Here is a 57,671-nt window from a genome sequence, read left to right on the forward strand (position 1 = left end):
AAGTCGCGCAAAAACGATGTTCGATTAATCGAACATCGTTTTTGCATTACCCCTATATTGTTTACCATCCATGCTAAAATAATTCATCCCCGCTAGGGATGTATGGCGGATAAAATATATTCTCCAGATAAATAAATATAGGTCTAAATACCTAGAAACACAGATTTAACAAACCTGTCATTGGTACGAAGGAAGAATCTCGGATCTTTGCAAACCATAATTCCATTGGCGAACAGGTCCTTAATCTTCGATCAAGGATGACAAGCACATGTTGGGACATTTACGTACAGATTCTTCACTAATCGTTCAGAATTGGAATCCTCCTGAGAGGGATTCAGAGCGAAGCGAAGAATCTATTGTTTTTATTTTTTTAGGAAGATTTTGTTATTTCTAAATCGTAAGCTGAGAAAACCATTTCAAATGAAGAGTGTATAGTTCCGAGACCCTTCCTAGGTCAGGATGGACGGCATAATTGGGAACGCAGTTTGAGGAACTGACCGCAAAACAAACCTATTATATGTTCAAAAAATGCTGGGGGCTTATGAAAGGCCTACGGAATTGGGGTCATTTATAGTCTAGAAGCAACCTCCAAATCTTGGTCCATCCAGTAGGTGAGCGGCATCTCGGCTCCGCTCGATGGTCGTTGAGAGGGAGTCGAACCCCAGTTCTTGGTCCATCCTCCCATCCTCTGTGGGTTAGCCTGTCTAACCCTATCCTGGTTCATTCCCAGTTCTTGGTCTATCCTCCCATCCCATCCATCCTGGTTCAAATATCCAGTGGGTGAGCGACATCTCGGCTCCGCTGATCGTCGAGAGGGATTCAGAGCACAGCGAAGAATCTATTGTTTTATTTTTTTTGAGATGGTTGACATTTCGAAATCGTAAGATGAGAAAACCATTTCTATTGAAAAATGTAACATTCCGAGACCCTTCGGCAGAGCCTTCAGGGTGACACGAAAAGGGTATAGAAAAATGTTAACCCCTTCTAGGGGTGATCCCTTGTGCGACAATCACTCAGCACAAATAAAAATTGGGCTTATGTACCATAAGCCCAATTTCACTATCTTTTTCTGAAGGTTTTCAGACCACTCTACTCATCAACCCAGTTAGATTCAAATCCGTCATAAAACTGGAAACCTTCATCTCTCAATTTGACCAATGAATCTGGGATTTCCCACTCATCGCCATATTGACTGAAATTTTCACAGATCTTCACGAATTCATCCAAACCGATCATATCGATATAACCAAATACCCCACCGGTCTGAACTGGATAGCCTAATCCCATTACGGAACCTAGATCCCCATCAATTGGACTAAATAAAACCCCTTCTTCCAGACAACGATAACTATCCAAAGCCAAAACCGCCAATAATCGATCTTGGATATCTTTTGCAGAAATTTGGCTATCAAGATCCTTTAATTCAGGATCGGAATAGTATTTTTTAGGCTTATTATCAGGATAATCATAAAACCCACGACTGGATTTTCTTCCGGTCCTTCCTTTTTTGATCATCCGCTGTAGGTAGTTGTATACTCTCTTCTGACTGAAGCTCATATCAGGCAACTGTTCATATACATGGACCATCAATGGCAATGAGATCTCATCCAATACCGCTAATGGACCTACGGCAAAACCTGCAAGCTTAGCGCCTTCCTCAATTCTTTCCATAGGAACACCCTCTAACAACATGGTAATTCCTTCCAATAGGTAATAGAAAAATATTCGGGAGGTAAAAAATGCCGGTCCATCATTCACCACGATCGGAATCTTTTTAAGTTTACCGACAAAACTCAATGCTTTGTCCAGTGTTTCCTCCGAGGTTTCCTTACCGCGGATGACTTCCACCAATGCCATACGATCTACCGGTGAGAAAAAATGCAAACCAATAAAACGACTAGGATCATCAAATGATTTCGATAATTTACTGATCGGCAAAGAAGTAGTATTGGATGCGAATAGACCACTTTGTGCTAAATATCGCTTGCTATCATTGATGACCTCCGCTTTCAATCGCTTATCTTCAAAGACTGCTTCAACAATAATTTCCACGCCATCTAAATCCTCTAATTGATCCGTAGGAAGAATGCGCTCCAATATCTTAGGCTTATCATCCTCCTTCATCTTATTCAATTCAATCAGTTTATTGCACAGCCTCTCAGAATAAGCTCTGCCCTTTTCGGCATTTTGCAGATCCACATCCTTTAAGATCACATCAATTCCTGCTTTCGCCACTTCATAGGCTATACCAGAACCCATCATCCCAGCTCCGATAACGGCGACCTTGCTGATTTCCGCATCTTCAATTTCTTTACACATGGAAATCGCATCCTCAACTGCATAATGGAATGTTCTCACCCTTGCTAGGGTTTCCTTCGCGGTCAACAAACCTACATAGGCAAGGTGTTCCTTTGTCAGCAACTCTTTATAGCTCTGCCCTTCAGAACCTTGTATCAAACTCAATATTACCTCAGTCAGCAACAAAGGCTTTATAGCCTTGGCATTTAATTTTTGTATGGCTTCTGATAATTTACCCTGATCAACCTTCCATTTGAACTTATCCGACTTATTGAGGGCTGAATTTTCCTGGAGCCAAGCTTGAACCTGTTCCCAAGAACTGATTCTATCTTGGATAAGACCTGTTTTTTCAGCTTCATCAGGTTTGATCAACCTACCTGAATTTAATAGATCGAAAACAAATTCTGCATCCACAAGCCCTAATAATTTACTGAAGCTTCCGTTACCGGTCAACATGCCAAAGGCACCTTCTGGGAAACCCATCTTGGCTTTAGGACCGATCCCAATACGTCGATCAAATAGCAACAGAAAAGCAGCTGCCAAACCTGTACAAGCTTTATCAAATAAAACAACCGTCGGTTTCTCGATTTCAGAAAGCTCAATGATCATTTCATCGATATGCTCCAATTTAGTAAGGAAACCTTCTTTTCCGGCCATATAGATCAATTCCTCATAATCTGCATCCCTAAACTTTCCTTCCAAGATCAATTGCAAACTAGTACAATCACTTTTCTTAAGGACAGAAAGAAGTAGTTCGATACAGAACTTGAATTCATCTAATGAAAGATCATGTGGACGCGATCTTACGTTGATCCATCTCAATTGATAGACCCCATCAGCATTTTTACTGACACTGATTTGCTCTTTAATTCTCTCCTTAATTTTACTCATTATCCTCTTATTTACATCGGTTAATTATCGTTTTTCATAATCCACTTCATCAATGAATATCTTCGACAGAATTTCAAGCATAATTTCCGATGTTCCCCCAATGATGGTACCAACACGTACATCTCGGTATAATCTGGAAATCTTATAATCTTCTGTAAAGCCATAGCCACCAAACAACTGCAGGCATTCTCCAACAATTTTGATGGCCAGCTCACTACATTGCAGTTTAGCAATGGAACATTCCTTAACTGCATATTTTTTCTGATTCTCAAGGTCACAACAGTGATAGACGAAACTTTTTAAAACCTCAATATCGGCCATCATCTGCGACACTCTATGACGAATAACTTGAAAATCCTTCAATTGTTTGTTAAATGCCGACCTTTCTTTCAGATAATTGAGTGTGTATTCTACTGCTGATTCCGCGGTAGCGAGGCTATGTATGGCAGCTGTCAAACGCTCGAGCTGCAATCCGCCCATCAAATATTTAAATCCTTTTCCAATTTCACCAATTAAGTGGTCTTTTGGAACCTTTACATTATCAAAGCCCAGTTCGGCCGTATCGGAAGCATGCCAACCTAATTTCTGGATCTTATTGGTTGTCAAGCCTTCTGATCCTTTATCGATCAACAATAAGCTAATCCCTGAGGATCCGGCTTTGGGATCTGTTTTTACCACGGTAATATAGAAATCACCGTAATAGCCATTGGTGATAAAAGTCTTGGAGCCATTGACCAAGAAATAGTCACCCTGATCAATCGCTGTGGTCTTGATGTTCTGAACATCCGAACCAGCTCCAGGTTCAGTAATTGCAATTGCACTAACCAGTTCCCCAGAAATGACCCTACTCAAGTACTTTTCTTTGAGAAATGTCGAACCATATTTCAATAAATAAGGCGCAGACATATATTCTATTACAAGCGCAGAAATGGTAAACCCTCCAGAAAAGCAATATGATAGTTCTTCGCAAAATATTAGGGAATAATAGAAATCTAGGTCTAATCCGCCATATTCTTCGGGATAAATTAGGCCTAAGTAACCCATCTCTCCCATTTTCCGCCAGATGGCTTTATCAATTTTACCGGTACTCTCCCATTCATCGATATGTGGGAGGATTTCTTTTTTGATAAATGAACGTAAACTCTCCCTGAAAAATTGGTGTTCAGGGCTAATTGGTGTCGTAAGCATATAAGTTTATTTGGTTTTAAAGAGCATAGATTAAACAGAAATAAATTAATGCTCTTATTGGGATAAATTTAGGAAATAATGGTCAAATTTCCATAAATTATCCGTTAAAACAAAAGGCATCAGACAGATTGCAAATTCCTTCTATAAATAAGAGGTTTATATTTGTCCTGGCCAAAAAACTAGAAGAAAACCAGGGCAAATGGAAGGTCTTGCTTATCCGCCGATGCCTAAAATTGTTGAATGATTATTCAAAGTAATTTCCAGAAATCTCTTTTATCTTTTCGTCAAAGATTTCTTCTGGACAGTGTATCAATTGTCTCAATGCAAATAATTGATAGAAACTGGGTTCATCAAGGATGTTCAAGAACAGAAACATCTCTTTAAGGATCAATCTTTCTTTATCATCCGAACGTGAAGACAAAACTTCCAATAAGGTCAGTTTTATCTCGTTTAAGCTAAGTTTATAATGGGTCAACCCACCGCCTAAGCTCCAAAATCCTTGATCAATTATGTCCTTATATTTGATGCGTTCAAATAGGTTGATTATCTGCGAACGTTGCTCAACACTCAAGTTTTCTAAGTTTTTTGAAGTGGTAAAACAATTCGCAGCGACATCCTGTAGTTTCCTTTCAAGATCCTGCCCTTCCAAAGTGTTGTTTGGTATTTCCATATTAAAATAATTAAGATATTTCAAAAGCTTATTGCTCCTCCCCAATCATGTCCGCAATCGCTTTTAGTCAATAAACCACTGTACCGAAACGTATATATAGCATATATACAGCCCAGCCCATTGCGATTAGCGTTATTAATCTGCAATAAATTTTAATTACTACCCAAAGGAATTACCTGTACAAAAGTAACTATATTTAAATTAATTTAATATTAAAACATATTTTTTATTATATTTTTAATAAAGAGAAAACAACAGAATTATTGAATCGCAATAAATAACCAAGCCTGAATTTTTTTTCAGCAAACTATAAATCAATCCATTAAGCATTGCATACTTTGCTAAAAATCAATTTTTTCATTATTTTATAAATTAAAATTTTCATAAAACTAGATGAAGTTGGTTTAAAATTTAACATATAAACATTAAGTAATTGTTAATTATACCAGATGGAAATCTTAGCGCTTTGCAATTATCCTATATGGAACCAAGAATTTTTGATGAGGCTGTTTATTTAACAAAAAAAAGTCATCAAGGCTGATGACTTTTTGACTATGATTTTCTTAGGTAGTTAAAATACGATTTATTAAACTAATTTTAGAATTATTAAACGACTAAATTAGATAAATAAGGACTTAATAGCCAAATATTATTTGCAAAATTTCCGTTATTTTGTCAGATTATTTCGACAAAAAAATAAAATATTGCTTCAACAACTATATTTCTGTAATTTTATTAAACCAATTAATAAACTTTAACCAAAAATGTCCACAGTTTCTGAAACCAAAAGGCTGATTCTCCGTGAAATTTCCACAGCCGACCGTAATGACATGTTCGAAATGGATGCTGACACCGAGGTACATCAGTATATCTTCAACCAACCTGTAAAATCCATCCAAGAAATTGATGAAGCAATACAATTTATTAAAACCCAATACCTAGAAAATGGCGTTGCTCGCTGGGCCATTATCAAAAAAGACGGTATGGAAATGATTGGCTGGTGTGGATTAAAGTACATCAAGGAGCCCTTGAATGGGATCAGTAATTTTTATGACCTAGGTTATAGACTCAAAAGAAAGCATTGGGGAAATGGATTTGCATCAGAGGCATGTATTGCCAGCTTGAAATACGCCAAGGAGGTCCTGGACCTTAAGAAAGTCTACGCTACGGTACATCCTGAAAACGTTGGCTCACTAAATGTGCTGAAGAAAATGGGTTTTGAAATCGGTGAAATTTTTGATTACGAAGGATCCCCTTCTTTTTTCTGTGAATTAGACCTCGATAAGTTCAATTTTTAAAGAAGGTCCACATTAAAAAAAACCTGTCATTAAAAATCTACTAAATTCATATCCTCTTAATAATCAATAAAAATTATCTTAAACAATAGCTTTTTTGCTCATCAATTATTCGTAAATTTAAGAGACAAATAGATGTAAAAAAAAGGTACTATGGCAACTTTTAGCGACAACTTCTCTAAACAAGCATCTATTTATGCTCAGTTTAGACCATCATACCCTCACGAGCTGTATGATTATCTCAGCAACTTAACTCCAGCGCATGATTTGGCATGGGACTGTGGAACGGGAAACGGCCAATCTGCCATACATTTAGCCGACTTTTATAATCAAGTCTATGCCTCAGACCCTAGCGAAGCCCAAATAAAAAATGCTTTCGAGCATGAAAAGGTGACTTACCATGTGGAAAAGGCAGAAGAACCCAGCCTTCCTGAGCATGCTGTCGATATAATCACTGTGGCACAAGCCATACACTGGTTCGATATCGACAAGTTCTACGAAGCTGCAAAAAAAGTCCTTAAAAAAGATGGAATCATTGCTGTCTGGGCCTATGCTGTCCCACAAGTAGACAAAAACATCGATCCCATCACCCAAAATTTCCATGATAAGACCGTAGGTCCATATTGGCCTTCTGAGATCAAATTACTGCAACAGGGTTACACCACCATACCTTTTCCTTTCCGGGAAATTGAACCTCCTGAATTCTATATCCGCAAAAAATATAAACTCCAGGATTTCCTTGGCCATCTGTTGAGCTGGTCTGCTACACAACGCTATATCCAACAGGAAGAAAGAAATCCTCTCTTTAAATTAAAGGAGGAATTAGTCCCCTTTTGGAAGGATGAGGAAGAAGCTAAACAGGTAACCTGGAAGATCATTATGCGCGTTGGAAAATTACCGAGTTAATTTTTTAATATTCCAAACAAACTTTATTAAACAAATCCTGTTTAATTCTTGGGTTTGGTGACAGAAAAAAAAGTATTTCATCAAAAAAAGAGGTTCTATCGAACCTCTTTCTATTTATTTCTCAATTATTATTTAAGCTTTTTTAATCATCTAATTTCTTTTCGAAAGCTTTCCTAGCGCTACCCCGGAAGTATACCTCCCCACAATACACATAGCCTAACTTTTCCAATACCCTTAACATCCCCGTATTATCAAAGTTGGTATCCACTTTCAGGCTCAAATAACCATTGTCAAAACTCAGCTTCTGAGCTTCCTCCAGCATCCAGGTCGCCTGCCCTTTCACATAATTCGCTTGGGAAACAGCAATCCTATGCACTACAGAAAAAGGCCTATTGGTCAACCATTGATCGGCGATCGCCTCATAGGCTGGCTCTCCATCAAAAATCAGCGCCAAATAGCCCGTCAATTTTCCCCTGGGATCAATACTCACATAACCATACCCCTTTTCAATATCCGTTTTCACCACATCAAGGTTAGGATAACCATCTTGCCATTGGTTACTTCCCTCCTCGCGCCTTTTATCGATCGCCTCTTGCATAATGGACCAAATCAACTCTGCTTCCTCTGGCAAAGCTTTTCTAAAAGTAAATCCTGAAAATTGTTCTTTTGACATAACCAAAAATACTGTTTTTATTCAGATTCCATTTTAATCAAGCAGGAAGTTTTTAAGCTATAATATTGTCCTTATTTTTTTCTTCTAGATTAGGTTTGGATGGAGAAGATCAATCGAACCTGGTTTTACTCTTGTTCGAGGCATATTCGGAAAATTCAAAATATGCCTCGAATAAGGTTAAGAAAAAAGCAAGACCTATTCTGATTGCTCCGGAATAAATTGAGCTACAATAATGACCAAGGGAAACCCAGGCTCTTTGTAAACCAACAGGGGATTAGAAAGATAAAAAAAATTCCCCAAAGGGCTTTGGGGAATTTACAGAAACGGGTTTTGATAACCCTTATGAACCAATTTAATTAATGATGATCTTGTATGTCGTTTTGTTATTTATCAATGAAACTTTATAAAGTAAGGGGTTATAACTATGCAAGGCCCATCCTATTGTAATTATAACCCTTCACCAAGGTTGAGTTTAGGTTTTATTTTTAAAGCAGTACCAATGCCCTTTGTCCAAATCTAAAAAGATTCCATTTCCCATCCATCCTGTACCATCCTGCAAAAATTCTTGTTTTGAAAGCATTTTCTTGCTTAAATCGAAATCTAGGCGCATTATTCCTTAAATAAAACAAGTATTAATTATTAAAAATTTTCATTAAGTAAGGCCGTAACTTTTATTTTTCTTCAGAAAATGCTGGTTTTTAGCGAAACAAAAAAGCGGATCCTTCAACAGAAAGACCCGCCAGACAAATAGAAATGAAAAAATATTAAGCAATCTTGACCTTAGGATCAAGTACTTTGATCAAATCAGCTTTTAGGAAAGCGACGCGGAATCCGTAGCTCAACAAGGTGTTTTGAATGTCGTTCTCCAGCCGACCTGGAGCATGGACATTCATGACATATTGTTTATCATCCATATCAATCGATATCGGACCCAATTGAGGATATTCGCGAGCTAACTTTTCAAAGATTTGTTGCCTTTGCAAAAGCGCATTTAATGGTGCTCGAAAGGATAATATGTAGTTCTCCATGATAAGGTTGTGTTAATTGAAGTAATAGCTAACAATCTATTCCAGATTGTGTATATCAAAGTTAAAAAATAGTTTTAATAAAACAAGTATACACTTGTTTTATTAAAGCAAAATTAATGCAGGATTAATGATAAAATAACCTATAAAAGAACAAATAACACTGTATTAGGGGGAAATATAGATTTTTCCTATTCTCCTTAGAAAATATCTATTGAAATTATTTATTTATATTTGCTATAATAAAGCAAGAAATAACTTGGCTAATGAAGAAGAGCAATTCGGACAAAATTATTATGTTGATGAAGATGCGTGGTGAAATTGATGCCGCTTGCATCGCTGAGGAATTAGGCATCAGCAAGGAAGGTGCGAGGCAACAATTATTAAAGCTTTCTGAAGAAGGTTTGGTCCATGGCGTATGCAAAAAATCAGGGGTTGGTAGACCTTTTACCTTTTATTCCTTAAGCCAGACCGGACTTGCCAAGTTTCCCGACAACCATGCCGATATTACAGTACAACTTCTACAGTCCATCAAGTCGCTCTTGGGCGATAATGCCTTAGACTTGCTGATCACAGATCGTGAAAAAAGCTCCTATTTGAGGTACGAAGAAAAACTAAAGGGTTCCAAAAGCATCAGTGACAAATTAAAGAAATTGGCTCAAATCAGGTCTGAAGAAGGCTATATGGCGGAATGGAAGAAAGAGGGTCAGACCTATTACTTAATTGAAAATCATTGTCCAATTTGTGCTGCTGCAACGGAATGTCAGCAATTCTGCCGGGCAGAACTCAAGAACTTCAGGGCATTATTAGGTGAGGACCTGGAGGTAAATCGGGTCAAACATATTTTAGCAGATGATAACCGCTGTGTGTACAAGATTGAGAAGAAACAATAAACCAAACAGTTTAATCATTTCTTGATCTTCGATTTAATTCTTCAACCAATCGCGAAGCCGTAAAACTAAAATCAGCACCAAAGCTATTGATCACTAATCCTTTGATGAGGTTATCGGTCGAGGAAATAGCAAACAAAATGCTTTCATCCCCCGGATCCGTCATCCCTTCAAAACGGTAAATCTCATCGATCACAAATTGCTCTGGAGAAAGCTCCATCGAACGACCTACACAAAACAAACACTCCCCCTCCTCCTGAATCACAAAATCTTCTACATAACCCATGCTTTGCAAGTCATTGACAGCCTCACTTAACGTATCGTAACTCTTCCTATTTCTTGGTTCCATAGTATTTTGATTTATTAGAATAACCCTGATTATCAGATTATTGTAATTTAATAAATTATCCGAAAACAATGGACATCTTAAAGTAAATAAATAAAAAGAGGATGTTTGGAGTGGATAATTTGGTATTTGAACCAGGATGTGGCTCAACTCCGCTCGCCAACCAAGGATAAGAGGATGGGCCAAGAACTGGGCGGGAACCAGGATGTGGCTCGACTCCGCTCGCCAACCGAGGATAAGAGGATGGGCCAAGATTATTTGGGGGATAATACGTTTTTGCGCGACCTCCAGGATGAAGATTTTGTTAAAACTATGTTTCTAGCCATTTAGTCCCATATTTATTTATCTGAAGAATATTTATTATCCGCCATACATCCCCAGCGGGGATAAATTATTTTAGCACGAATGGTATTGAACAATATAGGGTTAATGCAAAAACGATGTTCGATTAATCGAACATCGTTTTTGCGCGACTTCCAGCCTAATGTGCCATGTCTGCTAAAATAATGGAACCTCGATAGGGTTATATCTCAATAATATAAAAACCATTTTTTTGCCTTGCACTTTGCAGTCTTCACATTCCAATAAATTTAGGTCAAATTTTTTATCTCAGGTTGATGGAATGATTGTGAACCATATGTTCAAAAAAGGATGCGGGCTTATGCAATAAGCCCCTACGGAATTGGGGTCAAATATAGTCTAGAATACAACTGCCAGATCTTGGTCTATCCTCGCATCCCGTACCCTGAGCCGTACCCTAGCGGAGCCGAAGGGGCGTCGAAGGGCATCCTGGTTCATTTCCTGATCTTGGTCTATCCTCCCATCCCATCCATCCTGGTTCAAATCCCCGATGGTCGTAGAACCCCAAATATCCTGCCTCCAACCCTACTCCAAAACCTCTCCCAAAACCTTATATTTGTCCAAAGAAATCCACATGACTAATATAAAATTCAGGGAGGCTAATTATGCAGATCTTAACCGGATTGTAGAAATCTACAATACCACCATTGCTTCTAGAATGGTTACTGCTGATTTAGAACCTGTATCTGTTGAAAGCAGGAACAATTGGTTTTATGAACACAATGCTAAGCATAGGCCTTTATGGATTTTGGAGATGGAGAATAACACCGTTGGTTGGCTTAGTTTTCAATCTTTTTATGGCAGACCCGCCTACAACGCGACTGCAGAGATCAGCATTTATTTGGATCCAACTGTAAGGGGAAAGGGTTTAGGAAAAACCGCCTTGGAATATGCCATCAGCCAGGCACCTGGATTGGGCATTAAAACCTTATTAGGTTTTATCTTTTCTCATAACCAGCCGAGTCTGAAACTTTTCCAACATTTTGGCTTTGAGGAATGGGCAAACCTGCCCAATATCGCCCAATTGGATGATATGGAAAGAGGGCTAATCATTATGGGAAAAAGGATCGTTCCTTAACTATCATTTTGAGTCTTTTCCAAACAAAAATAATTTTCTCTTATTTTAGTAAAATGGAAATCGCACTAATTGTCTTTGGGAGTTTGTTAATTATTTTTACCATTCTTCCTCTGATTCGTCAGGATCATTGGACCTTTCGAGTATTCGAATACCCTAGAATCCAAAAACTTGCACTCTCTGTTCTTTGGATAATCCTATATTTCATACACTCAGACTTTCAAAGCACCGTGTTGCTGGTTTTTGGGATACTAATCCTAATCAATGTCATTTATCTTCTCAAACAAATATTACCCTTTACCCCAGTTTGGAAAAAGCAAGTCTATAAGGCGGATAAAATTGATGACAAGAACAGTCTGAAGGTCATGATTTCCAATGTGTATGAGGACAACGATGATTATAAAGGTTGTTTGAGTGTGGTCCATAGTAATAAGCCTGATCTTTTGCTGCTATTAGAAACTAGTCATGAATGGGATCGACAGACTCAATCTCTGGAAACTGATTACAAATACCAGGTAAAGATTCCAATTGACAATACCTATGGGATGTTATTTTACTCCAAATTTCCAATCCATAATGCGGAAGTGAAATACCTTGTAGAAGATGAAATTCCCAGTATCGATTGCCAGATTGAGCTTCCTTCGGGGCAACTCGTTCAGGTTTTTGCGGTCCATCCTACTCCACCTGTTCCCAATGAGAATCCGAGATCGACAGAAAGGGACAAAGAGCTGTTGATCGTGGCTGAGAAAGCTAAAAAATGTGATCTGCCAGTCATTGTTATTGGCGATTTAAATGATGTCGCATGGAGCTATACCACTGAATTATTCCTGAAGATGAGCGAATTGCTCGACCCGCGGCGAGGAAGAGGTTTTTACAATACCTTCCATGCCAAACAGCCTCTGATGCAATTTCCCTTGGACCATGCTTTTATCTCTGCCGATTTTAAATTGAGGGAATTAAAGAAATTGGACAATTATAATTCTGATCACTTTCCTATATTCGTACATATACAATTTGAGAAAAGCGCAGAGGAAGAGCAGGAAGACAATCAATTGGAGGCCAACCAAGAGGATAAAGAAATGGCTGCTGAGAAACGGAATGCAGACACTTAGAAGACCAATAGACCATGAACGAGCAACATAATTACAAGGAGATCAACAAGAATCTGTGGAATCAAAAAACCGCAGCGCATGTGGATAGTGACTTTTATGATAACGATGGATTTCTGAAGGGAAAAAGCTCTTTAAACCCTATTGAAATAGAATTATTGGGAGATGTAAATGGCAAGAAAATCCTTCATCTGCAATGTCATTTTGGCCAAGATAGCCTTTCCCTTGCTCGCTTAGGTGCGAAAGTAACGGGATTAGACCTATCAGACCGAGCCATCGAACAAGCCAAAAAAATAAATGATCAACTTGGTTTAGACGCCCAATTCATCTGTTCGGATGTATACGATGCTCCAGCTTCTTTAAACGGTCTTTTTGACATCATCTATACAAGTTATGGCACTATTGGTTGGTTGCCTGATTTGAACCGTTGGGCGGAGGTAATTTCAAGATGCTTAAAACCCGACGGAAAACTAGTATTTGTCGAGTTCCATCCGGTGGTCTGGATGTTTGACTATGATTTCAGTAAGTTCCAATATTCTTATTTTAATGATGGTGCAATCATTGAGGTCCAAGAAGGAACTTATGCCGATCGAAATGCAGACATTGTTGCCGAGGAAGTTTCTTGGAACCACTCCTTATCTGAAGTTTTCCAAGGTTTATTGAACAATGGACTACAAATAGAATCCTTCGCAGAATATGATTATTCGCCTTACAATTGTTTTAAAAATACAGTAGAAATTGAAGCCGGCAAATATCAAATCAAAGGATTGGAGAAGACCATTCCGATGTTGTACTCCATTACAGCAAGGAAAAAAAGCTAAGTGAAGAAATTAAAGCATCCAGTTGAATTATCTTGAACTGGATGCTTTTTCATTACACTGGTTTCACCATAAAATATTTTTTTCGAAACCAAAAGGCCAGGTTTACCAATGCTATCAATGCCGGCACTTCCACCAAGGGCCCAATCACCCCGACAAATGCTTGACCACTATTAATTCCGAAGACCGCAATGGCAACCGCAATTGCCAATTCAAAATTATTCCCGGCGGCCGTAAAAGCTATAGCCGTGCTTTGCGAATAATCTGCCCCCACCCTTTTCCCCGCCAGAAAGCTAACAACGAACATAATGGCAAAGTAAATGACTAAAGGTATGGCTACCCTAAGCACATCAAGAGGTAATTGCACGATCATTTCACCTTTAAGGCTAAACATAACAATAATGGTGAAGAGTAGCGAAATAAGAGTGATTGGAGAGATGAATGGAATAAATTTATTTTGGAACCAATCCTCTCCTTTTATGGCAATCAATGTATAACGACTGATAATTCCCATCAGGAATGGAATACCCAGATAGATTCCCACGCTCTTTGCAATCTCTAGGATTGAAATATCCACTGAAATACCTGCTACACCAAAATATGGAGGCAAGACGGTAATAAAAAAATAAGCAAAAAGGCTATATAAGATCACTTGGAAGATACTATTCAATGCAATCAATCCGGCGGCATATTCCCGATTTCCTTCTGCGAGCTCATTCCAAACGACCACCATGGCGATACAGCGAGCCAAACCGATCAAAATCAATCCTGTCATATATTCGGGATAACCGTTGAGGAACAATATTGCCAAGACAAACATGAGAACAGGTCCGATAATCCAATTTAAGATTAAGGATGTCGTCAATACTTTAATATTTCGAAAAACTTTTCCAATATGTTCATACTTCACCTTAGCTAATGGTGGGTACATCATGAGAATAAGTCCAATGGCTAAAGGAATGTTCGTCGATCCGGTTTGAAAATGGTTAATCCATTGCGAAGAGGAAGGAAACATTTTACCAATAGTAACTCCAATTGCCATGGCTAAAAATATCCAGAGGGTTAGATAGCGATCAAGAAATTTTAGTTTTGAATTCATCTATTCGGCTTTGATTTGTGAAAAAACATAGAACATTTCCTCAGCAATCTGGAGACTACGTGATGCATAGACTGCTGCTTGCTCCGGGGAGCCATCTGAAATCTTAGGGTCTTCGTAAGTTACAGGGATCCTCTTCTCGGCACCTGGAATAAAAGGACAACCTGCATCCGCTTGGGTACAGGTCATGATGGCTGCAAATCCAGATGCAGGATTAAAGGGATGGTCATGTTTTTTAGAAAAACCAATAATCGGCGGATCTGTTTTTGCATATTTTATTGCGTAAATAGGATTCTCTGATCCTGATAATTTAAAAATCTCAAAACCTTGTGGCTTCAATGTATCAATCACCGTAGGGAATAAGCTCGTTTCTTCGGTTCCTCCAGAATAACAATTTACATTGGGAATATTAAAATAGGCAGCTGCAGTCTGCGCCCAAATCTGAGATAAATGACTACGACGTGAATTGTGTGTACAGATGAAGTTGATATTGATTTTCTCTTTAGCATTTGTTTTATGCTGGATGAAATCGATAAGTGGTTTTAGGATCTCCTTTCGCGTGCAGTTGTCAAAGTCTAACCAGTTTAATTGGTTTATGCTGTTTGTTAAATTGGCATTCATAAATTGTAATAAAGAAATAAACATTTAATACTGCTGTTGACCAAACTTCCGAGAGAAAAGAAGGATAACAACATCGCAATATTACGATATTAGAATTTTAATTTCAAATAGTTTATATTAATTTTTCAATAAGTTATTTAACTAGCAACTTTCAATTCTGGGCATAAAAAAACGGAGACCCAAAAAAGGTCTCCGTTTAAAAATATTGATTACATTTTACTTATTCCACCAAATTTTTGTGAACTGCACATCATCACCTTGATTGCTCAATGCCGATTGATAGTTTGTCTTATTGGTACTTTGCTCCTTCAAAGGATACACCAATCTACTTGGAATGGCATCTCCTATCTCAGGCACAAAAGAATAGGATACTGGTTTTCCTTCTACCGTTCCAGACCAGACCACATCTCCCTTTTTCACTAAGAACAGAGGATAACCCGTTCTACGGATCTCCGTCCAAGACTCTATTCCCTGGCCATATAAGGCGAGGTATTTTTGGGAAAGGACATTTTCCTTATTTGCTTTAGGTACTTTAGCTAAATAGGCCGTTACTTCCGCAGGACTAGCACCCCAGCGTTCTAAAGAGGCTTTGACTCCATTTTCATAGCTGGCCTGCTCCCAACCTTTATATTCGGAGATCAAGAATTCCACCTCGGAATATTCCTGCAATACCTCAATGGCATTCGCCTTATTGACCAAGTCTCCTGGTAATGAAATACTATCCAATGGGAATAGATTTCCTGCTGCCAATGGTAAACCATAAGGCTGGCCTTTGTAAATATTTTTGCTGTTTGGTTTGGCATACTTGTTCAACCTTGGGTCTTCAATCTTAAATGGACCTCGGTTCCCTTTTAATACGTCAATAAGCACATGGGATACAGCAAAATCCTTTCTGTTGGCCGTTACGGTCGCTCTAAATAATGGAGCTTCATAGGGCGAAGCACTAGAATAGGTAAAGCCGGCATTATCCGCATTCGACGTGAACACTCCTTTTTTCAAGGCATCTTCAATATGTTGGGTTGCCAAAGCCCTATCTTTGGTTAGGATACGATTTGCTAACCTTAGTCTTAATGAATTGGCAAACTTAAACCATTTCTCGTTCTTTCCTTGGTACACAATATCCGAGGTTCCAAAGGTCACTCCTGACTTATATTTAGCCAATGTATCAGCCGCAATCTTAAGTTCATTGAGGATATCTTTGTAAATCTTCTCTTGGGAAGCATATTTAGGTGTCAGGATATCTGGATTTCTCTTCAAGGCCTCAAAATCGGCATCTTTATTCCCATAGGATTCATAAGGGATATCTCCAAAAACATCTGTTAGGGAATGGAATGCAAAGGATTTCAGGATCCTAGCAATTGCAATCTGGGTAGAATTTGCTCCCGCTCCATTTGCTTGTGCTTGGATTTTCGTCGTTTCATCTTCGTTCAACACGATGATTTCATTCAGGTTGCTGAGGGCTTTGTAGGTATTGGTCCAATATTCATCCGAATAACTTGCCGAAATCAAATACCTAGATTGATCGGTATAGATATTCTGGCTAAAATATTGGGCAAAGAGTTGCGCGCCTCGGAAATGGATGCTTTCGCTTCTTAATGCATTGACCACCTGCCTTTCTGCAGAAAGAAAAAGACTGGGCGTAGGCACATTGGATGGCCTATTGGGATCGACATTAATCTCTTGGAGGGTATCTTTGGAGCAGGAGATAAAACTCAAGGACAGCAAAGATGTATATAGGATATGTTTAATTTTCATGGTTTCTCGCTTTAAAATTTAAGGTTAACATTAAATCCATAGGTTAGTGGGGTTGGGATATTCCCACCTTCTATACCCTGAACATTCCCACTGCTGTTGGTAAATTCTGGATCGATGTATTTACTCTTGGTATAGATATTCCATACGTTTCGCGCATAGGCTGATAAACGAACTCCTTTTACCACTTTAGGATTATTCAAAGGAATGGTATAGCCTAAAGTTACTTCTCTTAGTTTTACGAAAGTGCCATCAAAAATGGAGAAGGTAGTCGGACCACTGGATTCATTTCTTCCCCATTGCTGAGCAGTGATTCGTGTATCATTAGGCCTGATATTGCTTGTGGAATAGGTTCCATCTGCATTAAATACCACATCGGCTTTAACACCTTCTAAGATGATTCCATCTTCACGTACATTATTTTCAGCGGTACGCTCTAGGATACCTGAATACATCCCGACATTATAGGTCTGTGAATAGAAGCTTCCACCTACTCGACCATCGATTAGAAATCCGAAATTGAAGTTTTTATAACGGAAACTGTTTTGGAAGCCAAATAGATAATCTGGCAAAACAGATCCAAGAGGAACTAATTGGGAAGTCCTTTGATAAGTTCCATCTTCTTTTATGACGCGTTGTCCATCAGCATAAACGAAATCATAACCTAAAAGCTGTCCGTAAGGCTGACCTTCTCTAGCCACTAAATTGATCAAGGTGGAGCTTAAGGTTAAAGTATTTACAAGTTCATCCAGTTTAAGGACTTTATTCCTATTTCTTGCCCAGTTGATGCTAGAGTTCCATTCGAAATCTTCATTGCGGACTGGCGTTGCATTCAAGATCACTTCAATACCCTTATTCTCTACCTTTCCAGCATTCAAGACTTTTGCTTCATAGCCAAATGCTGATGAAACAGGAATAGGAAGGATCTGGTTTCTGGAGGTATTGTGGTAATATGTTACATCAAAACCTAATCTATTTTTGAAGAACTGCAAGTTCAGACCGGTCTCCCAAGAACTGGTGATCTCTGGTTTAAGGTCTGCATTATTCAAAGTGGAAGGTAGTTTGTTGGATGGTTTGCCATCAAAAGATTGCTCTACATCGTAAACCTTGTTCAACTGGTAAGGATCGGTGTCATTACCGACTTGCGCCCAACCTAACCTAACTTTACCAAAGGACAACCAATCTAGATTTTGGATAGCTGGCAACTGTGAAAACACAAAACTTCCAGTAAAAGATGGATAGATAAAGGAGTTGGCATGGCTTGGTAAGGTCGAAGACCAATCATTACGTACTGTTGCATCTAAGAACAATAAATCATTGTATCCAAAGGAAGCACTACCATACAAAGAGGCAATACGACGGTTGTAAGTGAAGTTTTCGATCTTCACGCTAGATGCGTTTTTCAGGTTATAATAGTTTGGAACAATCAGACCACCTTGGGTAATGGCATAATCAACTTTTCTATTTTGATCTCTTAAGTTTGCCCCTACATTGGCTACCAAGGAAATCTTATCCCAGTTCTTTTTTGCGGTAGCCAAGAACTCATAGTTGTATTCGTTTAATTTATTGCTGGTTTCTTCATATTGAGAAGCACTACGGGAGTATACCGCAATACGATCTTGGGTTCCGAACTGATAGATATCGCCATGGACTTTAGCGCCAATCTGCAACCAATCGGTCACTTCATACTGTGCGCCAATATTACCATAGAAACGGTCTCTCTTTTCTTCTAAATAGCTTTCATAGGCCGACCAATAAGGGTTGTCGATAAAACGGGTCGCTTCTGCAGCTGGCGTATTTTGCCAACCTGTTCTATTCCATGCTAAAGGTGTTCCATCTGGACGCTTGTAGTTTTCTAAGCGTTTGTAATCCACTTGAACTGCTCCCCACTGGAAAGCTTCTAAGATGATATTTCTATTGGATGCTCCGGTCCATGGTTTTCCTAAGGACGTATTGTGGATGTAGTTGATGCTGGAATTGATGCTCAGCTTCCCTAATTTGGTACCGCCTGAGAAGTTAAAGGTATTACGACCTAAAGTAGAATTAGGCACCGTACCTTTTACGTTTTTATTCGTGTATGAGAACCTATAATTTGTGTTCCCTGAGTTTCCTGCAATGGCTAGATTGTTGGTATTTGCCAAACCAGTATTGAAGAAATAGCTGACATCATGCTCTGGATATATCCAAGGCGATGGGTTTAAATAATCAGCGGCATCTTCTGGATTTAAATTGTACCATTGAAGAACTGGAGTTCCATCTAATTTAGGCCCCCAACTCTCATCCGCTGCATAATCCACTATTTTATAGTCTTTGCCTTCAATATTGACGGTTTGAAAGTTTTGGCTATAACCTTGGCCATAAAGATGCTGGCGTTTTGGGAGTCTGACAATGTTTTCAAATTCCAGACCTGTATTTAAATCAATGCTAACTTGCTCGCCCTTTCCGGCACGTTTAGTGGTAATCAAGATTACCCCATTGGATGCCCTGGAACCATATAATGCTGCAGCTGAAGGTCCCTTTAGGACAGAGATATTCTCGATATCATCTGGGTTTAAATCTTGGATCATGTTCCCCACATCTTTACCGGCTGATCCGTTGATGGTTGAGGAAGAGTTTAGATCGGAGTTATCAATCGGAGTTCCGTCTACTACATAAAGCGGTTGATTGCTTCCTGCGATAGAATTGATCCCTCTTAATAAGGTACGTGTAGATCCACCCATATTTCCACCGGATGACACGATCTGAAGACCTGCAACCTTTCCAGACAAAGCCGCCATGGCATTGGTAGGTCTTGTTTGCAGTTCAGTGGATTTTACTTCTTGCACAGCATATCCCAATGCTTTCTTTTCTCTTGAAATACCTAATGCAGTAACTACAACTTCTTCCAATACATCATTGCTAGGGACTAGCTTAATCGTATTGGACTCGGATGTACTTACTTCTAGGTCCTGATCTTGATAGCCCAAGAACCTGACCTTGATCTGAGTCTTTGGATTCGAAGAGTCAATACTGAATTCCCCTGCTGCATTGGTTTGGGTTTGCTTTTGTGTTGTTTTATCAATGACGGTAGCTCCTGAGATGGCTTGATTCAGCTCATTCAGCACCTTACCTTTAATGATATTTTGGGCTTGTGTTTGACCAATACCTATGGCAAAGAATAGCCCTACGAGATAAAAATATATCGTTCTGTTCATGTAAATAATTTGAAATGGATTAATAAAATGGAATAGAATTACTGGAGATAGTTTTCCTTCGCTTACCTACCTCCTACGCACATTCGGAAACTAATATGGGTTGATTTGATATACATATTTTATAAATTCTGTTGCAAATATATAAAATCTACCTAATTAGTAGATTACATTATTGGAAAAATCTATAGTTTTTTAATAGACATTATTTGAATTTATAATTCTTAGGTTTTCATAGTACTGATAACCAAATGTATACACATTAAATTGTATTCTCAAATAATTTTGACCTTATTCCCTAAAATCGATAATAATAGCTGAAATCAGCTATATTTGACCGGCAGATTGTTATTATTTTTGTATAGTCTTAAAATCACACAATGAAATATTTCAGCACGCTTCTTTTCCTTTTCACTTTACACAGCCTCCACCCGCAGCAGCTAAAAGCGCAAGAAGCGGCTGCTTACCTGGTTTATGATGATTTCAATCTTTATCATACCAGCAAGGATAGTTCTGCTTTGGTTTTTGTCAATATGGCTTATGTAAGAAGTGAACCAAGCTCAAAAAGTGAATTGCTGGACTCTATCCCCTTGGGTACCGAGGTGAAATTTATGGAGGAATCTTCTTTGAATCCCATCTCTTTACGTGGTATGTACCTGCCTTGGCATAAAATTGAATATCATAAGGATAATAAGAAAAAATCGGGTTTTATTTGGCTAGGTTTATTGAGCCTGGATTATGAACTGAATAAAAAGTCTGGTGAAACCTTTCTTTATGGTTTTGCGTGGAAGTCTAATGAGGAATTGGAAAATTACTATTGGGTGGAAGCCAAAATATTAAACAAAAACAAGGAAATGATTGCATCGAAGAGCTTTCCATATTATCCGGGTGAACAATCTTATACCTTAGGTGAATTAAATACAAAACCTGGATTGAATTATGCCAAATCCATCTATGCCATTAAATTCTTAGGAGAAGCCTGTGGAATAGCATCGGAAGAAAATTACTTAGCGTGGGACGGTGAACAACTCACTACCCTACCGAAAACCACTTCGGTTTCAGACGCAGGTGTTTTTTACTATGCAGAGGAATTGGTCTATCCAAACGCTCATAAACTGGGTAAGGATATAATCCTAAAACGATCAGAGGAAGGTGAAGCTGAATATGAGGAAGATGCAAACCCTGAGGCTGAGATCAAGTTTAAGGTCTCGAAAAAGGAAGAAACTTACCAACGAAATGGAAATGCTTATCTCAAAGTCTCCGAAAGGACCATACAATAATAAAAACGGCTTGCTTGAGTAAACTCAGCAAGCCTTTTTAGTCACACTACTATTATCAAATAGTTCCTTAAATATCATTGTTATTCAACAGCTCCAATATCTGTTGATAGGTAAATTCTAAATCTTCTTTCTCCGTGCAATATGGCGGCAAGATATACAGCACATTGCCCATTGGTCTTAACAAGATCCCTCTCTTCATAAATTCATTGAACAACTTTTCCTGTACCCTATTAAAATAAGAGGTCTCGGATTTTGTTTCCCAATCAAAAGCAAGAATGGTTCCTGTTTGGCGGACATTCTTGGCGTTTTCATATCCTTTTAACTCCTCTGCAAATTGATAATGCGATTCTACGATCGCTTTTATTTTCGCCTGGGTAGCATCGAGAAGCAATAAATCCATGCTTGCCAAGGATGCCGCACATGCTATCGGACTTGCAGTAAAGGAATGGCCATGGAATAAGGCCTTCTTTTTATCATCCGAATAGAAGGCTTGGTAAAGCTCCTCCGTGCAGGTTGTGATCCCCATGGGCATAGTACCGCCGGTCAGTCCTTTGGAAAAGCACATTACATCGGGCTTCTCAGTCAATTGATCCGCAGCAAATAAAGTCCCAGTTCTACCGAAGCCAACGAAGACTTCATCTTGAATCAATAAAACTCCTTGCGACTTACAATAAACCATTAAGTCCGATAAATGTTCGGCTTGATGCATCAACATCCCTCCTGCCCCTTGAACCAATGGTTCGTAAATGAAACAAGCAATCTGATCTGCATGCTCAGCAATGATCTTTTTATTCGCTTCCAGGTTTTCGGCCGTAGGCGCATCAATAAATATGACATCAAATAACAAATCTGCAAATGGCGCAGTCCACTGTCCACGAGCGCTTACCGACATGGCACCAAAGGTGTCCCCATGGTAGCCATCCTTAAAAGCAACAATCTTATTCTTCTGCTTACCCTGATTAAAGGCATACTGTATACACATTTTCAGGGCCACTTCCACTGCTGTTGAACCATTATCCGAATAAAATACCTTCTCCTGATTAGAAGGAAGCAATTCTAATAACCGTTCTGAAAGAGTGATTGCTGGTAGATGCGTGAAGCCAGCAAAGATGACCTGCTCTAAAGTATTAAGCTGCTCATAAACTTTATCGGCAATATACGAATTTGAATGGCCATTGAGGTTAACCCACCACGAACTTACCATATCTAGATAGCGATTTCCTTCCATATCGAAAAGATAGGCATCCTTACCACTTATAATGGGAAGATGTGTACTGGTTTTCATTTGCGAATAGGGATGCCAATTGACCGCTATATCACGGTCTATCCATTGCTGTTGCAAACCGCCTCCTTTTTCACTTCCATTGGTCGCAACCCCAAGTTTTTCAACATCTGCATATCTTCATCAACCCCTGGATTTGGGGTAACCAACAAGGTCTGCCTTTCTCCTGTGAATATAGAATTGGCGCCCGCCATAAAACACCAAGCCTGTTCCTCCTCATTCATTTCTATCCTCCCTGCACTCAATCTGACCATCGAGGATGGCAATACAATCCTGGCAGTCGCAATCATCCTGACCATTTCCCAGGTATCAATCTTAGGGAGATTTTCTAATGGAGTACCAGCGACCCTAGCCAAGGCATTGATCGGCACAGACTCAGGATGTTTTTCCATATTCGCCAAGGTGCGAAGCATCGAAATCCTATCTTCAGCCTTCTCGCCTAATCCAATAATACCGCCTGAGCAAACGGTAATGCCAGCTTTCCTGACATTTTTGATGGTTTCTATCCTGTTGTCGAATTTCCTTGTTGAGATAATCTCATCATAAAACTCTTCGGAAGTATCCAAGTTATGGTTATAGGCATATAGACCTGCTTCTTGAAGCCTGTTGGCTTGATCTTCGGTCAACATCCCTAACGTGCAGCACACCTCCAACCCCATTTCATTTACACCTTGGACCATTTCGATAATCCTATCAAAGTCTCTGTTGTCCCTAACTTCGCGCCATGCTGCTGCCATACAGAAGCGAGAGGAACCGCTGTCCTTTGCTTTCTTTGCATGTGCCAATACGGTCTCGGTTGGCAATAAGGCCTGGACCTTGATATCGGTATGGTAGCGTGCCGCCTGACCACAGTAAGAACAGTCTTCGGGACAACCACCAGTCTTGACAGACAATAAAGTGGAAATCTGTACTTCTTGGGGATTATGCCATTGCCTATGTACCGTTGCAGCCTCATAAACCAGTTCCAATAAGGGTTTGTTGTAGATTTCCAACAACTCCTCTTTTGTCCAATCGTGTTTTAATGTTTTACTAGCACTCATTTTTTTATTTTTCTATTCTAATTTTTTTAATTGCTTTTTCTAAACCTGCAGCATCCACTGTTTCCAATTGTGGAATCTCCATTATCTTACTTCCCGCTGGTTTGTTCTTGATCAAAATCCTCTTACTGGATTCCTTGAACTCTCCATTCAGGACGATATATTCGACGGCTATTCCGCGTTCATTCAAGCTGTGAAAGGAGAGCAAACTATGGTTGATGCTTCCCAAATAATCTGAACATACCAGAATTACCGGCAGGTCTAAATGCTCTGCCAGGTCTATGATAAATTCCTGATCGTTTATGGGAACAAACATACCTCCTGCACCTTCTACAATCAGGTTGCCGCTTGTTTCAGGGAGTTGAAAGTCTTGGATCGATATTTCGACTCCATCGACTTCCGCAGAATAATGCGGGGAAGCGGGAGTATTTAATTTGTATCGTTCAGGATGAACGATGAGCTCATTGCCTACTAATGCTCGAAGCATCAGGCTATCGCTGCTTTCTAGATCTCCTGATTGTATAGGTTTCCAGTATTCGGCGTTCCAAAGCTTTACGAGGACTGCCGAAACAATTGTTTTCCCAACAGATGTACCGATTCCAGTAACAAAATATTTCTTACTCATTTTTTATTTCTTCTAGGCTGTTCTTTAATAACCCAATCTCTTCTTTTGTGTTGAAGGAATGAATGGAAATACGCAACATTTCTTCTTCTTTAGGCACTGTGGGATACTTGATGGCATAGCTTAATATCCTTTGTTTTTCCAATAATTCAACTGCCTTCTCCAAATTCCTTGGATCTGGAAACCTGATCGGTATTATGGGACTTCTAAAAGGACTGGCATCAACTTCTTCTATAGGATGAAATTGTTTAACATTAGCTTGTAGACCATTAATTAGCAATTCATTATCCTTTAAAAAATCATAGGATGCTTTAATTGCAAGAGCATGAAAATCAGGCATTCCCGTAGTATAGATAAAGGTTGAAGAATAGTTGATCAGATACGCAATAAGGCTTGAAGAACCTAAGATTGATGCCCCAGATAAACCCATTGCCTTACCGTAAGTGATCACTGTTGCGAAAACCTGGTTCTGTAATCTAAAATGATCCACCAAGCCCAAACCACAAGTCCCTATAGCATGGGCCTCATCAACAATCAAGGCTGCTGAATAATGTTGGCATAGAGCTGCAATTTCTTGGATTGGTGCAAAATCCCCATCCATGGAATAAAGACTTTCTATCCCTACCCAGATATGACCTGTAGCTTTCTTTAGTAATTCTTCGAGATGGTCCAGGTTATTATGTCGAAATTTCCAACGACTCGCCGGAGATAGTCTACAGCCATCATAAACAGATCGATGGACCTTCTCATCTAATAGGATCGTATCGGATTTCTTCGGTAATGTTGAGAATAAGGCAAGGTTCGCGTTATACCCTGAGGGAAATAATAAAGCTGATTCAAAACCATGTTGATTCGCGATAAACTGCTCTATCTCCATCTGTAAGTCTGAATTTCCTGAGATTAGCCTAGAACCAGTAGCCCCCAATATAGATTCCGGGTATTGAAGCACCAAAGCATGCAACCTGTCCTTAAATTCTTCATTTTGCGCAAAACCTAGGTAATCATTTGAAAAGAAATCAATTCCTTGTCTTTCCTTCTTTAACTGCCTATATCGTCCTGACTGCTTTCTATTCTTCAGCTCTACCCTAAATTCATCAATTATTGACATCACAAAGCGCAACTTCTTTTGAAACCTCAGCTATCCAATGATGAAATAATACTGCTTCAATTTGCAAAACATGCTCAGCATGTGCCTCCCATTTAGGATCAAATCCCTTCAATTGGCTGATCATTTCCTCAAGATGGCCTTCCTCTTCTAGAATAATGGATTTTACCATCACATTTGAACCGACCGAGGTCAGTACTTCTTGGTAGATTGGATACAGTTCATCTGCCCTAACCTCGATAGCATAGGTCACAAATAAGTATGCAGCATAACGTAATTCTTGACCAGTTAGATTAAACTGTTCTTTTAGATATCGACTGGTTTTTACATCCAGAAGATGTAAATATTGGACGGAGGCCTTTCCTCCTATCAATGAACTTTCATTATAAAATTCAAAGCCCTCTATTCCTAATTTCCCTATTTGCTTCTTAAGGTAATAGGCATGTCTATGCTCCTCAGCTGCATGCTTCAGTTGAATCAGATCTGTATTCAATGGATCTTCGCATGCTGAAATCTTTCTCGCACCGGCATTTTCCATAAAAGAAAGGGTATTGAGCCATTTAGCATGAAGTATGGCATCTGCCACTATTTGTTCCAGGATTGCTTTCATATTTTTCTAATTGGTCCAAAAGTACTACCTTGCCGGATGGTTCAAAGGTGCCAGTTTCAAGAATATGATTAGTCCGGTTAGCATTCCCTTTAAAAGTTTTATCCAAATACAAAGAAATTCTGCGACACCCATTTACTTACAGGTGGCAAATCAATTTATCCAAGCTATCGCACAAGGGAAGCTTAAACCAGGAACTAAATTATTAGGGACAAGAGCATTAGGAGACCTCTTAGAAGTCCACAGAAACACGATTACTGCAGTCTATGAAGAACTCTTTGGACAAGGTTGGGTTGAAATCCATCCGAATAAGGGAACCTATGTAGCCTCCCAACTCCCGCTTCAAGATCTTCAAACTTCCAGCAGCTTTCAGTATCCAAAAGAAACCGGTTATACTTTCAAAAAATCGATATTACTGGATAGCCCCTTTGAACACACCAACTGCGACTATATCCTCAATGATGGCAGTCCGGATATACGCTTGACACAATTCGACGATCTATCGAGGTTTTATAGTTCCAACATGAAGCGCAAAAGCAATCGTTCCAAAATGGGCTATTACAATCAGGAAGGCAGTGAATATTTCAAGGAACAGATGCTTGATTACCTGCAGAGCAGTCGAGCCTTGAAGATCAATAAAAACAACCTTCTCATCAGTAGAAGTATAGAAATGAGTCTTTTTATTATTTCTGAGATCTTGCTTTCAGCAGATGACACTGTTGTTGTAGCTGAACTGAGTTATTTTGCGGCAAACATGATTTTTCAGAAATCAGGTAGCAAAATCAAATCCATTCCTTTAGAAGATGACGGAATAGATGTGGAAGCCCTGGAAAGACTTTGCAAAAAGCAGACTGTCCGTATGCTTTATCTCACGGCCCAACAGCATTACCCTACTACAGTTAGCCTTAGCGCGCATAAAAGAATGAAAATCCTTCAACTTGCCAATCAATACGGCTTCATTATCGTAGAGGATGACCATGATTACGATTTCCAGTTCGACAAGCAGCCTCTATTGCCCCTTGCCACTTCAGATCAGAATGGAATGTTGATTTATGTAGGTTCCTTTGGGAAATCACTTGCGCCGGGATTCCGAACAAGTTTTATCATTGCCCCTGAAAACCTAATGGTAGAAATGCGAAAGCATTTAGGGATCATTGACAGGCAAGGCGACATCCTGATGGAGCAAGCTTTGGGCGAAATGATTGAAGAAGGTGCGATCCATAGGCACCTCAAAAAATCGTTGAAAGTATATAAAGAAAGAAGAGATTACATGGCCCATTTACTGGAAAAAGAATTAGGTGATATGTTGGAATTTCAAATTCCAAATGGTGGCTTGGCATTTTGGATAAAATGGAAAAAACCAATCAATCTGCTCAAGCTAAGCCAGCAAGCTGCCAAGAACAACCTCTTTATCCCAAAAACATTACTGTACCAGCAAAAGGACATACAGGCAATGCGCATTGGGTTTGGAAACCTGAACTTAGAAGAAATGGAAAGATCTATCCAGATCCTAAAAAAGAGCCTCTTGGAAATTTAATGCTTAGTTAGCCAAAATAGGTCTGTTTTCTCTTGGTTGCGAATCTTTATAATGCACATACATGCGCTTATATTTCACCATCTCCCGAGAGTCCGCAAGATAATTCATCTTGGTATCCCTGAAGACTAATTGAGCAGCCTTTTTCTCCATTTTAGTTGCAAAATCCAGAAACTCGCGAAAAAGCAGCCTGCGTTCATGGGTAGAGAAACTACTCTGTTGACAAACATTTAAGATTAGCTCTTCATCAAAATGCAAGGTAATTTTAGTGCCATGTGAATTCAAGAGGTAAAAAATCGGTCTAGCAGAATTATTTGGGAATAAGCCAAACCCTATAACACCATTATCAGTGTTGAATACGTAAGCATAAAAGTGCATAGTGCCAATCAATGCAGAATCTACTAGTATGTTTTTGGTAACCATAGCTTCATAATTTATGATGTTAATAAATAAAAGATTATTAGAGATTCAACAGAAAAATCTATAATGACCTTTAATTGGTATAATTTACTCTTTTGGTTAGTAACGGCTGTAAAGATTCAGATTATCTTTTTGTTAATTAACTGAAATATACCTCTTTAAGCCATAAATCAATACTTTGAGCTTACAAATCAAGCTACCAATTTTCTACAAGCCTCAGCACAAGATCTACATGCCTCCGCACATTCACGACAATGTTCCATTCCATGGGCTGCATGTTTCTCACATTCTTCAGCACAGGATTCGCAGATGTCCAAACAAATTCTAACTAACTCTAACTTAGATCCACTGTCCATAATCAACAGTTTATAGGTAGACTCACAAATCTCTGCACATTCCAAATCTGTTTGAATGCACTTGCGCATCATCTCCAATTTCTCTTCTTGCAAACATGCTTGCGCACATTTAAGACAAGCTACAACACATTGCTGACACGCCTCTATACAATTCTTTATCAATTGATCTTGTTCCATTTGTTCTCCTTTTTATTTTCAACAATAAGTCCGAGTCCAATAGCTTTAGCATTGATACCCATCAAGTTAACACTTTAGAACTACATTCGTTCAAATTAAATTCATTTTTATAAGTTAATTTTTGATTTGTATTAAATTAATTACAGTCACAGACAATATTTTTCCTTGGAGACATAGTGCCTTGAAAATTCTCATAACACTTTGAATATGATTTATATTTCCGATTAATTTTAACCATAATCGCGAAATCAATAATTTTAATTTTTGTAGAAAATCCTCTACTTCAATGTTTTAAAATAAATTGGACTGAATTTTCTAATCCTAAAAATACAAGCTACATTTATCTTGAAATTGCAATTCAACTCCATGTTTTGGGCTGAAAGCAATAGAAACCTTAATTAAAAATTATGAACTACTACAAATCTTCCTTTAATCTTTTCTTGACTATACTTTTCCTATTGTCTCTTTCTACGATGGCCCTTGCGCAGGGACTTCCAGAGAAAGATTTAGATAATCTGGTGGAAAAAACCATGAAAAGCTTCAATGTTCCGGGCATTGCACTTGGAATTATAAAAGACGGCAAAGCCATACATCTAAAAGGATACGGTGAAAGATCCATCAATAGCAAAAAGCCAGTTGATAATCAAACTGCCTTTGCCATAGCATCAAATAGCAAGGCCTTTACCGCATTTGCCCTAGGCATGTTGATGGATGAAGGTAAATTAACTTGGGACAGCAAGGTCACTGATTTTATCCCAGAATTCAAGATGCACGACCCTTTTGTCACCTCTGAATTCACCGTTAGGGACTTATTAACCCACCGTTCCGGATTAGGCTTAGGAGCTGGCGATTTGATGTTCTGGCCTGACTCTGCAAATTTCAATACTGAGGAGGTTATCCATAACCTAAGGTACTTAAAGCCTGTCTCCAGTTTCAGGACAAAATTTGACTACGACAACCTATTGTATATCGTGGCTGGCGAAGTATTAAAAAGAGCTTCGGGAATGAGCTGGGAGGAATTTATCGAAAAAAGAATCATGGCCCCTCTGGGCATGAATAACAGTGCTGCCTCCCTTAGCCGCATGAAATCGAAAAACAATGTCATCGATGCCCATGTGCCCATAGATGGTAAATTAATTACGATAGCAAGATACTTAAGTGAAACAACAAACGCTGCCGGCGGAATCAACAGCAGTATTGAGGATATGAGCAAATGGGTCACTATGTTGTTGAACAAAGGAAAGTATGGAAACAACCTAGAAAAGCAACTCATCAGCGAGCGACGCCTAGCGCAAATTATGACCTTGCAAACGGTCATCGGAGGATCAGGACCTTATAATGCTCATTTTACAGGTTATGGCTTAGGGTTTTTCCTTAGCGACCAAAATGGCTACTTTGTTGCAGAACACACTGGCGGATTAGGTGGCATGGTCACTCAAGTAACTTTGATTCCTGAACTCAAACTAGGAATCATCGTGCTGACCAACCAACAATCCGGCTATGCCTTTACCACAATAACCAATCAAATCAAAGACTCCTATTTTGGGATCAAGGGAACCGATAGACTGACTGAGCTAAAAGCCAGAGAAGCCAAAAACGAAAGCGAAGGCGATAAAGTGACCAATGAAGTTTGGGAAAAGATTAAGACCCAAAACCAAAAAATAGACTTTTCTCCATACCTTGGTAAATATAAGGATGCATGGTTCGGGGACATCGAAATCAGCAACCGAAATGGGCAGCTTTATTTCACTTCTTCTAGATCACCGCAATTACAAGGAAAAATGCACTATTACCAAGGCAATACTTTCGTTGCTGCATGGAATGACCGCAGCATGAATGCCGACTCTTATGTCATGTTCAATCTGGATGAAAATGCCAAAGCAGAAAGCATCAAAATGAAAGCCGTTTCACCATTAACTGACTTCTCTTTTGACTTCCATGACTTAGATTTAAAAAGAATAAATTGATTTTTTGCAGCATTATGAATGCTGTAAAAGAGGTTTTTTAGCCAACAAATAAAAATATCTCATTAGAAATGAGCTTTTTCGCTGTTTAAAGCATTGAATAGCGTAAAAACATTTGGAGTATATAGAGATTAATGATACTTTTGTATCACAAAATCACGGTAGGTATAGCTCAGTTGGTTAGAGCACTAGATTGTGGTTCTAGGGGTCGTGGGTTCGAGCCCCATTACTTACCCGGTTAAAGGAGGTCCAAAAGGCCTCCTTTTTTTATGGAGCAAAACACAAATTTCCAGCTTGTTACCGCGGCTTTATGCACTGACACTTCAACTCGCATCTTCCAGACTTTTCCTCAAAACCCCAGTTTTTAGTGACTCCATTTGAAATACGATTCCAGCTCATACGGCCTAATTCGTCTTTAAACGCAATCGTAGTGACTCAATTTTAGTGATTCAAAATTTCTAAATCATCTTAACCGGTGAATTGAAAAGTTACAAACCTGCCCCAAAAATGCCACAAAAAGAAGAGCTCATAAATATTAAATATTCTCAACAAGAGATGAACCTGCATACAAAAAACGGATTGACTTTCATCAACCCGTTTTTTTCACCAATTCTAATTCAATTTATAATTATCTAGCATTTCATGCACTTCTTCTCTGCTATTGAACATCAAAGTATCCAGGATGGAAAGACCAGGCTCAAAGGCCCTGCCCCCTTGATGGTAATCCCGAAGATTAATCTCATGGAAGTAAATCTCAATATCCGATTGCAAATATTTCTCTCGATTATAAAAACTCATCCCCCCAATCGGATTGATATAAGAAATATTAGGGCCCATCGTCTTACAGATATTCAAAGCCCATTCATCCGAATCCATTGGTTGCTCAATCACAAGCTCCATTTCCGAAAGCGATTCTATTTCTCTAGGCATTTCTAAGTAATTACAGATTTCCGTCAATACATGCCGGTTCAGGGAAGTAATATCTTCAAAATCCTTGGATAAAGTCTCTTTCAAAAATTCCACGGTGGGCTTATAATATGGCGCTATCTTCTTATAGGTGGCCACTTGCGCAAGGATTTTCTCCTTCCAAGGCTGTCCATTGTCCAAAACACAATCCTTGATCAACGAAGCTCTGCCATTTGGTTTTTTCACTGGGACTTGGATATATAACCAACCATCACCCTGTTTCAAAATCCGGTTCCGCTCTATCCAACCTCGTTGAATAAATTGCACGGTATCCAATAAAATAAATCGATCCGTATGTTTCAATAAACTGATATAACCTAAATACGGAAAGAAATAAGGCTGAATAATTCCAATTTTTTTTCTAAGCATTTTATTTAATAATAGTTTGGTGTGTGTGCATACCTCTACCCGCAAGAAGCCCACAGGATGTGGAGTTTTCTTTTAGATATAGAATTTTATTCCATTCGGAATTTTATCTAGATAGATTTAATTAATAGTTCTACAATTTACAAGCTAAAATCAGTGTGATTTACTTGGGATAGAACCGTAAAATCTATCAATTTTTGATCAATAATGCCCTAAATCGGATTGATTGGGACACCTTAACCACTAACTAAACCAAAGGTAAAACGAACATTTCGACTATTATTACGGATTACCATAATTCGATACCAATAAATATTAAAAAGTGCCTTAATCGCATGCTATTTAACTTCCAAGAATTTTGTAAATTGTATCATCGCTCGACCTAACATGAAAAAACTACTCGCTATAATCGCCCTTTTCCTTATTATCGTCAGTCCTACCCAATCTCAGACTGCAGCTACAGACATACAATTTGTCCGTCAGGCAGTCAAGAGGATTATCTTTGATCAGGATCAATCTATTTCCCTAGCCAGCCTGAAGCCTGAAAAGATTATTGGATTAGATGTGATGCACCCAGCCGATCATTTAGGCAAGGACAGCGCAAGGATTAGCATTGAAAATGGAATGCTTCGGTTTTCAACCCCTACTGAGTCCGAAACGACTATGTGGTTAGCTGGGTTTAATCCTTTTGCCACTTACATCATGGAAGTAGACTCAATAACCGGCGCAGGGAAACTGGGATTTCAATTTGCGGACCCCAAAAACAAAGAAAAGGTTATGGTCTCAATAGCATACAGGACAGGACTTATAGCTGAGATTGAATTTAACCATCAAAAACCAACAGAGCATATTAATTTCAATCAATCGATTTATATCCCCGATCATAAAGACATTCCATTAAAAGGAAAGTTGATCTTACAAATGCTGGGCAGTGGATTGACGTTATACCTTCAAAACGAAGGATTACCCATCGTCTTAGCCCAAATGGATTTTGCAGAACATATAGACCTTCGTGAAATTGAAAAGATCCACAAATTCCAAACTTCATTATATGTACAGCAGCAAATAGGAAGCTTAGCAATCCAATCGATAGACATACAATTGAACGCAGGGATGGGACTAGCGGATATACGAGCACTGACTTATGAAACCGGTGAACCCATTATGGATCAAGGTCGTTTATGGTTCAGCATGAGCGTTCGAGGACGGGCCTTGCCCCATCACCTACAAGGCATCTTCAGCATGAATCCTTCAGTATTTGACATCAAATTCGAGGGCATTGTGGTCTTTGACCGTGAAGATGGATTATGGCGAAACGAGGTGGCCTCCCATATCTTCTTCGATCGCCGGGATTCCATTTGGAGAGGTATCACGACTGGATTTAGCGCTTATGCCAATAAAACCGAGAAAAAACAATTACTAGCGATTGAGTCGAAACGGGATCCTCGATTTGGTTTCTCCGTGATGAAAGCCAAACCAATGGGTCAAGTTGGCGACATTGAAGACCCGCATATTATATTTGACAAGAACGCAAATAAATGGCGCATATTGACCTGTGAAAATAGCGATGGTTACAAAGCGATTATATTGGAATCTGATCATTGGGATAAAGATTACAAGAAGATAGCTGGACCAGTAAAACATAACTCAACCGGAACTTCTATTCAAAGAATCAACGGAAAACTCTATTGTTTTTCAGGCAGCTCCGAAAAAGAAGTCTTCATCTATTCCTACCCTGACCTTAAAGAATTGGGCCAATTAAAAATGGATCTTCCTCCATGGGACGAAAATAGCAACAGTAGGGTTTGGCCGAATGTCATACAGCTTCCTGACGGATACCCCTCAAAATATATCGCCTTGATGATGGATCGCTTCAATTACCCTGGTTTAAAAGGACCAAATTGGACTTATGGAGCCTTATATCTCTATCATGGCTATGAGGAGGAAAGCAAAAAACATTAGTGCTGTACCTTCGGCATTGCCCCCATCTCAAGCCTAAGCGTACCGCCTTTCAAAATATCTGCATGGGAAAGCTGCATCTTCTCCAATGGCTTCCCATTCAAACTTGCCGCTTGTATATAGATGTTTTCTTTAGCATTATTGGCAGCAATAATATTGAACTGCTTGCCATTATCTAACTTGAATGTTATTTCCTCAAATACCGGACTCGTGATTTCATAAACCGGATCTCCAGGCGCTATTGGATGTATTCCCGATGCTGCAAGGACATACCAAGCAGACATTTGCCCAACATCTTCATTACCAGTCAAACCCTCCACCTCATTTTTATAGGCATGCTCACAGATGTACCGAGTCCATTTCTGGGTCAATTCGGGCGCGCCCAATCTATTGAACAAGAAGGGAACATGGTGTACAGGCTCATTAGCATGGTTATAATACTTATTCCATAAGAAGTCCTTAGGCGTGTTTTCAAAGAATGCCGTCAGGTCCGCCAATACTTTTTCTCGACCACCCATCAGTTCAACCATTCCCTCTACATCATGTGGCACAAACCATCCTTGCTGGTACGAATTGGCTTCGATACTCCCGTACCATTCCTTTAAGCGTCCTTCTTCAGGCCATTTCTCCCAAGATCCATCTTTATGTTTCGGACGAAACCAACCCTTCCTGGAATCAAAAATATTCTTGTAGAACTGACCTCTCTCCATATATTTCTCATAAATATCCTTCTTACCCATATTTTTGGCCATCTGTGCAATGCACCAATCTGTATAGGCATATTCCAAGGTTTCAGAAATACTAAACCCTGCTTCCACCGGCACATAGCCTAGATCAGAGTTCCCGAACTTTTCCGAAGTTTTGATCATCAGGTCTAAGGCCTGTTCCTGGTCAAAGCCACGGATCCCTTTGGCATAAGCATCTGCAATCACAGACAGAGCCGGGTTCCCGATCATACAACCGCTATAAGCATTGAAAAACTCCCAACGCTCTAAATAATTCTTATTGCTTTGTTGGGCCAAGCTGATCAATGAATTGATTTCTTCATTGACTAGCTTTGGGTTGATAATCGTCTGCAATGGAAACTGACTTCTAAAAACATCCCAACCGCTAAAGATCGTCCTTTTGGTAAACCCCTCCGATTCATGGACTTTCCCGTTAGGTCTTGGATAGCGCCCATCGACATCCGTGATGTTCCGAGGATCTATCATCGTATGGTATAGGGCCGTATAGAATATCGATTTTTCGTCTTCCGTACCACCTTTTACATCAATTTTCCCCAGCGCATCATCCCAAGCTTTTTGGGCCAATTCCTGCATGGTCCTAAAATTCTTGCCTTTCACATCCGCAAAGAAATTATTTTCCGCACCCTGCATATCAGTAAAGGAAATCCCTACTTTTAGCAGCACCTGTTCTTGGTCTCGCGTTGGAAATTCAAGGTAAAATCCAACATGATCAGCTTCAACTGCCGAAGCTCCAGGAATAATCTTTGCCTTTTCCAGCATTCGCTGATATTCCAAACTCGCCACATCCTTATTTTTCCTATCCTGCCCATCAGGCACATCCTGAGCCCAAAATCCATAGTTCAATAGAGGTTTACTAAATTCCGCATAAAAATAGACAGTATAGTCAGGATGACCATCTCCATCTCCCCAGCCTCCGCCAGTAGAATCACACTTTATCCATCCTTTGATCGTATTTCCATCTACAACCTCGACCGACTGACGAGTCGATGTACCTCCAACCCTCCTTGCTAAATCTATTTGAATCCTTGAGGTATCATTTTCCGGAAATGTAAAGCGGAGCATGCCTCCATAGGCAGAAGCTGTAGCTTCAGCCTGGATCTGATAGCGATCCAAGAAAACCGAATAATAACCTGCTTCAGCTTTCTCAGAAGCCTTATCATAAGTAGATCGATAGCCTTGAATCTCATCCGAATCCTCTTTCCCAGCCACTACATGCAATGGTCCAGTACTGGGCATTACTAAAAAATTCCCCAAATCACCATACCATCCCACCCCACTCATCTGGGTAAAGGCAAATCCTTCTATCGTTTTATGTTCATAGCTATAGCCAGACCCATTATCACCACCTGTGATGGTATTGGGGCTCACCTGTGTCATACCGAATGGAGTGGCTGCCCCTGGGAAGGTTTTCCCAAGGCCATGATAGGAACTTGCCGTATTGGTACTCGCACCTATAAAAGGATTCACATATCTTGAAACGCCAACCGTAGTTTGCGCTTGGACAGAAATGGCCAGGCTTACAAAACACAGGGCAGCAAAGGATTTAAATGACATGGATTGTTGTTTAGGATTTAACTAAAATATTAATTTGTGTTTACTTAAACTGAGCGAGCATCCTTCCTAATTGCAGAGCAGTTCGAACAAGGTTCTTTTCGGTATGTTCCAAAGACTCCTCCAATTCCTCCGGTTGATTTCCAATTGGCAACAACATCAGAAAATACTCTTGTAGCTCTTTCGAAATCTTCAAAGGAACTTTACCCGCCAATGCGATACAAGGAATCTGCTTAGCTTTTGCTTTGGCTGCTACCACAATTGGCGCTTTTCCTTCCAGCGATTGACTGTCAATGCTCCCTTCTCCCGTGATCAGGAGTTGAGCTTGATCTAAAGCAGCGTCAAAACCAGTGAGCTCACAGAAATAAGATGCTCCTTCTTTCAGCTCGGTATCAAAAAACACCGAAAATGCAGCCCCTAATCCTCCAGCAGCCCCTCCAGCTTTCATACTATTCAATGATTTTTGAACTGTCTTTCTCGTCAACCTGTCAAAGCTTTTCAAAAACTCTTCCAATTTTTCGATATCTTCTTCACTTGCGCCTTTTTGCGGCCCAAACACCCTTGCTGCACCTTTCGAACCCATCAATTTATTCTCCACATCACAAAGGACCGTAAACTTACAACCTGATATACGCTCCTTGAATTCCGAAGTATCCATGCTTTCCACCTTGTCGAAATTATGGGGCAATGGCTGAATCTCATTGCCTTTTTTATCCCGAAAGACCAAGCCCAATGCTTGCAGCATTCCAATTCCGCAGTCCACCGTCACTGATCCACCTAAACAAATAATAAAATCTTTGATTCCTGATTCAATCTGTGCTGAAATTAATTGACCTAAGCCCTTGCTGCTTGATTGCAATGGACTCTTCAGTTTGCCCTTGATCGATTTAAACCCAGAGGTCTCAGCTACTTCTATGACCGCACATTTCCCAGAATCAATCAAACCAAAACTTGCTTTAGTTTTCCTTAGATAGGCGCCAGCTACTTCCATGCTCTTCATTTCTCCATTCAATTGTTTGCAAATGAGAAAAGAGCTATAGTCACCGCCATCGGCAATTGGAAATTTAGAAATTTGGGCTTGGATCCCACTTCCCTTCAGTCCTTTCTCGATCGCATTGGCAACTTTATCTGCCTTTAGGCTATTTTTAAAACTATTAGGTGCTATTAAGATATGGAACATTAAGAATAGACTTCAGGATTCAAACAGGTTTTCAATTTCTCTCCTTCCACAAAGGCAACAATATTTTCTGCTGCAATCCTTGCCATTCCTCCTCTTGCCTCCATAGTCGCTGAACCTATATGGGGCAATACGCAGACACGCTCTTGTTTCAACAATGGATTATCTGGCAACATCGGCTCAGGATCTGTCACGTCCAATCCTGCTCCCCAAACTTTCCCCGAACTCAGCGCTTCATCCAAATCCTGTTCATTGATAAATCCTCCCCTCGCCGTATTGACAATTATTGCATTGCTCTTCATCTGTTCAAAAACCTCCTTATTGAACAATCCCCTATACTCAGGAGCATAATTGGCATGAATCGACAAAACATCGGATTGGGCCAGTAACTCTTCAAAACTGACATATTTCGCCCCCAACTTTTCTTCTAATTCTTCATTTCTATTCCTATTATGGTAAATGATGGGCATTTGATAGGCCGCTTGACATTTTATCGCCATCTCATAGCCAATCCTGCCCAATCCAAATACCCCCAAGGTCTTTCCATAAAGTTCCTGACCCAGGTTTGCTATCGGATTAAAATATTTGAATCGAACCCCAACACGTACTTGGTTGGTATGGAACGATGCCAACCGCGATACCATCAACATCAACATAAAGGAAATATCCGATGTAGCCTTGCTCAAAACATCAGGCGTATTGGAAACTGGGATGCCACGTCGGGTAGCTTCCTCCAAATCGACCTGATCATATCCCACAGAAAACAAGGAAACTGCTTTCACCGATGGGCAGAGATCAAAGAACTTGGCATCGATCTTATAAGCGCCAATATTCAGGATAGCATCACATTGCTGGCAATAGGATATCCATTTCTCATAGGATATTTCCGGATTCTCAGGCATCAATAAATCTATATCGGGTCTAGCCAGCATTTCCATGCCCACTTCAGGTATTAGTTTGTTTATGAAGATCTTCATGTTGAATAGGTTTTTTAAGCAATAAGTTTAATATACTAAAAATGTACGGTTTTTAGGGAATGGGTCTGAAATCCTAGAGGATTTCTTAGCATCCCATACCTTTGATCTTGATTGAATACCGTTACAAATCAAAAGCTTATTACCCTTCATATTAATTTAAAAAAAATGTTTGAACAACTGATCAAAATTGAAAACCGCTTATTCGACAAACAATAATCTTTTGAAAGACAGAATGCCAGCGATTTTCCAGCTATTTTGATTATCGTACCTAATATCATTCGGTGAGGCATATTAACCGACCACAACCTTCATATTGCCCAATTATTAAGTTTACATTAACTTTCTGAACCTTAGTAAATTGAATCAGATCAATTGGTAAATTTATACTAGTAATCAGATAGATAGATTAATATCATGACACATAAGATTCAAGAATTAAGCGAAGCCGAATTGCTGAGACGGCTGAGCAGATTGAAGACCTTAACCTCAATTCATGTTATTGCACTAGGTCTTTATTGGGTTTCCTCACTAGCATTAGGTATAGTCGTCGAACATATGTATGTCTGGCTCTTCAGCATCATATCCTTTCCCATCCTGATTTTGAATGTGAAAGCCATCAACGAAATAAAAGAAGAATTTGAAATTAGAAAAACTATGGTATAAATGTGATATGCCGAAGCAATAAACTTTTGATTTCGAGCCGATACGTTTTAATAATTTAGTATTGTTTTTTAATTGAAAGAAGGTCAAGTTCCTATTGACCTTCTTTTTTTTACTCTCGACATTCTGTCCCTAGGCTTCCCAGACCATGATTAACCTTCTATTGTAACGAAATATCTAAAGATTGTTACAATCAAAAATTAAAAATCGCCCTTTATCGAATCTCAATACAGATTTACTTGTTAAGAAAAGTTAAGACTTTAAAAATAGCTTGCAATTCTTATAGATTTGCTTCCATGATTAAACATATGTATTTAAAATTATCAGCCGTTATATTAGGATTAAGCATTTCAGGAAATGCATTAGCCCAAGAATCAGATTCAGTAGTATATAAAGAAAACAAAGAAAAGGCAATTAAATTTGCTGTCAATAAAAACATCAATGCAGCATTGCCCCTTTTAACTTCATGTTACCAAAAGAACATGGAAGACAAAGAGGTTCAAACCATGATCTCTGCTTCATTGATCAGCATCGCATCAGACAAGAATAACTTACAAGGTTCATTGGACAGTATTGATTCATGGACTGCCAAGTTCCCTTTCTTGCAAGAAGACAAACAAGTACGCAAGCTATACACCATTAATGCTAACCAACTAGCATTCCTTAGCTTTCAAGAAAAGAACATTGAAAAATCCCTAGCTTACCATGATTTAGTAATCGAAGAACTTTCAAAAAATCAGGACCTAGGATTAAAAGACAATAAAGATCTTATTTCATTAGCGGTTAGCTTAGCAGCAGACCAGCTTGAAAAGAAAGAATTCAGGATTGCCAGAAAGATCGCCAGCGAAAGCTTAGCCTATTTCAACGATCCAGAACTCAAAAAGATGTTAAAATACATGGATGATAAAAACTTGGGACTTAATTAAGTCCCATTTTTTTGTTCTTCTTTCTAAACCACAACCAAATCCTGATTCCTTTTCCAGGGATACCATATTTAAAATAATTCTGCACTTTTAAGGCAATGTCACTAGGTTAAGAAAAAACAAAATTTAGATTCTTCGTTACTTTTGAAGCGCAAAAGTAACCAAAACGCTTCGGCCCATTTAAGGTGGCTTTTCGCACCATCATCCGCACATGGATAGAATGCCTTGTTGTCGGGAATATCTTTCATTAGATCATCCCTTTTGATGGGATGATCTAATGAAAGCATTCCAAGGCCAATTCCATCGCACAGGGCATCGGCATTCTTTCCATTTTTCCGCCACTGGAAATGAGCCGGGTGCTAAAGGACTTCCTCCGGAAGGATGATGTTTGTAAACTCACTGGGAATACAGAATTCTTACAAAAAAGGACCCTAGAAGGGTTCAATTATTTTAGCTAACATGGCACATTAGCCTTGAGGTAGCGCAAAAACGATGTTCGATTAATCGAACATCGTTTTTGCATTAGCCATCTATTATTCGATCCCATTGCTAAAATAATTCATCCCCGCTGGGGATGTATGGCTAAAAACACAGTTCTACCAAGCTATTCATTGGAACTTAGGAAGGATCTCGGAACTATGCAAACCCCTGTTTTGTTTAAAACCTTATCTAAAATAATTCTGCATGATAGGACGGCTTGTCGCAAAAAAGATTTCCTATTCCAGTGTCACCTTGAGGAACGAAAGGTCTCGGAACCACACAAAAACATAATTCCATTGGCGAACAGGTCCTTGATCTTCGATCAAGAATGACAAAAACATGTTGAGGCATTTACGTACAGATTCTTCACTGATCGTTCAGAATCAAAATGCGATAGAGAGGGATTCTTCGCTGCGCTCTGAATCTATTTTTTTTGAGGTTTTTCAGAAAAATATTTCACCCACTCTGTGGGTTATCCGTTTGAAGATTCGATTTTCTACAAAGATTCCACCCCCTGCTGGGGGTTCATTAAATCATGTAAAAAATAATGAGATAATCAACCTAAAAGGGGAAATGAAGATAGAATATTATGCAGCGGGCGTATTCAAAACGCCCCTACCGTGGATGATGATCTTGGCCCATCCTCTCATCCTCGGTTGGCGAGCGGAGTCGAGCCACATCCTGGTTCAAAAAAAAACAACCCCTTTTAGAGGTTGCTTTTTTATCTACTGAATAGAAATATCTCCTGAAACATGAAACCATCCTCTTAAAACATCAGAAAAGTCTCAAATCTCATATCTCAAATCTCATATCTATCCTAAATCAAATCCACGCTTCTCTTCACAAAGGCTGTCAATTCGGCGCCTGTCAATAGACCTCTTGACAATAGAGCAAGGTCAAAAGCTTGTTTTGCTAGCTTCTCGCCTTCTTCTTCGGAAGATTCGACAATGCGTTTCACTAATGGGTGGTTTCCATTAACCGTCACCTTATAATTATCAGGCAAGGTTCCATAGAATCCCATACCTCCACCAGTTTTAGCCATATCCTTCATACGTCGCATAAACTCGTCGATGGTTACTGCAACAGGCAGGTCATTGGCATTCAAGGCATCCACTTCTACTTTCATATCTGGACGGGAAATCGCTTTCTCAAAAATTCCAGTTGCCTTCTTGCTCTCATCTTCGCTCAAGGTTTGTTCGATTTTCTCGTCTTTAGCAATCAATTTATCGATTACGTCCGAGTCAACTCGTTTCAACTGAACTTTCTCACCGCCATGTTGCTCAACATAGCCTGCAAAATGCGTATCCAAAGGACCATTGAAATTCAATACATCATAACCTTTAGCCAAGGCTGCTGAAATATATCCATCCTGTTGTGCTTTATCTTGGGTGTACAGGTAGATAATGTTGCCATCTTTGTCGACCTGGATATCCTTAACCTTTTCGTAGTACTCCTTGAAGGTGTAGTATTCATTGTTCACATTCTGAAGCAAGCAGAAATCATTGGCTTTTTCAGCAAATTTCTCATCGCTTAGCATACCGTACTTAATGAACAAGCTGATATCTGACCATTTTTCCTCAAAGCCTTTACGGTCTGATTTAAAGATCTCATTCAGTTTATCAGCCACCTTCTTAGTGATATAGTTATTGATTTTCTTGACATTGCTGTCTGCTTGCAAGAAAGATCTTGAAACGTTCAATGGAATATCTGGAGAATCAATCACCCCTTGCAATAACATCAAGAATTCAGGAACGATGTCTTTTACCTCATCGGTAATGAACACCTGTCTTGAATACAATTGGATCTTATTGCGTTGGATTTCCAATTCGTTCTTGATTTTTGGGAAGTACAAAATACCAGTCAAATTGAATGGATAATCTACATTCAGGTGGATCCAGAACAAAGGTTCGTCCATGGAATGTGGATAAAGTTCATGGTAGAACTTCAAATAATCTTCATCCGTCAATTCTGATGGCGATTTTGTCCATGCAGGATGCGTATTGTTGATAATATTGGGAACCTCTACGGTCTTGTATTTTGGTTTACCTTCTTCATCTTCACCATCTGGCTCAGACTCTGATTTCATTCCAAACTGGATTGGAACTGGTAAGAACTTACAGTATTTATTTAATATCTGTTGGATTCTTTGTTTTTGAAGGAATTCCAAAGACTCTTCATTGATATGTAAGATTACATCGGTTCCTCTTGTGGTTCTACTACCTGCAGAAATCTCATAGGAAGTCGATCCATCACAAACCCAATGTGCTGCCTCTGCTCCTTCTTGATAAGAAAGGGAATCAATCTCAACCTGATCGGCCACCATAAATGCAGAATAAAAACCAAGACCAAATCGACCAATGATCTCATTGGCATCGTTGGCTTCTTTAAATTTCTCCATGAATTCAGTTGCTCCTGAAAAGGCAATCTGATTGATGTATTTTTTGATTTCTTCAGCTGTCATACCAATACCGCTATCCGAGATGGTAATGGTTTTTGCTTCTTCATCAACTTTTACTTGTACCGTTAGGTCACCTACTTCGCCATTATATTGCCCCAATGAGGCTAATCTTTTGATTTTTTGGGAAGCATCCACGGCGTTGGAAACAAGCTCGCGTAAAAAAATTTCGTTATCTGAGTATAAGAACTTCTTAATCACCGGGAAGATATTCTCGGTATGAATTGAAATAGTGCCTTTCTCTTCTTGCATATGATTGTTATTTTATTTTTTAAGATTTATACATTTCCGTAATCAACTTATATTCCAATGTTATTTTTAAGTCAAATTGACAGCTTATTCTGAAATTTTTACACAATTGGCTATTTTTGACTTAAAAAACAGGTTAAATCTTCAGATGATATTTAAAAAACCCGATTTCCTTAAGTCTCCATTGGAACATTATCGCAGCCAATTGGAAGAAATGTTTCAGGCTCACGCATCCGTTTTCCGCGAGAAGAGTGTCAAGAAAAAACTGCCATTCGTCTATACCTTGGTTTTTCAAAAAAATGAGGATAGACCCTTGACCAGCTTTTCCTACGGCTTATCCTTTGCCAACCATCCCGACCAACACAATAAGGTTGAATTATGTTTACAGATGGATGCTGAAGATATGGCTTGGGCGCATGTAGTTGGCTATTTGACCAACCAGCTCCGAGGCGACTGTCCCTTCAATAGTGGTGAAATCATCCGACTTGGACAAAAGATTAGTCAAGAATCCGATCTAAATGCCTTTGTTGTCATTCCAGTTGATCAAAATATTCCCCAAAAAGTTCAGGATGGCCGCAGATCATACGTGCAATTGCTGGAATTACTTCCGATTTATGAACAGGAAGTTTATAATATCCAAAAACTTGGCTTGGATGAATTTATTAAACAACTTGGACAATCCAAAAAAGACCCTAAACGCAAGCCCCTGTAGAAAAATCCAATGACAATCCCAATTTTTAGACTGGAAAAGGGCTGAAAAAAAAGATTTTTTCAAAGGGGTGTAGCATATCTGTAAACATTACCGTTTTTTTATTGAACGTTCAAAAATTGAGATCCATTAAGAATTTACTGAACAAATGAAAAAACATATTCTACTATTAGTCATTGCACTAAGCATATTAACATTAAGTAGTTGTCTAAAGGATAATGATAATTATCCAGATTTACACTACCCCGCTGTTTCCCTATTTAACTTCTACCCTAAAGAATCAGGAATCTTATACGCAGTCAATGGTAATTTATTGAATCAGATAGATCCAAGATACAAAGGTATCTCTATGTTCTTCGCCATACCTGGAAACAAGAAACTTCAAGTAGTTGATCGTTCCAATAATCAACCGATAATAGATACGACACTAACCTTTACAGATTCAGTAGTATACAGCTGTATGGTTTATGGAACAGAACAAAATCCAGAATTTATCAGGGTTCCAGATGTGGAATTGAAAAACGCAGGTACCAAGACAGGCGTAAGATTTTTCCATTTGGCCAATCAAGTTGGCAAAGTAAATTTCAAAGTAGGAAGCCAGGAAATCCCAGGATCGACCAATCGTGTTAAAGAAAACCCTAGCACAGTGGCACAGACACAGATTTTCAGGGAATCTAATACGGGAAAAACAGCAGTTACCGTGACAGATGAACAAGGAAAAGTAATTGCCAAAATTGATGAAATCAATTTGGAGAACAATAAGCATTATAACTTTATGTTGATCGGAACTAAAGACAATAGCCAATATCCTTTAGAACTTGTTTATAGCTTCTATAACATTACAGATTAACCACTTACAATTCGGCAGCTTTATAATACATCCATAAAAACGGAAAGGCCCAATTATTTGGGCTTTTCTTATTTTTAAGGTTTTGCTATATTTATGGCCTATGAGCCTTGAGAAACCCAAAATAGACGATTCATTCCGTGTCCTGCACGCCAAAGCACATGAATTCATTACCGATCAACAAGAAATTCTGGAGGAAGAACATGCTTTTGGCCAATATTCCAGTTATACCGTGGATTGGGAAAATAATATCATCAGCTTTTCAAATGAGGACAATTCAAACTTAAATCTAGCGTTTCAGATTGTGGGTAGTCTTGATCCTGAAAAATCTATTTGGACCTGGAGATGGGATAATCCACAAATCAGTGATTCTGAGAGAGAGGAATTGGATATCATAAAAAATTATGGTGAATTCTACGATTTTGGATACCTTACCACTGCAAAACTGGAAATCGACAACCCTATTGCTTGGGCATTGACCGCTGTTTCCGGCTACCTCCGCATTTCTAAAGGAATCTTCAGGATTCAAAAAGAGAACGAAGCCCAATTTGTATACTTTAAGGAAGTATTGGCTTAATATCCTAAAATACAATCGAGCACTTACTCCATAATTAGGGTATTTCATTCATTGCTGAAATTCCTTAATTTCGCACACATTTTTTACTTATAAGAGCTAATGCAATTAACAAAATTAGAGATTAGAGGGTTTAAAAGTTTTGGTGACAAAGTAACCATCAACTTCAACGAAGGGGTAACCGCCATTGTTGGACCGAATGGTTGTGGCAAGTCTAACGTTGTTGATGCAATGCGCTGGGTACTAGGTGAACAAAGCACCAAGAACCTGCGTTCGGACAAAATGGAGAATATCATCTTTAACGGCACAAAAAACCGTAAAGCTGCTAATCTGGCCGAAGTTTCATTGACCTTTGATAATACTAAAAACATATTACCTACCGAGTTTGCTACTGTTACAATCACCAGAAAATTATTCAGGACCGGTGAAAGTGAATATAGACTAAACGATGTGAAATGTAGGTTGAAAGATATCACTGACCTATTCCTCGATACTGGGATTGGTTCAGACACTTACTCCATCATTGAATTAAAGATGATCGATGAGATCATCGCCAATAAGGATAATTCCAGGAGAAACCTCTTTGAGGAAGCTTCAGGAATCTCTAAATATAAAGTCCGTAAAAAACAGACCCTATCAAAACTAAAAGATACTGAATCTGATCTTTCTAGAGTGGATGATCTTTTGTTTGAAATCAACAAGAACCTAAAATCTCTTGAAAATCAAGCGAAGAAAGCTGAGAAATATTTCAAGCTCAAGGAAGAATATAAGGATGCCAGCATAGGCTTGGCCTATTACAAACTTGAGGGCTTCCAAGGAGATTTAGAAAGAATTACCGATCAGGAAACAGAACAACAAGACAGGCTGAAAAACGTACTTTCCAACATGGAGAGTAAGGAAAAAACCTTGCAAGAATCTAAAACAGATATTCTTGCCAAAGAACAGAACCTGTCTGCCCAACAGAAAGCTACCCAGGAGTACATCAATAAGATCCGCTCGTATGAATCGGAAAAGAAGATCAAGAATGCGCAGTTGCAACACCTTCAAGAGAAGGAAACGCGCCTTAACAATGACCTTCAGAACGATAAGCAGCAATTGAACCATGTCCAATATCAAATAAAGAGATTGAACGAGGAGCTTTATGAAGAGCAGAACACCTTAGACGCTGTAAAACAGGACCTTGAGAGCAATAAAACAGAGGTTGAAGAACTGAGAGCACAGCAATCTTCGGCAAAGTCAAAATTGGATGAATTTTCCAAGAATAGCCAAGCTTTACAGAGTCAGATCTATGCTTTGGAAAAAGAATTGGCGGTTTTGGCAATTCAAAAGGAAGCGTTGGAACAAGAATCTTTGAGAACCAGCAATGATGCTGAATCGAAAGAATTGGAACTTCAACAGTTTAACCATGCGGTTGCTGAATTAGAAGAGCGTGTAGCGATACAACAAGATCAATTTGATGAGGCAATGCGTACCGAAGAGGAAATCCAAAGACAGATTGCCCAATGCGAAACTAAACTCAAAGAATCTGCAGATGACCTAAGCAGAAAAGCGCGCTCCGTAGATTCCAAACAGAACGAATATAATTTGACCAAATCCTTGGTGGATAACTTAGAAGGTTTTCCGGAGTCCATCAAATTCCTGAGAAAACACGCGGGCTGGAAGAAAAATCCGCCATTGTTTTCCGACATCCTTTTCTGTGAAGAAGACTATCGCGTGGCGGTGGAGAACTTCCTGGAACCCATCATGAACCATTATGTGGTGGAGACCAAAGAAGATGCTGTACAGGCAATCAAGTTGTTAAGTGATTCTTCAAGAGGTAGAGCCAATTTCTTTGTATTAGAAGCAATTAACGAATTAAAAACCAATCCAACTTCGAAGGAAAGCAATAAGGCCCTCATACCAGCAATGGAGATCATTAAGGTAGATGAAAAGTACCGCAACCTTTGTCAAATCCTATTAAAAGATGTGTACTTGATCGATGCCGAGTCTGAGATTGACATCGATGCCAATCTACCCGATGACAATATGGTCCTACTTCAAAAAGAAGGAAAATATTCTAAAAATAAACTGGGAATCTCCGGTGGTTCCGTAGGCTTATTTGAAGGTAAACGTATCGGTAGAGCGAAGAACTTGGAAATCCTGGAAAAGGAAATCAAGGATTTGAATGAACAGATTGATATCATCCAAGAGACCCAAGAAGAATTAAATGGTCGATTGATTGGGTTAAAGGGTAGTTCTCAAAAAGATTTCATCGATGAACAAAGACTGCAATTGAACCGTCTGAACAATGAACTGACTACGGTAAAGACCAAGCAAGAGCAATATCAAACTTTCATCAACAGCAGCCAGAACAGAAAACAGGATATAGAGACCAAAGTTGCCAATATTATTGCTCAGTTAGAGAAATCTGAGCCTGAATTGCACTCTTTCAAAGAAACTGCGCTAGAAAACCAAACGGTATTAAGCAAACTTGAAGACAGCTATCATGAACTGACAGAGATCCTGAACGAGAAATCATCCGTTTACAACCAGGAGAACATCAAGTTCCACCAACAACAGAACAAGGTAAATACCCTGCAAAGGGATGTAGAATACAGGGAAACACAACGGGAGAACCTGGAAGAAAGAATTGAAAAGTTCACGATAGAGTTCGATACGGTCAAAAACGACCTAAAAGATGCCTTGAGTTTTGTAGACAATAACGATACAGACCTAGGTTCCATGTACGAACAGAAGGAATTGCTTGAGAAAGGATTGCAGGAAGTTGAAGAAGACTTCTTTAAATCGAGAAAAGTAATCAATGATTTGGAAGATGAAATCAATCAGCTCCGTAAATCCAAAGATATCTCAGACTCCTTGATATCAGAGTTAAAGGACAAGAAAACAGCTTTACAGATCGATTTAAATGCCTTAAAGGAAAGGTTATCCGTGGAATTCAATATTGAACTTCAAGATTTGTTGGAAGCAGAAATCCCGGAGGAAAGATTGGCAATGGCTGATCTAGAAACTTCTTGCAGGAAGCTTAAGAAACAATTGGATGATTATGGCAGCATCAATCCCATGGCAAAAGAGGCTTACGATGAAATGGATGAACGCCATGGCTTTATCCAAAAGGAAAAAACAGACCTTATGGAAGCCAAAGCTTCTTTGTTGAGCACAATTCAAGAGATTGACCAGTCTGCAAATGACAAATTCATGTACGCCTTTACCACGGTTCGTGAAAACTTCATCAAAGTATTCCGTTCTCTGTTCAATGAGGAAGACTCTTGTGATATCGTATTAAGTGATCCGAACAATCCTTTGGAATCCGATATAGATATTGTCGCTCGTCCGAAAGGAAAACGTCCTTTATCGATCAACCAGCTTTCCGGTGGTGAGAAAACATTGACGTCCACTGCCCTATTGTTCTCTTTATACTTATTGAAACCAGCCCCGTTCTGTATTTTCGATGAGGTGGATGCTCCTTTGGATGACACCAATATTGATAAGTTCAATAACATCATCCGCGAATTCTCCAACCAATCTCAATTTATTGTGGTATCCCATAATAAACGTACGATTGCCAGCACCGATATTATCTATGGTGTAACCATGGTAGAACAAGGAGTATCAAGAGTTGTAGCGGTAGATTTAAGAGACGTCGCTTAAATCATTGCCAGCAAAATTAATATGGAATCCCCCTAAGAACAGAATCTTAGGGGGATTTTTATATCCTTAATTTTTTCTATAAAGTTATAGCAAGGCAACAGGCTTCTTCGACTTTCCTTTTACCCATATTCGAGGCATCTTCGGGAATGCTTCGGGCATAGCTTTCTTAAGATTTTGAACATTTGGCCAAAATTCCGAATATGTCTCGAATAAGATAGGGATTACCTGGGTTTCCGATTGATCCAATCCTTGGAAAACAAGAAGTAGATGGTATTAGTTCCGATCAGGATTAAAAGAGCGAAGTAACCCAGTGATTTATTGTCCTTGTTCGGTCCAAATAAGAAGAAGAACATGGTCGCCGCTGCCGTTAATGATATAATCAGCAACAGAAGTCGATTATAATTCATAACAAATTGGTTAATTGGTTAGTAAACCTTGAAGATAAGAAGAAAAACTGAAAAAATGGTAAACAGATGAATAAACCCTAGGGGGTGGAATCTTTGTAGAAATTAGATATATGCAATGCCCGACCCCAGTGGATGTGGAATTTTTTTCTGCAAATTCTTTCTTATGGGCAAATAGCAATAAAAAAATAGTTTTCTAATCTTGCGATTTCGAAAGGACAAACACCTCAAAAAAAACAATAGATTCTTCGCTAAGCTCTGAATCCCTCTCGAAGATCAGCGGAGCCGAGATGCCGCTCACCTACTGGATATTTGAACCAGGATGTGGCTCGACTCCGCTCGCCAACCGAGGATGGGAGGATAGACCAAGAACTGGGAATGAACCAGGATAGGGTTAGACAGGCTAACCCACAGAGGATGGGAGGATGGACCAAGAACTGGGGTTGCATTCTAGACTATATTTGACCCCAATTCCGTAGGGGCTTATTGCATAAGCCCGCATCATTTTTTGAACATATAATAGGTTTGTTTTGCGGTCAGTTCCTCAAACTGCGTTCCCAATTATGCCTTCCATCCTGACCTAAGAAGGGTCTCGGAACTATACACTCTTCATTTGAAATAGTTCTCTCATCTTGCGATTTCGTCTGAACGATTAGTGAAGAATCTGTACAGTCCTTCTCCCATAGGAGCATTAATTCTGCATCTTCGATGCAAAAACCGAACGCCAATGCAAACAAAATATTGAGGCGGGCGTATTCAATACGCCCCTACAATAATGGGGGTAAATATCGTTGAATAATGCACGATTATACCATGATCTTGGTCCATCCGATGGGTGAGCCTGTCGACTCCCAAATCCCGTACCCAGAGCTGCATCTCGACTTCGCTCGATGAACTGTCGAAGCCCATCCTGGTTCAAGCTACAATAATCTGGCAAAATATTCTGGAAGAAGACTCTGCTTTTTATTTCTTCAAGGTATTTTCAAACAACTTAAATATCCTTTTGTATTCGTCAGTCCAACTGCTTGGTTGTACGAATCCATGGTCTTCGACTGGATAAACGGCTAAATCCCAATTTTCTTTACCTAACTCAATCAATCGCTGGTTTAAACGCACTATATCCTGGAACTGCACATTCACATCCACCATACCATGCAACATCAAAAGGTTACCCTTCAATTTATCTGCAAAATAGATTGGCGAACTTCTTTTGAATGCTATAGGATCTTCAACCGGGGTATTCAAGATATTGGCGGTATAACCATGGTTATAATGCGCCCAATCGGTAACTGACCTTAGCGCCGCTCCAGACTTAAACACCTCTGGTTCGGTAAATAACCCCATCAAGGTAATGAAACCTCCGTAGGAGCCTCCATATAGGCCTACATTGGCAGGATTAACTCCATAATGGTCTACCAAATACTTAACCCCATCCACTTGGTCGGTAAGGTCTTTCCCGCCCATATGTCTGTAAATGCCTGTACGGTGATTACGACCGTAACCCGAGCTGGCTGTATAATCTATGTCAATTACGGTATAACCATTGTCGGCCAACATATTATTGAACATATATTCCCTGAAATACTGGCTCCACCAATAATGCACATTCTGCAAATACCCTGCTCCATGTACAAAAACCACCGCCGGTTTATTTGGATGAGGATTCTTGGCTGGATAAACGCGAGCATAGACATCATCCCCATAACGGTTTTGGAATTTAACCATATCCGGTTCACGCCAAGCATAGCTATCAAATTCTGCTGTGGTCGACTTGGTAATCTTACTGGCATCAGCTTGAGGCTTGTTATTCTGCAAATACAGTTCCCAAGGTTTGTTCATGGTCGAATGGCTGATCGCCAAATATTTTTCATCCGGTGAAAGCGTGACTTCATTACCACCCTTCATTGAAGTGATCTGGACTAAATTCCCGCCTTGAACAGGTAAACTATAAAAATGCGTAATGCCGGGATGTTCTTTGTTGGCAGAGATATAGAAATTCTTTCCATCCTTTGACAACTGTACTGATTGCACCTCCCAATTTCCTTCGGTCAATTGCTTTTTATTATTGCTGTTAAGGTCATAGCTATACAAATGCGAATAACCGGAGGCTTCACTATTGAAATAAAAAGTATGCTCATTCAACCATTTTACATCCCTCCCAATTCCAGGACCAGATATCCAAGCATCATCATGCTGCCTATCCAACTGGACCAAACTGGCATCTTCTGGATTAACTTTCAGGATCCAAAAATCCTTATTGTCCTGTGCCTTAGCCGTGATTACAGCATATTTTGCATTTGGAGACCAAGAACTTACTCCCCAACTTACCTGACGGTCTTTATTTGCCTTTTGAAGTTCGGCTAAGCGTTCTGGATAGTCACTTAAATAAGCAGGTAAATCTTTGATCCCCGGGATATTGGATGCTTTAACCTCTAGAGCAGTATCTTGTTTCACTTTATAGACAAAGCTCTTAAACTGTGTAAGTTCATTACCCACCTTTGTACGCATATTGAGGTCCTCTACATATCCTGAACGGGTGATGAAATCGGGAACAATGGTATTTCTATTTCCTTTGGCAGGGTAGATCAATCGGTAGGTGATAAATTGGCCGTCGGGACTCACGGACAATCCGCCTAAATAAGCGTCGCCTAGATATAAGGTCTTCTTATTCTCTTTCTTTTTGGTCTTATCCTTCAAGCGATCTTCTTCCTTAAAGACTTCAAACAGCTGTTCTTGGTCCTTTTTCAACCATTCATCCTGATCGGAAAGCTTTTGTCCAGCTTTTGGAGCAACACCTCTTTGAAAGTTGGTTAATTGACGGACCGTGTTATTGTTCAGGTCTAGGGTATATACATTTTCATTCCTTTGGAAAACGAGTTCATCGTTCAACAAAAAGGATAATGGGTTTTCTCTTTCGATAGTTTCGGTAAGGCGTTTGACCTTCTCCTTGTTCTTGACATAGAGGTCTCCTTCCCTTTCGAATACAGCCAAGGTTTTGTCCTGATTGAAAATATATTGTGGAGCTTCATCCAGCTTAGCTAGGCTATCGGAGCTCAGTTCATATTTCTTGGAGGCAACATCTAAGCGATAGACTTGGGATTTATCCTTTCCTTCTGGGTTCCAATTGAAATACAGAAATCTACTGTTGTCAGACCATCGATAATTTGAGGGTGAAGTGCCCATCCATTTCGGATCTCGCATGATCTTTTCTACGGTTAAGGGTGATAGTTGGGCAAAACTGCTACCAACAGAACCAAGGACCAAACAAGAAATGATTAGGTTAATCTTATGCATGAATAATTGATTGTTGTTATTACTAAAGCAAGTATACGAGATTACTCAGGAATATGGGAAACTGTCAGCTTTATTTTACGATAAAAAGCTCCTATTAAAGCATTATTGGGAATAAAACAGGAACATCTAAAAATCCAGCGAAAAAAACAGGGGGCTGTCCAAAATATTTGGACAGCCCCCTGTTTGGTAATATTTAAAAAATCTATTTACATTTTTTTCACTCGGATGTTACGAAGGAAAACCTCTGTACCATGGCCAAGGAAACCGATATGGCCTGAGCTATTGCTTAATCCAGGGTGACTTTTCCCATCAGCAGGACCATTCTTGGTTGCTTGTTTCAAGTCGCCATCAACAATAACTTTTCCATTGACAGTGATTTTGATCTTATCCCCTTGGATACGGATTTCTTCAGTATTCCATTCTCCAACTGGATTTAAGGCACCACGTTTCGCAGCGATGATTCCGTAAACAGAACCATGATATTGATAAGGTTTAAGATCTTTGTAAACATCAGCCCCATCATCCAAGATCTGGATTTCCATTCCTTGGTATGCTGCATCACCTTCTAATGGTGTACGGATACCCACACCATTGTTCGCTCCTGGAGTCAATTTAAATTCAAATCTATAAACGAAATCGCCATATTGATCTTTCGTATATAAGTTCTTTCCAAATTTAGCATCAGGATTCGAACGGATATAACCCTCCGGAGTGATCTCATAAGCTGGAGTACTGGTCCATTTATCTAAGTTCGTACCGTCAAAAAGCATTTCAAAACCTTCTTGTTTCTCTTGATTGCTCAAGGAGTAAACTTCTTTACGTGGAATTTCCTTGATAAAGATATCACGGTACCATACTCTTGAACCATGGGCTTGTAGCTCGATCTGTTCTGTTGGGAAGATAGATTGATTGCGGTCCCAATAGTTTTCCAATGGAACATTATCAACGACCAATTCACCATTTAACCAAACGGAAACATCTTCACCTACCATTTTGATCTTAAAGGTATTCCACTCTCCTAAAGCATTATCTGCAACCTTAATAGGGTCTTTGGCATTTTTAGCATTGTTGTATAGACCACCAGAACCTACTTGGGCACCTACCTCGGTACGGGAGATATCCCAGATCTGAACTTGTGGAGTTCCTCTTAGGTAAATACCAGCATCTGGTTCTTTACCATTAGGATCTAATTTCCAATCCACCAACATTTCAAAATCGCCGTATTTCTTAATGGTTGCGATATTGTCGCCATGACCGCTGAAAACTAAGTCTCCATTTTCTGCAGTCCAGCTTTCGCGCATCTTTTTGTCAGCTTCAACTTGTTTCTTTGCCAATTCAGCTTTTGACATATTAGCACGTTTGATCGGATTTTCAACCAAGCCTTGCCATCCTGTCAAATCTTTACCATTGAACATGGAAATGTAACCTTCACCACTTGGCATTTCAGCTAAATGACGTACAATAGCTTCTTTCAGGTAAGAGCTTTCGCTTCCTGATAGTCTAGTTGCAGCATCATTTAAGATCTTGCGAACATCAGCACCAATATAGTCCTTGTGGTCCATAGCAATATTCATGGCTACGTTTGTTGCTGACCCACCTAAATCTTTGTCATTCATGTACTGCGCAGCAAACATCAATGCTTGGTAAGTACCAGTAGATTGAAGATTGGATAAAGCCGCTCTCTTTTGTTTGACATCTTGAGCAAGCTCAAAAGCATCTTTTAACAATAAGGTTTTCTGATCAGGATTTACTTTGCTCGCATTCAATTGTTTGATCAGGCCATTGAAAATGGTATTGAAAAGTGCTGGATCTTTTTCTGTTTTGGAGAGACGGATCAAGACTGGAAGAGATTCCGAATTTGACCAGTTTGCCAAAGCTTGGATAGATTCAGCTTTCAATGGACCATTGCTACCTAAATAGTTTTCAACTGCTTTTAGTGCGTCTGTACCCCCCACTCCTGCGAAGATTGGGAAATATTTAGCAGCTGAAGGAGCAGCAGAACGTGAAATATTTGCAGCTAAACGTTGGATTTTTGCATCCTTATCTGGGCTGGCATTAATAGCATCAATTGCTGCTTGCTGTGCGTATTTTAATTCTTCACCTGAAGCATTATCCATTAATTGGATGACAGCCTCTAGATTATCTGGGTTTACGGTATTGGATAAGGCTTTGAAAGCCGCCAATTTCACTGCAGCATCCGATGAAGCCGTTAAGGGCAATACCGCAGCTGAAGAGGATGGATTTGTTCTGTGGGAAAGGACATCCAATAAAGCAACTTGTGTTTTAGCATCCGCGTTGGCTAAAGCTCCGTTTACCACATCCATTGTTCCTTTATCCTTTGAAGATAAAAGCAAGGTTTTGATCACAGCCAATTCCTTTTCAGAAGCATTTGGAATCTGTTTGATCAAGAAGTCTGAATTTGCACCTTTGGTCAAAACAGAAAGCGCATTTAAAGCAGCGATTTTAGCTTCCTCATCTTTCAATGCAGGAAAGCTCTTCTCAATAGCCTTTACTGAGCCCGTTGCGTCTTCAGTTGCCAAGAAGTTCAGTAAGCTTTCTTGCGCATCTCCATCGAATTTTCTCAAGGAGCCCGCTAATTTCACTAGGTCACTAGCCTTTGCCTCATCAGCCAATAAGCCTAGGGCTACATTGCGAAGAAGCTTGTCTTCATTCGAAGCCAATTTGATCAATTGTTTCTTCTGCTTTGCAGGGTTGATGGCCGTCAATACAGAAATAGCTCCGGCTTGGATTGTTGGAGCTTTGAATGCTGTAGCATTTTTGTATAAGGTGGTAGCAAATCTGGTTGCTTCCGCATCTTTATCTTTCTTAGCTAATCCTTCTGCATAGTCAACTGCTAAACTTGCAGCATTGGTTCTATCATATTGGTAGCTCTTCTCTTCTGCTTTCGTTAAAAAAAGTTCGGCTGAATTAGGGCCTGCAATTTTACTCAATGCAGTAAGACCCGCCAATTGGAAATTATCGGATGTATACTTCGCAATCAGCTCAATGATTTTCGCCTCTGCTTCTGTAGATTCCAACTCACCAAGTGCCGTAACGATCGCGGTAGCTGTTTTTTCAGTCGCTGAGCTGTTTAAAGCAGCATTCAAAGCACTCGCAGCTTCTGGCGTATGGATTGCATTCAGAACTCGGGCAGCCTTTTCAGCTAGGTCCTCGTCTGCCAAATAGGGTGCTACCTTTTCAATAGCATCGTTTTTAGCACAGAACTTAAGCAATTCAAAGACGTATCCTTTGTTGTTTTTGTCGGTCAATTTATCCAATGCCTCCAATAAGCCCTTCACATAGGTTGCACGCTGGCTTTCCATGTTCGGCTGCATCACAAAAAAGGCATACGAATTCGTTGCATATTCGATTGGCGCATTATTTCCTCCTTGAGGTTTCAATCCTAGCAACAGCGCTGAAACATCCTCGGAAGTAAAACCTTCCAATTCCTTCATCGCCGATAAGAACTTTGCTTGTTCTTCAGCAGGCTGTTGGGCTAATACATCGGCAATCTTGGTCGCCGTGGTGCGTCCTGAAGGTTGCTGTGCATAAGCGGCAACTTGTAAAAATAATAATGCGGCTATGGTGTTAAATACTTTTTTCATGTTTCGTAGGTTTAGAAAGACCAAGGTCCTCTCATCGGCTGGTGAATTAATCTGTTAGCTGCTTCATCATTGACAAACTCCTGTTTAGCGGAATCATAATGCAAAGTTCTGTTCAACCTAAGTGCTGCTAGCCCTAAGTTGATCAAGGTACAGGAGTAATAACCATTTTCTTCGTTCAGTGCGAATTTCTGGCGCGTACGAACTGCCTCTACGAAGTCGGTAACCTGAGGAGCTGGTTCTGGATATTGGGCCAACTTGCGTTCCAAGTCTGGGATATCCGAAACGAATCCTCTATATAGTTTTCCGTTAGGACCTTCAATGTATGCTTTTCCTTCTTCCGTTCCTTCACCGTCCAGGATAATCTGGCATCCATCTGCATAGGTATAGGTGATCTTTCTCCAAGTACCTACAGCATCGGAATGCTGTTGTGGAGCATCCACCTCAATCTTAACAGGTGATTCATTGTCTTTCCCTAAGAAATATTGAACAGGGTCCATATAGTGCTGTCCCATATCGCCCAAACCACCGCCATCGTAATCCCAATAACCACGGAAGGTCAAGTGCGTACGGTGTGCATTGTATGGTTTGTAAGGAGCTGGACCTAACCACATATCATAATCCAATTCTTTTGGAACCTGTTCCACCGGCAGGTTTGTTTTTCCTACCCAGTAGAATTTCCAGTCGAATCCTGTATGCTTGCTGATGGTCACCTTCAATGGCCAACCTAGCATACCTGTATCCACTAATTTCTTGATTTTCTTAACAGGCACATTCATGCCATAGAAATTGGCATCAAAACGGAACCATGTATTCAAACGGAAAATATTACCATGCTGTTTTACAGCCTCTTTCACTCTTTTACCTTCTCCGATAGTTCTGGTCATTGGTTTCTCACACCAGATATCTTTTCCGGAGCGAGCAGCCTCGACAGCCATCAATCCGTGCCAGTGAGGTGGCGTAGCGATGTGAACAATATCCACTTCAGGATTAGAGATCAAATCACGGAAGTCATGGTGTTCTTTAACCCCTCCACCCAATGCTTTTTGTGCTATTGCTAAGTGGCGGGTATCCACGTCACAGATAGCTACTGTCTTGGTACCGGCGTACTCAAAGTGTCCACGTCCCATAGAGCCGACACCGATTACCCCTTTTGTCAAGTGATCGCTGGGAGCTAGATAGCCTTTTCCAAGTACAAAACGAGGCACAATAGTAAATGCTGCTGCCCCAATCAACGATTTCTTGATAAAATCGCGCCTAGAAGTATTATTGTTTTCTTTCATAAAATTTATGATTCAACTGGATATAACAAACTCTTTCCTTGCCACGAACATCTTCCTCTCTGGGAAATTGATTCAGCAAAAAATTAGATTATTGTATCATAAAAATTGTATAAATAGATTTAGTTTCACAAGTGTAGGAAAACTTTTCAGTTTTCGTTTATCACATTCGGTCATTACTTTATTAATTTAAGTCATATATCTTAATTTCTGTAC

At 39.5% G+C, this 57,671-nt stretch carries 46 protein-coding genes and 1 tRNA gene; 19 read left to right on the forward strand and 28 right to left on the reverse strand.

Annotated features, from left to right (window positions below):
- Positions 1–568: 568 nt before the first annotated feature.
- From ACK2WI_RS02440 to ACK2WI_RS02455, 4 genes are all read right to left on the reverse strand, one after another.
- Complete coding sequence (locus ACK2WI_RS02440; protein ID WP_409149644.1) at positions 569–769, reverse strand: hypothetical protein; 201 nt, start codon at positions 767–769, stop codon at positions 569–571.
- A gap of 320 nt (positions 770–1,089) precedes the next feature.
- Entirely contained in the window at positions 1,090–3,189 is a 2,100-nt protein-coding gene (locus tag ACK2WI_RS02445) for a 3-hydroxyacyl-CoA dehydrogenase NAD-binding domain-containing protein (protein WP_409149646.1), read from the reverse strand.
- 24 nt (positions 3,190–3,213) lie between these two features.
- A complete protein-coding gene (locus ACK2WI_RS02450; RefSeq protein WP_409149648.1) occupies positions 3,214–4,377 on the reverse strand; it encodes an acyl-CoA dehydrogenase family protein in 1,164 nt (387 codons plus the stop codon).
- A gap of 244 nt (positions 4,378–4,621) precedes the next feature.
- Positions 4,622–5,047, reverse strand: coding sequence for a hypothetical protein (locus ACK2WI_RS02455; RefSeq protein ID WP_093097358.1), 426 nt, complete (start codon positions 5,045–5,047; stop codon positions 4,622–4,624).
- Between the two features lie 764 nt (positions 5,048–5,811).
- On the opposite strand from ACK2WI_RS02455, the gene ACK2WI_RS02460 reads away from it, so the two are divergent.
- Positions 5,812–6,345: a GNAT family N-acetyltransferase gene (locus tag ACK2WI_RS02460; protein ID WP_313366980.1), complete on the forward strand. Its 534-nt coding sequence runs from the start codon at positions 5,812–5,814 to the stop codon at positions 6,343–6,345.
- A gap of 150 nt (positions 6,346–6,495) precedes the next feature.
- A complete protein-coding gene (locus ACK2WI_RS02465) occupies positions 6,496–7,248 on the forward strand; it encodes a class I SAM-dependent methyltransferase (RefSeq protein WP_312698424.1) in 753 nt (250 codons plus the stop codon).
- Positions 7,249–7,390: 142 nt separating this feature from the next.
- On the opposite strand, the gene ACK2WI_RS02470 is transcribed toward ACK2WI_RS02465, so the two are convergent.
- Together ACK2WI_RS02470 and ACK2WI_RS02475 are read right to left on the reverse strand one after the other, a co-directional pair.
- Positions 7,391–7,921, reverse strand: a complete 531-nt coding sequence (locus ACK2WI_RS02470; RefSeq protein ID WP_093097361.1) for a GNAT family N-acetyltransferase — start codon at positions 7,919–7,921, stop codon at positions 7,391–7,393.
- Positions 7,922–8,685: 764 nt separating this feature from the next.
- The gene (locus tag ACK2WI_RS02475; RefSeq protein WP_093097362.1) at positions 8,686–8,949 is read right to left on the reverse strand and encodes a hypothetical protein; all 264 of its coding nucleotides are present in this window, start codon (positions 8,947–8,949) and stop codon (positions 8,686–8,688) included.
- A 263-nt stretch (positions 8,950–9,212) separates the two neighbouring features.
- On the opposite strand from ACK2WI_RS02475, the gene ACK2WI_RS02480 reads away from it, so the two are divergent.
- Positions 9,213–9,839: a metalloregulator ArsR/SmtB family transcription factor gene (locus ACK2WI_RS02480; RefSeq protein ID WP_093097364.1), complete on the forward strand. Its 627-nt coding sequence runs from the start codon at positions 9,213–9,215 to the stop codon at positions 9,837–9,839.
- 10 nt (positions 9,840–9,849) lie between these two features.
- On the opposite strand, the gene ACK2WI_RS02485 is transcribed toward ACK2WI_RS02480, so the two are convergent.
- A complete protein-coding gene (locus ACK2WI_RS02485) occupies positions 9,850–10,185 on the reverse strand; it encodes a phosphoribosylpyrophosphate synthetase (RefSeq protein ID WP_093097814.1) in 336 nt (111 codons plus the stop codon).
- Positions 10,186–10,290: 105 nt separating this feature from the next.
- On the opposite strand from ACK2WI_RS02485, the gene ACK2WI_RS02490 reads away from it, so the two are divergent.
- The 5 genes from ACK2WI_RS02490 (at position 10,291) to ACK2WI_RS02510 (ending at position 13,547) form a co-directional block, all read left to right on the forward strand.
- Entirely contained in the window at positions 10,291–10,512 is a 222-nt protein-coding gene (locus tag ACK2WI_RS02490) for a hypothetical protein (protein ID WP_409149652.1), read from the forward strand.
- A 321-nt stretch (positions 10,513–10,833) separates the two neighbouring features.
- Positions 10,834–11,124, forward strand: a complete 291-nt coding sequence (locus ACK2WI_RS02495) for a hypothetical protein (RefSeq protein WP_409149654.1) — start codon at positions 10,834–10,836, stop codon at positions 11,122–11,124.
- A complete protein-coding gene (locus tag ACK2WI_RS02500) occupies positions 11,117–11,620 on the forward strand; it encodes a GNAT family N-acetyltransferase (RefSeq protein WP_409149656.1) in 504 nt (167 codons plus the stop codon). Before ACK2WI_RS02495 ends, ACK2WI_RS02500 begins: the two co-directional genes overlap by 8 nt.
- 53 nt (positions 11,621–11,673) lie before the next feature.
- Positions 11,674–12,729, forward strand: coding sequence for an endonuclease/exonuclease/phosphatase family protein (locus ACK2WI_RS02505; RefSeq protein WP_409149658.1), 1,056 nt, complete (start codon positions 11,674–11,676; stop codon positions 12,727–12,729).
- Positions 12,730–12,743: 14 nt separating this feature from the next.
- Positions 12,744–13,547, forward strand: a complete 804-nt coding sequence (locus ACK2WI_RS02510) for a class I SAM-dependent methyltransferase (protein ID WP_409149660.1) — start codon at positions 12,744–12,746, stop codon at positions 13,545–13,547.
- A 52-nt stretch (positions 13,548–13,599) separates the two neighbouring features.
- On the opposite strand, the gene arsB is transcribed toward ACK2WI_RS02510, so the two are convergent.
- The 4 genes from arsB to ACK2WI_RS02530 all read right to left on the reverse strand — a co-directional run bounded on the left by arsB (position 13,600) and on the right by ACK2WI_RS02530 (position 20,207).
- Positions 13,600–14,643, reverse strand: coding sequence for an ACR3 family arsenite efflux transporter (gene arsB, locus ACK2WI_RS02515; protein WP_409149662.1), 1,044 nt, complete (start codon positions 14,641–14,643; stop codon positions 13,600–13,602).
- The gene (locus tag ACK2WI_RS02520) at positions 14,644–15,261 is read right to left on the reverse strand and encodes a low molecular weight phosphatase family protein (RefSeq protein ID WP_409149664.1); all 618 of its coding nucleotides are present in this window, start codon (positions 15,259–15,261) and stop codon (positions 14,644–14,646) included. It abuts the gene before it with no gap.
- A gap of 216 nt (positions 15,262–15,477) precedes the next feature.
- Positions 15,478–17,016, reverse strand: coding sequence for a SusD/RagB family nutrient-binding outer membrane lipoprotein (locus ACK2WI_RS02525; protein WP_409149666.1), 1,539 nt, complete (start codon positions 17,014–17,016; stop codon positions 15,478–15,480).
- Positions 17,017–17,027: 11 nt separating this feature from the next.
- Positions 17,028–20,207, reverse strand: a complete 3,180-nt coding sequence (locus ACK2WI_RS02530; protein WP_409149668.1) for a SusC/RagA family TonB-linked outer membrane protein — start codon at positions 20,205–20,207, stop codon at positions 17,028–17,030.
- Between the two features lie 377 nt (positions 20,208–20,584).
- On the opposite strand from ACK2WI_RS02530, the gene ACK2WI_RS02535 reads away from it, so the two are divergent.
- A complete protein-coding gene (locus ACK2WI_RS02535) occupies positions 20,585–21,484 on the forward strand; it encodes an SH3 domain-containing protein (protein ID WP_409149670.1) in 900 nt (299 codons plus the stop codon).
- Between the two features lie 67 nt (positions 21,485–21,551).
- Here ACK2WI_RS02535 and bioA read toward each other — a convergent pair whose 3' ends face one another.
- The 5 genes from bioA to ACK2WI_RS02560 are packed head-to-tail and all read right to left on the reverse strand — an operon-like array spanning position 21,552 to position 26,140.
- A complete protein-coding gene (bioA, locus tag ACK2WI_RS02540; RefSeq protein WP_409149672.1) occupies positions 21,552–22,826 on the reverse strand; it encodes an adenosylmethionine--8-amino-7-oxononanoate transaminase in 1,275 nt (424 codons plus the stop codon).
- Complete coding sequence (bioB, locus tag ACK2WI_RS02545) at positions 22,808–23,806, reverse strand: biotin synthase BioB (protein ID WP_093097382.1); 999 nt, start codon at positions 23,804–23,806, stop codon at positions 22,808–22,810. The genes bioA and bioB overlap by 19 nt, the downstream gene beginning before the upstream one ends.
- 4 nt (positions 23,807–23,810) lie before the next feature.
- The gene (gene bioD, locus ACK2WI_RS02550) at positions 23,811–24,428 is read right to left on the reverse strand and encodes a dethiobiotin synthase (RefSeq protein WP_409149674.1); all 618 of its coding nucleotides are present in this window, start codon (positions 24,426–24,428) and stop codon (positions 23,811–23,813) included.
- On the reverse strand, positions 24,421–25,533 hold the full coding sequence (locus tag ACK2WI_RS02555) for an aminotransferase class I/II-fold pyridoxal phosphate-dependent enzyme (protein WP_409149750.1): 1,113 nt from the start codon (positions 25,531–25,533) through the stop codon (positions 24,421–24,423). Before ACK2WI_RS02555 ends, bioD begins: the two co-directional genes overlap by 8 nt.
- Complete coding sequence (locus ACK2WI_RS02560) at positions 25,520–26,140, reverse strand: hypothetical protein (RefSeq protein WP_409149676.1); 621 nt, start codon at positions 26,138–26,140, stop codon at positions 25,520–25,522. Before ACK2WI_RS02560 ends, ACK2WI_RS02555 begins: the two co-directional genes overlap by 14 nt.
- Positions 26,141–26,282: 142 nt before the next feature.
- Here ACK2WI_RS02560 and ACK2WI_RS02565 point away from each other — a divergent pair, with 142 nt between their 5' ends.
- Entirely contained in the window at positions 26,283–27,674 is a 1,392-nt protein-coding gene (locus tag ACK2WI_RS02565) for a PLP-dependent aminotransferase family protein (protein ID WP_409149678.1), read from the forward strand.
- A 3-nt stretch (positions 27,675–27,677) separates the two neighbouring features.
- On the opposite strand, the gene ACK2WI_RS02570 is transcribed toward ACK2WI_RS02565, so the two are convergent.
- Both ACK2WI_RS02570 and ACK2WI_RS02575 read right to left on the reverse strand, forming a co-directional pair.
- Positions 27,678–28,094, reverse strand: coding sequence for a hypothetical protein (locus ACK2WI_RS02570; RefSeq protein ID WP_409149680.1), 417 nt, complete (start codon positions 28,092–28,094; stop codon positions 27,678–27,680).
- A 188-nt stretch (positions 28,095–28,282) separates the two neighbouring features.
- Positions 28,283–28,540, reverse strand: coding sequence for a four-helix bundle copper-binding protein (locus ACK2WI_RS02575; RefSeq protein WP_409149682.1), 258 nt, complete (start codon positions 28,538–28,540; stop codon positions 28,283–28,285).
- 491 nt (positions 28,541–29,031) lie between these two features.
- On the opposite strand from ACK2WI_RS02575, the gene ACK2WI_RS02580 reads away from it, so the two are divergent.
- Together ACK2WI_RS02580 and ACK2WI_RS02585 are read left to right on the forward strand one after the other, a co-directional pair.
- On the forward strand, positions 29,032–30,591 hold the full coding sequence (locus tag ACK2WI_RS02580) for a serine hydrolase (RefSeq protein ID WP_409149684.1): 1,560 nt from the start codon (positions 29,032–29,034) through the stop codon (positions 30,589–30,591).
- Positions 30,592–30,749: 158 nt separating this feature from the next.
- Positions 30,750–30,823: transfer RNA gene (locus ACK2WI_RS02585), tRNA-His, on the forward strand.
- Between the two features lie 377 nt (positions 30,824–31,200).
- Here ACK2WI_RS02585 and ACK2WI_RS02590 read toward each other — a convergent pair.
- Positions 31,201–31,923 (reverse strand): WbqC family protein, encoded by a 723-nt coding sequence (locus tag ACK2WI_RS02590; protein ID WP_409149686.1) that lies wholly within the window; start codon positions 31,921–31,923, stop codon positions 31,201–31,203.
- A gap of 384 nt (positions 31,924–32,307) precedes the next feature.
- Here ACK2WI_RS02590 and ACK2WI_RS02595 point away from each other — a divergent pair, with 384 nt between their 5' ends.
- Positions 32,308–33,882, forward strand: a complete 1,575-nt coding sequence (locus ACK2WI_RS02595; RefSeq protein WP_409149687.1) for a hypothetical protein — start codon at positions 32,308–32,310, stop codon at positions 33,880–33,882.
- Here ACK2WI_RS02595 and ACK2WI_RS02600 read toward each other — a convergent pair.
- Genes ACK2WI_RS02600 through ACK2WI_RS02610 form a run of 3 tightly spaced genes read right to left on the reverse strand, consistent with a single transcriptional unit; the run spans position 33,879 to position 38,330 of the window.
- Complete coding sequence (locus ACK2WI_RS02600) at positions 33,879–36,179, reverse strand: GH92 family glycosyl hydrolase (protein ID WP_409149688.1); 2,301 nt, start codon at positions 36,177–36,179, stop codon at positions 33,879–33,881. The two genes, ACK2WI_RS02595 and ACK2WI_RS02600, sit on opposite strands and share 4 nt — an antisense overlap.
- Positions 36,180–36,219: 40 nt before the next feature.
- Entirely contained in the window at positions 36,220–37,356 is a 1,137-nt protein-coding gene (locus ACK2WI_RS02605; protein ID WP_409149689.1) for a glycerate kinase, read from the reverse strand.
- Positions 37,356–38,330 carry a 2-hydroxyacid dehydrogenase gene (locus ACK2WI_RS02610; protein ID WP_409149690.1) on the reverse strand — a complete coding sequence of 325 codons (975 nt, stop codon included), beginning with the start codon at positions 38,328–38,330 and terminating at the stop codon, positions 37,356–37,358. Before ACK2WI_RS02610 ends, ACK2WI_RS02605 begins: the two co-directional genes overlap by 1 nt.
- A gap of 414 nt (positions 38,331–38,744) precedes the next feature.
- Here ACK2WI_RS02610 and ACK2WI_RS02615 point away from each other — a divergent pair, with 414 nt between their 5' ends.
- Both ACK2WI_RS02615 and ACK2WI_RS02620 read left to right on the forward strand, forming a co-directional pair.
- The gene (locus ACK2WI_RS02615) at positions 38,745–38,993 is read left to right on the forward strand and encodes a hypothetical protein (RefSeq protein WP_093097402.1); all 249 of its coding nucleotides are present in this window, start codon (positions 38,745–38,747) and stop codon (positions 38,991–38,993) included.
- Positions 38,994–39,298: 305 nt separating this feature from the next.
- The gene (locus ACK2WI_RS02620) at positions 39,299–39,916 is read left to right on the forward strand and encodes a hypothetical protein (RefSeq protein ID WP_312698112.1); all 618 of its coding nucleotides are present in this window, start codon (positions 39,299–39,301) and stop codon (positions 39,914–39,916) included.
- Positions 39,917–40,017: 101 nt separating this feature from the next.
- Here ACK2WI_RS02620 and ACK2WI_RS02625 read toward each other — a convergent pair whose 3' ends face one another.
- Together ACK2WI_RS02625 and htpG are read right to left on the reverse strand one after the other, a co-directional pair.
- Positions 40,018–40,200 carry a hypothetical protein gene (locus ACK2WI_RS02625; protein WP_409149691.1) on the reverse strand — a complete coding sequence of 61 codons (183 nt, stop codon included), beginning with the start codon at positions 40,198–40,200 and terminating at the stop codon, positions 40,018–40,020.
- A gap of 1,010 nt (positions 40,201–41,210) precedes the next feature.
- On the reverse strand, positions 41,211–43,100 hold the full coding sequence (gene htpG, locus ACK2WI_RS02630; RefSeq protein ID WP_313366955.1) for a molecular chaperone HtpG: 1,890 nt from the start codon (positions 43,098–43,100) through the stop codon (positions 41,211–41,213).
- A gap of 145 nt (positions 43,101–43,245) precedes the next feature.
- On the opposite strand from htpG, the gene ACK2WI_RS02635 reads away from it, so the two are divergent.
- The 4 genes from ACK2WI_RS02635 to smc all read left to right on the forward strand — a co-directional run bounded on the left by ACK2WI_RS02635 (position 43,246) and on the right by smc (position 48,875).
- Entirely contained in the window at positions 43,246–43,809 is a 564-nt protein-coding gene (locus ACK2WI_RS02635; RefSeq protein ID WP_409149692.1) for a suppressor of fused domain protein, read from the forward strand.
- A 145-nt stretch (positions 43,810–43,954) separates the two neighbouring features.
- Positions 43,955–44,656 (forward strand): DUF4397 domain-containing protein, encoded by a 702-nt coding sequence (locus ACK2WI_RS02640; protein WP_409149693.1) that lies wholly within the window; start codon positions 43,955–43,957, stop codon positions 44,654–44,656.
- Positions 44,657–44,756: 100 nt separating this feature from the next.
- Positions 44,757–45,230, forward strand: coding sequence for a DUF6882 domain-containing protein (locus ACK2WI_RS02645; protein ID WP_409149694.1), 474 nt, complete (start codon positions 44,757–44,759; stop codon positions 45,228–45,230).
- Between the two features lie 99 nt (positions 45,231–45,329).
- Positions 45,330–48,875, forward strand: coding sequence for a chromosome segregation protein SMC (gene smc, locus ACK2WI_RS02650; protein WP_409149695.1), 3,546 nt, complete (start codon positions 45,330–45,332; stop codon positions 48,873–48,875).
- A gap of 221 nt (positions 48,876–49,096) precedes the next feature.
- On the opposite strand, the gene ACK2WI_RS02655 is transcribed toward smc, so the two are convergent.
- The 4 genes from ACK2WI_RS02655 to ACK2WI_RS02670 form a co-directional block, all read right to left on the reverse strand.
- On the reverse strand, positions 49,097–49,282 hold the full coding sequence (locus tag ACK2WI_RS02655; protein ID WP_093097419.1) for a hypothetical protein: 186 nt from the start codon (positions 49,280–49,282) through the stop codon (positions 49,097–49,099).
- A gap of 960 nt (positions 49,283–50,242) precedes the next feature.
- Entirely contained in the window at positions 50,243–52,573 is a 2,331-nt protein-coding gene (locus tag ACK2WI_RS02660; RefSeq protein ID WP_409149696.1) for a prolyl oligopeptidase family serine peptidase, read from the reverse strand.
- 206 nt (positions 52,574–52,779) lie between these two features.
- Complete coding sequence (locus ACK2WI_RS02665; RefSeq protein WP_409149697.1) at positions 52,780–56,178, reverse strand: DUF1080 domain-containing protein; 3,399 nt, start codon at positions 56,176–56,178, stop codon at positions 52,780–52,782.
- 11 nt (positions 56,179–56,189) lie between these two features.
- Positions 56,190–57,458: a Gfo/Idh/MocA family oxidoreductase gene (locus ACK2WI_RS02670; RefSeq protein ID WP_312697889.1), complete on the reverse strand. Its 1,269-nt coding sequence runs from the start codon at positions 57,456–57,458 to the stop codon at positions 56,190–56,192.
- Positions 57,459–57,671: the final 213 nt, after the last annotated feature.

This window comes from Sphingobacterium sp. BS-2 (assembly GCF_046161205.1).
GTDB lineage: Bacteria > Bacteroidota > Bacteroidia > Sphingobacteriales > Sphingobacteriaceae > Sphingobacterium > Sphingobacterium mizutaii.

What these genes read in the sequence shown, in the direction of transcription:
- ACK2WI_RS02445 (WP_409149646.1), bottom strand. Translation starts at nt 3,189, where the DNA reads ATGAGTAAAATTAAGGAGAGAATTAAAGAGCAAATCAGTGTCAGTAAA.
- ACK2WI_RS02450 (WP_409149648.1), bottom strand. Translation starts at nt 4,377, where the DNA reads ATGCTTACGACACCAATTAGCCCTGAACACCAATTTTTCAGGGAGAGT.
- ACK2WI_RS02455 (WP_093097358.1), bottom strand. Translation starts at nt 5,047, where the DNA reads ATGGAAATACCAAACAACACTTTGGAAGGGCAGGATCTTGAAAGGAAA.
- ACK2WI_RS02460 (WP_313366980.1), top strand. Translation starts at nt 5,812, where the DNA reads ATGTCCACAGTTTCTGAAACCAAAAGGCTGATTCTCCGTGAAATTTCC.
- ACK2WI_RS02465 (WP_312698424.1), top strand. Translation starts at nt 6,496, where the DNA reads ATGGCAACTTTTAGCGACAACTTCTCTAAACAAGCATCTATTTATGCT.
- ACK2WI_RS02470 (WP_093097361.1), bottom strand. Translation starts at nt 7,921, where the DNA reads ATGTCAAAAGAACAATTTTCAGGATTTACTTTTAGAAAAGCTTTGCCA.
- ACK2WI_RS02475 (WP_093097362.1), bottom strand. Translation starts at nt 8,949, where the DNA reads ATGGAGAACTACATATTATCCTTTCGAGCACCATTAAATGCGCTTTTG.
- ACK2WI_RS02480 (WP_093097364.1), top strand. Translation starts at nt 9,213, where the DNA reads ATGAAGAAGAGCAATTCGGACAAAATTATTATGTTGATGAAGATGCGT.
- ACK2WI_RS02485 (WP_093097814.1), bottom strand. Translation starts at nt 10,185, where the DNA reads ATGGAACCAAGAAATAGGAAGAGTTACGATACGTTAAGTGAGGCTGTC.
- ACK2WI_RS02495 (WP_409149654.1), top strand. Translation starts at nt 10,834, where the DNA reads ATGCGGGCTTATGCAATAAGCCCCTACGGAATTGGGGTCAAATATAGT.
- ACK2WI_RS02500 (WP_409149656.1), top strand. Translation starts at nt 11,117, where the DNA reads ATGACTAATATAAAATTCAGGGAGGCTAATTATGCAGATCTTAACCGG.
- ACK2WI_RS02505 (WP_409149658.1), top strand. Translation starts at nt 11,674, where the DNA reads ATGGAAATCGCACTAATTGTCTTTGGGAGTTTGTTAATTATTTTTACC.
- ACK2WI_RS02510 (WP_409149660.1), top strand. Translation starts at nt 12,744, where the DNA reads ATGAACGAGCAACATAATTACAAGGAGATCAACAAGAATCTGTGGAAT.
- arsB (WP_409149662.1), bottom strand. Translation starts at nt 14,643, where the DNA reads ATGAATTCAAAACTAAAATTTCTTGATCGCTATCTAACCCTCTGGATA.
- ACK2WI_RS02520 (WP_409149664.1), bottom strand. Translation starts at nt 15,261, where the DNA reads ATGAATGCCAATTTAACAAACAGCATAAACCAATTAAACTGGTTAGAC.
- ACK2WI_RS02525 (WP_409149666.1), bottom strand. Translation starts at nt 17,016, where the DNA reads ATGAAAATTAAACATATCCTATATACATCTTTGCTGTCCTTGAGTTTT.
- ACK2WI_RS02530 (WP_409149668.1), bottom strand. Translation starts at nt 20,207, where the DNA reads ATGAACAGAACGATATATTTTTATCTCGTAGGGCTATTCTTTGCCATA.
- ACK2WI_RS02535 (WP_409149670.1), top strand. Translation starts at nt 20,585, where the DNA reads ATGAAATATTTCAGCACGCTTCTTTTCCTTTTCACTTTACACAGCCTC.
- bioB (WP_093097382.1), bottom strand. Translation starts at nt 23,806, where the DNA reads ATGAGTGCTAGTAAAACATTAAAACACGATTGGACAAAAGAGGAGTTG.
- bioD (WP_409149674.1), bottom strand. Translation starts at nt 24,428, where the DNA reads ATGAGTAAGAAATATTTTGTTACTGGAATCGGTACATCTGTTGGGAAA.
- ACK2WI_RS02555 (WP_409149750.1), bottom strand. Translation starts at nt 25,533, where the DNA reads ATGTCAATAATTGATGAATTTAGGGTAGAGCTGAAGAATAGAAAGCAG.
- ACK2WI_RS02560 (WP_409149676.1), bottom strand. Translation starts at nt 26,140, where the DNA reads ATGAAAGCAATCCTGGAACAAATAGTGGCAGATGCCATACTTCATGCT.
- ACK2WI_RS02570 (WP_409149680.1), bottom strand. Translation starts at nt 28,094, where the DNA reads ATGGTTACCAAAAACATACTAGTAGATTCTGCATTGATTGGCACTATG.
- ACK2WI_RS02580 (WP_409149684.1), top strand. Translation starts at nt 29,032, where the DNA reads ATGAACTACTACAAATCTTCCTTTAATCTTTTCTTGACTATACTTTTC.
- ACK2WI_RS02590 (WP_409149686.1), bottom strand. Translation starts at nt 31,923, where the DNA reads ATGCTTAGAAAAAAAATTGGAATTATTCAGCCTTATTTCTTTCCGTAT.
- ACK2WI_RS02595 (WP_409149687.1), top strand. Translation starts at nt 32,308, where the DNA reads ATGAAAAAACTACTCGCTATAATCGCCCTTTTCCTTATTATCGTCAGT.
- ACK2WI_RS02600 (WP_409149688.1), bottom strand. Translation starts at nt 36,179, where the DNA reads ATGTCATTTAAATCCTTTGCTGCCCTGTGTTTTGTAAGCCTGGCCATT.
- ACK2WI_RS02605 (WP_409149689.1), bottom strand. Translation starts at nt 37,356, where the DNA reads ATGTTCCATATCTTAATAGCACCTAATAGTTTTAAAAATAGCCTAAAG.
- ACK2WI_RS02610 (WP_409149690.1), bottom strand. Translation starts at nt 38,330, where the DNA reads ATGAAGATCTTCATAAACAAACTAATACCTGAAGTGGGCATGGAAATG.
- ACK2WI_RS02615 (WP_093097402.1), top strand. Translation starts at nt 38,745, where the DNA reads ATGACACATAAGATTCAAGAATTAAGCGAAGCCGAATTGCTGAGACGG.
- ACK2WI_RS02620 (WP_312698112.1), top strand. Translation starts at nt 39,299, where the DNA reads ATGTATTTAAAATTATCAGCCGTTATATTAGGATTAAGCATTTCAGGA.
- ACK2WI_RS02625 (WP_409149691.1), bottom strand. Translation starts at nt 40,200, where the DNA reads ATGCTTTCATTAGATCATCCCATCAAAAGGGATGATCTAATGAAAGAT.
- htpG (WP_313366955.1), bottom strand. Translation starts at nt 43,100, where the DNA reads ATGCAAGAAGAGAAAGGCACTATTTCAATTCATACCGAGAATATCTTC.
- ACK2WI_RS02635 (WP_409149692.1), top strand. Translation starts at nt 43,246, where the DNA reads ATGATATTTAAAAAACCCGATTTCCTTAAGTCTCCATTGGAACATTAT.
- ACK2WI_RS02640 (WP_409149693.1), top strand. Translation starts at nt 43,955, where the DNA reads ATGAAAAAACATATTCTACTATTAGTCATTGCACTAAGCATATTAACA.
- ACK2WI_RS02645 (WP_409149694.1), top strand. Translation starts at nt 44,757, where the DNA reads ATGAGCCTTGAGAAACCCAAAATAGACGATTCATTCCGTGTCCTGCAC.
- smc (WP_409149695.1), top strand. Translation starts at nt 45,330, where the DNA reads ATGCAATTAACAAAATTAGAGATTAGAGGGTTTAAAAGTTTTGGTGAC.
- ACK2WI_RS02655 (WP_093097419.1), bottom strand. Translation starts at nt 49,282, where the DNA reads ATGAATTATAATCGACTTCTGTTGCTGATTATATCATTAACGGCAGCG.
- ACK2WI_RS02660 (WP_409149696.1), bottom strand. Translation starts at nt 52,573, where the DNA reads ATGCATAAGATTAACCTAATCATTTCTTGTTTGGTCCTTGGTTCTGTT.
- ACK2WI_RS02665 (WP_409149697.1), bottom strand. Translation starts at nt 56,178, where the DNA reads ATGAAAAAAGTATTTAACACCATAGCCGCATTATTATTTTTACAAGTT.
- ACK2WI_RS02670 (WP_312697889.1), bottom strand. Translation starts at nt 57,458, where the DNA reads ATGAAAGAAAACAATAATACTTCTAGGCGCGATTTTATCAAGAAATCG.